At 50.1% G+C, this 57,671-nt stretch carries 40 protein-coding genes and 2 tRNA genes (1 of these 42 cut by a window edge); 30 read left to right on the top strand and 12 right to left on the bottom strand.

Annotated elements, in window-relative coordinates:
• Positions 1-159: 159 nt before the first annotated feature.
• The 9 genes from ICL55_RS18330 to ICL55_RS18290 all read left to right on the top strand — a co-directional run bounded on the left by ICL55_RS18330 (position 160) and on the right by ICL55_RS18290 (position 12,592).
• Positions 160-1,326, top strand: coding sequence for an MFS transporter (locus ICL55_RS18330; RefSeq protein WP_188099891.1), 1,167 nt, complete (start codon positions 160-162; stop codon positions 1,324-1,326).
• Positions 1,327-1,342: 16 nt separating this feature from the next.
• Complete coding sequence (locus ICL55_RS18325) at positions 1,343-1,828, top strand: DUF4126 family protein (RefSeq protein ID WP_188099889.1); 486 nt, start codon at positions 1,343-1,345, stop codon at positions 1,826-1,828.
• A gap of 158 nt (positions 1,829-1,986) precedes the next feature.
• A complete protein-coding gene (locus tag ICL55_RS18320; RefSeq protein WP_188099887.1) occupies positions 1,987-2,562 on the top strand; it encodes an RNA polymerase sigma-70 factor in 576 nt (191 codons plus the stop codon).
• Positions 2,563-2,656: 94 nt separating this feature from the next.
• Positions 2,657-3,775 (top strand): FecR family protein, encoded by a 1,119-nt coding sequence (locus ICL55_RS18315; protein ID WP_188099885.1) that lies wholly within the window; start codon positions 2,657-2,659, stop codon positions 3,773-3,775.
• Positions 3,776-3,847: 72 nt separating this feature from the next.
• Complete coding sequence (locus ICL55_RS18310) at positions 3,848-7,210, top strand: SusC/RagA family TonB-linked outer membrane protein (RefSeq protein ID WP_188099883.1); 3,363 nt, start codon at positions 3,848-3,850, stop codon at positions 7,208-7,210.
• A 25-nt stretch (positions 7,211-7,235) separates the two neighbouring features.
• On the top strand, positions 7,236-8,657 hold the full coding sequence (locus tag ICL55_RS18305; RefSeq protein ID WP_188099881.1) for a RagB/SusD family nutrient uptake outer membrane protein: 1,422 nt from the start codon (positions 7,236-7,238) through the stop codon (positions 8,655-8,657).
• Positions 8,658-8,665: 8 nt separating this feature from the next.
• The gene (locus tag ICL55_RS18300) at positions 8,666-9,787 is read left to right on the top strand and encodes a TlpA disulfide reductase family protein (RefSeq protein WP_188099879.1); all 1,122 of its coding nucleotides are present in this window, start codon (positions 8,666-8,668) and stop codon (positions 9,785-9,787) included.
• Positions 9,788-9,907: 120 nt separating this feature from the next.
• Positions 9,908-9,978, top strand: a tRNA-Gln gene (locus ICL55_RS18295).
• A gap of 238 nt (positions 9,979-10,216) precedes the next feature.
• Complete coding sequence (locus ICL55_RS18290) at positions 10,217-12,592, top strand: ABC transporter permease (RefSeq protein ID WP_188099877.1); 2,376 nt, start codon at positions 10,217-10,219, stop codon at positions 12,590-12,592.
• A 1-nt stretch (position 12,593) separates the two neighbouring features.
• Here ICL55_RS18290 and ICL55_RS18285 read toward each other — a convergent pair whose 3' ends face one another.
• Positions 12,594-14,285 carry a response regulator gene (locus tag ICL55_RS18285; RefSeq protein ID WP_188099876.1) on the bottom strand — a complete coding sequence of 564 codons (1,692 nt, stop codon included), beginning with the start codon at positions 14,283-14,285 and terminating at the stop codon, positions 12,594-12,596.
• 159 nt (positions 14,286-14,444) lie between these two features.
• Between ICL55_RS18285 and ICL55_RS18280 the strand changes: the two genes are divergently transcribed.
• The 4 genes from ICL55_RS18280 (at position 14,445) to gap (ending at position 20,767) form a co-directional block, all read left to right on the top strand.
• Entirely contained in the window at positions 14,445-15,791 is a 1,347-nt protein-coding gene (locus ICL55_RS18280; RefSeq protein ID WP_188099875.1) for an SWIM zinc finger family protein, read from the top strand.
• Positions 15,792-15,812: 21 nt separating this feature from the next.
• Entirely contained in the window at positions 15,813-18,647 is a 2,835-nt protein-coding gene (locus ICL55_RS18275) for a DUF6493 family protein (protein WP_188099874.1), read from the top strand.
• Between the two features lie 35 nt (positions 18,648-18,682).
• On the top strand, positions 18,683-19,681 hold the full coding sequence (locus ICL55_RS18270; RefSeq protein WP_188099873.1) for a GlxA family transcriptional regulator: 999 nt from the start codon (positions 18,683-18,685) through the stop codon (positions 19,679-19,681).
• Positions 19,682-19,765: 84 nt separating this feature from the next.
• The gene (gene gap / locus ICL55_RS18265) at positions 19,766-20,767 is read left to right on the top strand and encodes a type I glyceraldehyde-3-phosphate dehydrogenase (RefSeq protein WP_223151496.1); all 1,002 of its coding nucleotides are present in this window, start codon (positions 19,766-19,768) and stop codon (positions 20,765-20,767) included.
• Positions 20,768-20,923: 156 nt separating this feature from the next.
• Here gap and ICL55_RS18260 read toward each other — a convergent pair whose 3' ends face one another.
• From ICL55_RS18260 to ICL55_RS18235, 6 genes are all read right to left on the bottom strand, one after another.
• A complete protein-coding gene (locus tag ICL55_RS18260; protein ID WP_188099872.1) occupies positions 20,924-22,663 on the bottom strand; it encodes a SusD/RagB family nutrient-binding outer membrane lipoprotein in 1,740 nt (579 codons plus the stop codon).
• A gap of 19 nt (positions 22,664-22,682) precedes the next feature.
• Positions 22,683-26,357: a SusC/RagA family TonB-linked outer membrane protein gene (locus ICL55_RS18255; RefSeq protein WP_246496424.1), complete on the bottom strand. Its 3,675-nt coding sequence runs from the start codon at positions 26,355-26,357 to the stop codon at positions 22,683-22,685.
• Between the two features lie 192 nt (positions 26,358-26,549).
• Positions 26,550-27,713 carry a FecR family protein gene (locus ICL55_RS18250; protein ID WP_188099870.1) on the bottom strand — a complete coding sequence of 388 codons (1,164 nt, stop codon included), beginning with the start codon at positions 27,711-27,713 and terminating at the stop codon, positions 26,550-26,552.
• Positions 27,714-27,819: 106 nt separating this feature from the next.
• Complete coding sequence (locus tag ICL55_RS18245; RefSeq protein WP_188099868.1) at positions 27,820-28,410, bottom strand: RNA polymerase sigma-70 factor; 591 nt, start codon at positions 28,408-28,410, stop codon at positions 27,820-27,822.
• Positions 28,411-28,575: 165 nt separating this feature from the next.
• Complete coding sequence (locus tag ICL55_RS18240; RefSeq protein ID WP_188099866.1) at positions 28,576-30,177, bottom strand: NAD(P)/FAD-dependent oxidoreductase; 1,602 nt, start codon at positions 30,175-30,177, stop codon at positions 28,576-28,578.
• Positions 30,178-30,475: 298 nt separating this feature from the next.
• A complete protein-coding gene (locus tag ICL55_RS18235) occupies positions 30,476-31,348 on the bottom strand; it encodes a hypothetical protein (protein ID WP_188099863.1) in 873 nt (290 codons plus the stop codon).
• 95 nt (positions 31,349-31,443) lie between these two features.
• Here ICL55_RS18235 and ICL55_RS18230 point away from each other — a divergent pair, with 95 nt between their 5' ends.
• On the top strand, positions 31,444-33,126 hold the full coding sequence (locus ICL55_RS18230; RefSeq protein WP_188099861.1) for a hypothetical protein: 1,683 nt from the start codon (positions 31,444-31,446) through the stop codon (positions 33,124-33,126).
• A 62-nt stretch (positions 33,127-33,188) separates the two neighbouring features.
• Positions 33,189-33,259: transfer RNA gene (locus ICL55_RS18225), tRNA-Gln, on the top strand.
• A gap of 49 nt (positions 33,260-33,308) precedes the next feature.
• On the opposite strand, the gene ICL55_RS18220 is transcribed toward ICL55_RS18225, so the two are convergent.
• Complete coding sequence (locus ICL55_RS18220; RefSeq protein WP_188099859.1) at positions 33,309-34,418, bottom strand: serine hydrolase domain-containing protein; 1,110 nt, start codon at positions 34,416-34,418, stop codon at positions 33,309-33,311.
• Positions 34,419-34,669: 251 nt separating this feature from the next.
• Here ICL55_RS18220 and ICL55_RS18215 point away from each other — a divergent pair, with 251 nt between their 5' ends.
• On the top strand, positions 34,670-35,470 hold the full coding sequence (locus ICL55_RS18215; protein WP_188099857.1) for an ATP-grasp domain-containing protein: 801 nt from the start codon (positions 34,670-34,672) through the stop codon (positions 35,468-35,470).
• 34 nt (positions 35,471-35,504) lie between these two features.
• Here the strand turns inward: ICL55_RS18215 and ICL55_RS18210 are convergent, their stop codons facing one another.
• Both ICL55_RS18210 and ICL55_RS18205 read right to left on the bottom strand, forming a co-directional pair.
• The gene (locus ICL55_RS18210) at positions 35,505-35,870 is read right to left on the bottom strand and encodes a DUF779 domain-containing protein (RefSeq protein ID WP_188099854.1); all 366 of its coding nucleotides are present in this window, start codon (positions 35,868-35,870) and stop codon (positions 35,505-35,507) included.
• 36 nt (positions 35,871-35,906) lie between these two features.
• On the bottom strand, positions 35,907-37,439 hold the full coding sequence (locus ICL55_RS18205; RefSeq protein ID WP_188099852.1) for an aldehyde dehydrogenase family protein: 1,533 nt from the start codon (positions 37,437-37,439) through the stop codon (positions 35,907-35,909).
• A gap of 148 nt (positions 37,440-37,587) precedes the next feature.
• On the opposite strand from ICL55_RS18205, the gene ICL55_RS18200 reads away from it, so the two are divergent.
• From ICL55_RS18200 to ICL55_RS18180, 5 genes are all read left to right on the top strand, one after another.
• Positions 37,588-38,508 carry an AraC family transcriptional regulator gene (locus ICL55_RS18200; RefSeq protein WP_343067817.1) on the top strand — a complete coding sequence of 307 codons (921 nt, stop codon included), beginning with the start codon at positions 37,588-37,590 and terminating at the stop codon, positions 38,506-38,508.
• Positions 38,509-38,596: 88 nt separating this feature from the next.
• Complete coding sequence (locus ICL55_RS18195; RefSeq protein ID WP_188099849.1) at positions 38,597-39,154, top strand: RNA polymerase sigma-70 factor; 558 nt, start codon at positions 38,597-38,599, stop codon at positions 39,152-39,154.
• A gap of 44 nt (positions 39,155-39,198) precedes the next feature.
• On the top strand, positions 39,199-40,173 hold the full coding sequence (locus tag ICL55_RS18190; RefSeq protein ID WP_188099847.1) for a FecR domain-containing protein: 975 nt from the start codon (positions 39,199-39,201) through the stop codon (positions 40,171-40,173).
• A 208-nt stretch (positions 40,174-40,381) separates the two neighbouring features.
• The gene (locus tag ICL55_RS18185) at positions 40,382-43,825 is read left to right on the top strand and encodes a SusC/RagA family TonB-linked outer membrane protein (protein ID WP_188099844.1); all 3,444 of its coding nucleotides are present in this window, start codon (positions 40,382-40,384) and stop codon (positions 43,823-43,825) included.
• 10 nt (positions 43,826-43,835) lie between these two features.
• The gene (locus tag ICL55_RS18180; RefSeq protein WP_188099842.1) at positions 43,836-45,362 is read left to right on the top strand and encodes a SusD/RagB family nutrient-binding outer membrane lipoprotein; all 1,527 of its coding nucleotides are present in this window, start codon (positions 43,836-43,838) and stop codon (positions 45,360-45,362) included.
• Positions 45,363-45,409: 47 nt separating this feature from the next.
• Here ICL55_RS18180 and bla read toward each other — a convergent pair whose 3' ends face one another.
• Entirely contained in the window at positions 45,410-46,297 is an 888-nt protein-coding gene (gene bla, locus ICL55_RS18175; RefSeq protein ID WP_188099839.1) for a subclass B3 metallo-beta-lactamase, read from the bottom strand.
• Positions 46,298-46,345: 48 nt separating this feature from the next.
• Positions 46,346-46,741, bottom strand: a complete 396-nt coding sequence (locus tag ICL55_RS18170) for a winged helix-turn-helix transcriptional regulator (RefSeq protein ID WP_188099836.1) — start codon at positions 46,739-46,741, stop codon at positions 46,346-46,348.
• 79 nt (positions 46,742-46,820) lie between these two features.
• On the opposite strand from ICL55_RS18170, the gene ICL55_RS18165 reads away from it, so the two are divergent.
• The 9 genes from ICL55_RS18165 to ICL55_RS18125 all read left to right on the top strand — a co-directional run.
• Positions 46,821-47,705 (top strand): NmrA family NAD(P)-binding protein, encoded by an 885-nt coding sequence (locus ICL55_RS18165; RefSeq protein ID WP_188099833.1) that lies wholly within the window; start codon positions 46,821-46,823, stop codon positions 47,703-47,705.
• Between the two features lie 39 nt (positions 47,706-47,744).
• Positions 47,745-48,125, top strand: a complete 381-nt coding sequence (locus ICL55_RS18160; protein ID WP_188099831.1) for a PH domain-containing protein — start codon at positions 47,745-47,747, stop codon at positions 48,123-48,125.
• 363 nt (positions 48,126-48,488) lie between these two features.
• Entirely contained in the window at positions 48,489-49,043 is a 555-nt protein-coding gene (locus ICL55_RS18155; protein ID WP_188099829.1) for an RNA polymerase sigma factor, read from the top strand.
• A 65-nt stretch (positions 49,044-49,108) separates the two neighbouring features.
• The gene (locus ICL55_RS18150) at positions 49,109-50,200 is read left to right on the top strand and encodes a FecR family protein (protein WP_188099827.1); all 1,092 of its coding nucleotides are present in this window, start codon (positions 49,109-49,111) and stop codon (positions 50,198-50,200) included.
• A 109-nt stretch (positions 50,201-50,309) separates the two neighbouring features.
• A complete protein-coding gene (locus tag ICL55_RS18145; RefSeq protein WP_223151493.1) occupies positions 50,310-53,669 on the top strand; it encodes a SusC/RagA family TonB-linked outer membrane protein in 3,360 nt (1,119 codons plus the stop codon).
• A gap of 12 nt (positions 53,670-53,681) precedes the next feature.
• Positions 53,682-55,085, top strand: coding sequence for a RagB/SusD family nutrient uptake outer membrane protein (locus tag ICL55_RS18140; protein WP_188099825.1), 1,404 nt, complete (start codon positions 53,682-53,684; stop codon positions 55,083-55,085).
• Between the two features lie 52 nt (positions 55,086-55,137).
• Positions 55,138-56,178: a cyanophycinase gene (locus ICL55_RS18135; protein WP_188099823.1), complete on the top strand. Its 1,041-nt coding sequence runs from the start codon at positions 55,138-55,140 to the stop codon at positions 56,176-56,178.
• A gap of 24 nt (positions 56,179-56,202) precedes the next feature.
• Entirely contained in the window at positions 56,203-57,240 is a 1,038-nt protein-coding gene (locus ICL55_RS18130) for an isoaspartyl peptidase/L-asparaginase family protein (protein WP_188099821.1), read from the top strand.
• 280 nt (positions 57,241-57,520) lie between these two features.
• A protein-coding gene (locus ICL55_RS18125; protein ID WP_188099819.1) for an RNA polymerase sigma factor crosses the window boundary here: on the top strand, positions 57,521-57,671 show its start. 407 nt of this gene lie beyond the right edge of the window; only the first 151 of its 558 coding nucleotides appear in the window; it begins with the start codon at positions 57,521-57,523; its stop codon lies beyond the right edge, outside the window.

Genomic DNA, 57,671 nt, shown 5'->3' with positions numbered 1-57,671 from the left:
TTTTGAAGGGTGTTACCTCATGCTGCTGGTCGATAGCAATGATCTTCCTGTCTTCTTTTGTCCATGAACTTACAATTTTGTTAGTTCCACACAATTGGTTGTAGCTACCGTTGTGGAGGTATTTACTATCTAATTTCGCTGGAAAAAGAAGCATATTCCATGAAGAAATTAGCATATATCGGTTGTCTGGGCGTAGTAGGCATTATCACAACAGAATTTGGCATTATCGGAATATTGCCGCAGGTGGCCGCTCACTATCAAATTAGTATTGACAAGGCGGGTGTGTTACTGAGTGCTTTTGCGTTGGTCATTGCATTGACCGGCCCGGTGATGACGCTGCTGACGTCGGGGTTTGACCGGAAAAAGGTGATGTTATGGTCGATGGGGTTGTTTATCCTCTCTACCCTGGGATCGGCGATGGCGCCTCCGTTCTGGTTACTGTTGGTGTTAAGGATGTTGCCGGCGTTTTTGCAGCCGGTATATATTTCTACCGCTATCGCTGCGGCTGTATCGGCGGCGCCGCCGAAGGAGGCCCCTCGTATGATGTCTGTTGTGATGGGAGGTATCAGTATTGCCACCGTAACGACGGTGCCGCTGTCGACCTGGCTGGCTGGGCATATTACCTGGCAGAGCGCATTTATGATGCAGACGGCAGTGAGTATAATAGCCAGTTTGAGTATATGGTTGTTGCTGCCGCCGATGCCGGTGACGGAGACAAAATCTTATGGTGACCAGCTGAGGATCCTAAAGCGGGGAGATTTCCTGCTTACTTCCTTTATCAATTTTATGATGATTGCCGCCTGGTTCAGCACTTATAGTTATTTCGCCGATTACCTTGGTCAGGAGAAACAGATGAGTGAGACGATGATCAGCAGTATGATGTTACTGTTCGGTATTACCGGGGTGGTGGGTAACTGGCTGGCGGGGAAGGTGATCGGTAGCCATATGGTGGCGGTGACGCTGTTGTTGCTCAGCGGCACGATCGTGATTCCGTTTGCGCTGGCATGGTGTGGATATGAGGGGGTGCCGGTGATGGGCGTTATTGCGCTGTGGGGACTGTGGTATGCCCCCTCCATTCTGGCCGGGGCGGTGAATATGATCTCTGCCGCGCCGGATGCGCTGGAATTTGCCAACAGTCTGGCGGTATCTTTTGGGAACCTGGGTGTATCGGTAGGGACTGCCGTGAGCGGCATGGTGATAGCGACACATAGTGTGGCTTACGCGCCATGGGTAGGGATGGCTTTTGGTGTGGTGGCCATTATAGCAGTATTGCTGCGGGCCTTTCTCCGTGCGCGGGCATCGGCGCCGGTATGCGTGGCACAATGATTGTGCCCACGCCGGTATGAAAAAATCCATTCTTTCCACATTAGTGCGGGCCGTTGGCCTGGGTATGGTATCTGGTATGCGCAGCACCATGGGGCCTGCGTTTGCAAGCCAGTATGCCAACCGTTACCCGTCGCGGCAGCTGAAAGGTAGTCCGCTGGGATTTATGCAGCGGGAAAATGTGATGCGTGGCCTGCAGACCATGGCTGCCGGTGAGATGGTGGTCGACAAAGTGCCCGGCATAAAAGACCGCATCATCCCGGGTGCGCTTGCCGGGCGGGCGGCAGCCGGCGGACTGGCGGGAGCTACCCTGTACCAGGCCAGCGGCGACAAAGCATGGCGTGGTGCGTTGGTAGGGGCCGTGGCGGCGGTAGCAGCATCTTACGCTTTTTTTTACCTGCGCAAATATGCCGGTAAAAAATACAAGGTGAAAGATGGCTTCGCCGGTGGTATGGAAGATCTGCTGGCAGTAGGTATTGGCGCCGGTTCCACCTCCGGGAAATAAAATCGTATAGTCGTTGAAGTTATAGTGCCCCGGTGCCCGCCGGGGCTATTGTACTGTGTTTTGCACACGAATACAGGAACCGGCCCTGCTACCTCCGAGGGTAGCAGGGCTTTTTGATTTTAATTTATATATTTGAAGCATTCCTTTCGAATATTAATTTGAACCAACTGGACCAATCGGAAAATCACTCCTGGGAGCAATTGCAACGCGATCCGGCCGCTTTTGAACGATTTTTTAAAAGTACGGCGGCGGGTTTGTGTACCTATGCCCTGCGTATTGTAAAGGACAAGCAGGCCGCAGAAGATATTGTGCAGGATTTTTTTTCGCGCTTATGGCAAAAGCGCAGCCAGATCAGCATACAGGTCCCTCCCCAACGTTATGCCTACCGCGCTGTACACAATGCCTGTCTGAATTATTTAAGAGATAACCCTGCCATTTCAAGTGAGGTACTGCCGGAAAATATGCCGGCGGAAGAAGATGCCCTGGAGCAGGAGTTGCAGTTACAACATCGGGTACAGCAGCTGGAACGGGTGATTGCCGCATTGCCGCAACAATGCAGGGTAGTATTTGAGAAAGTATGTCTCGAGCAGAAAAAATATAAGGTAGTGGCGGAGGAACTGGGTATCTCTGTATTTACCGTGAGAAATCAGGTGGCGAAGGCCTATGATATATTGAGGAATAATATTCTTCTGGAGCTGATTTGTTTGCTGGTGCTGGATTTGCTGAGGAGATAAAAAATATTTTCAAAAAATCCCTTACCGGCGTAGTACATTTTCAAACTATTCGTGTCATCATAACAACGGCCCTTCATCCATGGAACAGGCAGACATGCACATATTATCCGCAATACTGAGCGGGGAACTTCAACCGGAAGATCCTGTTGTACAGTCGTGGTTGCAGGAAGACCCTGCAAGGGCTGTGCTGCTGGAGGAACCCGGGCAGCTGCGCCGGGTAGTGGAGGAGTGGCGTCTGCAACAGTCTTTTGATACGCATGGAATGTGGGCGCGTATAACACAGGACACTGCACCAGCTATAGTGCGGCATCGTCCCATCCGAACGCTCTGGCGCGCAGCTGCCGCTGTTTTGTTACTGGTTGCCGGCGCTTACTGGCTGATGCAGCGGACCGGACAAAACTCACCGGCAGCGGATACGCTGGCCGCGGCGCAGCAAAAGCCTGCCGGCAATTTCGCCATATTACAGGCAGGAGGCAAAGAAGTAACGTTGCATGGAAAAGACAGCAGTTTTATGCTGGGAGGCAACCGGGTGGATGTACAAAATGGCCATATGCAGGTAGCTGCAGAAAAGCCGGAACAATATACCCTGCGTACGCCACGGGGCGCCAACTATCAGGTGCAATTGCCCGACGGCTCCAAAGCCTGGCTGAACGCCCAGTCCAGCATTTCCTATCCTTCCGTTTTTACAGGTGTTGAGCGTGCGGTGACGGTAACAGGAGAAGTGTATTTTGAAGTGGCAGCCAAAGCGGAACAACCATTTGTGGTACATACAGGCACACAGGATATAACGGTACTCGGAACGGCTTTTTGTGTCCGCCGGTATGAAGGGGAACAACAGGGGCTTACTACGTTGGTCAGCGGAAAAGTAAAGGTACAGACGGCAGGAAAAGATCAGGTGTTGCAACCAGGGCAACAGGCTGTTGTGTCCGGCAACCAGCTACAGGTAATACAGGTAGACACTGAAGAGTTTACTTCGTGGAAAGATGGCTGGATACGTTTTCATAATAAACCGCTTACAGCCATCCTACAAACCATTTCAAGATGGTATGATATTGATATAAAGGCAGACGAACAACAACTGGCAGGACAGTATTTTACTTGTTATATTAATAAAGAACAGGGACTGGGAGAATGTATCCAGTCATTGAATAACAGCACCAACCAATTTTCGTTTTTGTTACAGGGACCAACCATAACAGTGACAAAAAAATAGTCTGCGGGTATTAGCACTCAGCCGATTTTTTATTAACCAAAATTAATAGTGATGAAACTAAAGGGGATACCTATGCCTTTTCGCAAAGGCTGGTCACTGCGTTTTCATGCCGTATTGCTTTGTTCCTGCCTGACTGTCTTCGAAGGAACAATGACTGTCAGCGCCCAGTCGCACAAAGCCACCATTACTTTGTCTATGAAAGACAGGAGTGTAAAAGCTGTTTTGAAAGAGATCCAACAGAAAACCTCCTATGAATTTTTTTACAGTGATACAGAAGTAGACCTGAACCGGCATATTTCTGTCGACCTGCAACAGGTATCCTTGCAGGAAGCCTTGCAGACCGTGTTGGGAAAACAATACAGCTGGCGTATTCAGGGGAAAAATGTGTACATCACCACGCTGCAGCCAGCAAAAGGCGGTCACCAGGGCACTACGTCCGAACAACCGGCAGATCATCCGTTGGTGAGTGGCACTGTTACCACCATTTCCGGTACACCGCTAACGGGTGTGACTATACGGGTAAAAGGTACGCCCAATGGCGCCGTAACAGACGGCAACGGCCATTTTCAATTGTATGCCGGCAAAGGTCAGCAGCTGGACTTTTCTTTCATCGGTTATGATAGCCGGAAGATAAAAACGGATACGGTAAGCGGGCCGTTATATGTAGCGTTGTCTGAAACGCCGCGTGCGCTGAACCAGGTGGTGGTAACCGGTTACAGCAACAAACGTATGGGAGAGCTCACCGGCGCAGTATCGCAGGTGACCGCAGAAGAACTGCAAACCACTACCACACAATCCATCTTCGATAATTTACAGGGAAAAGTGGCTGGCATGAACGTGTCGCTCAGTGGCGGCAATACCGGTTCCAATACTTCTTCTACCATCGTTATTCGCGGTAAAGGATCGATGGGACGTAATGCCACACAACCGTTGGTCGTGATTGACGGTATCATTCAGGATTACAGCACAGACACTGATCCACTCAGCAATATTTCTCCCACAGACGTAGCCTCTGTTACCGTATTGAAAGACGCTGCTTCAGCCGCCCTGTATGGTTCAAGGGCTGCCAACGGCGTACTGGTGATCACTACCAAACGTGGCGGCGCCGGTGGCGGCACAAAGATAGGCGCCAGCGTTACCTATGGCGCCAATAAAGCATCGCTCGGAAAATTCCGGGTGATGAACAGCCGGGAACGTTTCGATTTGCAGCAGCAGATTTACCGGAACCAGTATCTGGATGCCAACCCCGGCGCCAGTGAAACTGCAGTAAATGATTATGTACATACGATGGTGCCGGACAGCGTACTGAAATACAACACCAGCTGGAACGATCTGTTTCTGCGGACAGGCCAGACGCAGGATTACAATGTGTGGATTTCCGGTGGTGACCAGCGTGTGAAATATTATGCTTCCGGAGATTATTTTAATGAGATCGCACCGCTGATAACAGACAGCTACCGGAAATACAATTTCCGCTTTAACGTGGACTTTCAGGCTACAGAACGACTATCGCTGTCTTCCAACGCCAGCATTTCCAATTCCAGTATGAAGTCTGGTGGTTTTTACAACCCCTATAGCGATGCATTTAGCATCATGCCATGGGACACCCCTTTTTATAGTGATGGTACGTCCAAAATCGGCGGTCCGGATGAAAAAGGCTGGTACAGTGGCGCCAACTTCAATCCTATGTATGGCAAGGGTTTAAGTGACGCCACCAATAAAATGACCATCGGCGCTTTTGATCTGACGCTGCGTTACAAGCTGACCGACTGGCTTACGTTTAATTCGCGGAACCGTTACAGCTTCATCAACAGGGACGTAGAGCGTTATGTGAATCCTGCTGATCCGACCAGTTTTTACGCCACCCGCGGCGGGCTATATGCACTGTCTCCCGGCAATATCAATAATATTATCACCACGGAGATGTTGCAGGTGGATAAATCTTTCAACAGGCATCGTATTACCGGATTGGCGGCATTTGAATTTAATCAGGTGACAGCAAAAAATACCGCTGTTTCCGTGTATGGCCTGAAGCCCGGTATCCGTGCTATTAACGCAGGGGACCCCAAGACGCTCACTTTCAGAAATGAAATCACCGAAACTGCTTATCTGTCCCTCTTCTCAGAACTGAACTATAGCTATGATGGAAAATATTTTGCTACGGCCAGTTTCAGAAGGGACGGCTCTTCCAAGTTCGGGCAAAACAATAAGTATGGTAACTTCTATGCTTTCAGTGGCGCGTGGCAGTTGAGCAAAGAGAATTTCCTCCGTAATGCTAAAAATATCGATCTGCTTAAACTCCGTTTCAGCTACGGCGTTTCTGGTAATGACCTGCCGCTGGGGCCTTACCAGTATCTCTCCCTGTACAGCTATTCTCCCACTGATGAGTTGTATGACCGTCAGAGCACTACCAAACAAAGCGCACAGGGAAATCCCAACCTGCACTGGGAAATGCAATATACCACCAACATCGGTATTGATGCCGGTTTCCGGGACAGGGTATCCGTTTCCGTGGAGCTGTACAACAAATTGAATAAAGGGTTGCTGTTGCGCGTTACCCCGCCGGCAACCAGTGGCGGTAACACCTATTATCAGAACATGGGCCGCATCCGCAACCAGGGCATAGAAGCGACCATAAATACCCGGCAGTTGAAGCATACCGCCGTGAAATGGTCTACAGACCTCACTTTTGCCTATAATAACAACAAGGTGCTGGAGCTGCAGCCAGGCGCCAACCTGCTGTATAATGGTCAATATAGTGGTAACGCACAGGTGGTAGGCAGCCCGATGGGAAGCTACTATATGCCTGTGTTTACCGGTGTGGACCCTCAGACAGGCGAGTCCCGCTTTGAAGTACTGGAAAAAGATGCCAGCGGCAACCTGACGGGAAAAGTAAACTACACCAATAATCCCGGAGAGGCCACACTACAGGTACTGGGCAATAGCAACCCTAAATACATTGGCGGTATGTCGAACAACCTCAGTTATAAAAACTTTTCCCTCAGTGTGATGCTTAGTTATTTCGGCGGCCTGAAGATGCTGAACCGTACCCGTGCCGATCTGGACCTGGATGGTGCTGATGTACAGGCAAACAATGCCGCTCCTGCATCCGGGCAGGTAAGATGGCAACATCCCGGTGATATCGCTGATCTGCCGAAAGCAGGTAATAAGGTGGACTACTATTTCCCTACTTCAAGATATGTGGAAGATGCCAGTTTCCTGCGGTTGAAGAACGTACGGTTGGGTTATGCTTTCTCCGAGAAGGTGGTGAGGAAGCTGCATGTGTCTAAAATGAATGTTTTTGTTTCCGGAGATAATCTGGCCACCTGGACGAAGTTTACCGGTATGGACCCGGAAAACAATTTCGGAGAAGAAAATGCGGGCAAGGTGCCTTTTACCAAAAGGTTTCTTGCCGGTATACAGGTAACATTTTAATCTAACATCCTAAAAACAAATGGCTATGAATATAAAACGGTTGAGCATCATCGGTATTATTTCGTTTATGCTGATCTGTTCCTGCAAAAGTGCCCTGGACCTCAAGCCGAAGACAGACCTCGATGCAGAGACAGCATTGAATGGTTATGAAAACCTGAAATCAGCCTTGAGTGGTGTGTATTCGCTGGTGAATAATTACAAGTACCTGACGCCTTACATGAACCTGGTAGAGCTGAGCACTGATAATGTGGAGGTGATGAAGGCGGGCAACAATGCTACCACTGCGGGTATTGAATGTTATTCTTTTAAACGTACCGCTTCGATGATGGATATTCAGGCGTGGCAAAATGCCTATAAAGCCATTTATCACGCCAATATGGTGATCAATGCTATTGCCGACGACGCGGCGCCCCGGCTGTTGCAGTTAAAAGGAGAAGCCCTTTTTCTGCGTGCGTTGCTGCATATGCAGCTGGTACAGGCATTTGGCAGGCCATATGTACAAAATGCAGGCGCTAATCCGGGTGTGCCCTATGTGGTTTCCACCGATCCTGCCTTACTGCCTTTCAGAAATACCGTCAAAGAAGTGTATGCGCTTGCAGCAGCTGACTATGAAAAAGCCGCCGGTATGCTATCTGAAACGAAGTCGAACGCCTATGCCGGCAAAGCCGCGTGTTGGGCTGCCCTGGCTGATCTGTACCTGAATGCAGGAGATAATGCCAAAGCAATCACTTATGCGGAGAAAGTCATCAACAGTAATCAATATTCACTGGTGACGGGCAACACTTATCTCACTTATTTCAATACAGACCACAGCGACGCAACGGACAAAGAAACCATTTTCACTATTAAAAGTGTAGATGGCCAGGGAAAAGGATTCTATGGCCTGGGTTATAGTTATACACAGACAAAGTATGCGGCGGTTGCAGCTCCGTTGTTGAGTTTACTGACCGAGACCACCGGCGATGTGCGGCTGGGATTTTATAGTAAGTTATCCACCGCCAGCGGTGACAGGTATTTCACCACCAAATTTGTGCAGAACGGTAATACGGCTGTTAGTTCGCCGGTAGTTTTCCGTTTGGCCGATATGTACCTGATACGTGCAGAAGCCAATGCTACCAATAATCCACAGGCAGCACTGGACGATGTGAACCTGTTGCGTAAGCGTGCAGGCATTACCGGTAGTGGCCTGTATCAGCTGTCTGATCTCCATGGGCGGCCCAGTGCCTTGCAAGTGGTCCTGGATGAAGCGAGAGTAGAGTTGGCCTTTGAGAACGGTCGTCGCAGGGCAGCATTGCTGCGTAATGGTTTGCCGGTTGTCCGTGATTATGCCGGCAGTACTGTACCCGGTAGTCATATCAACCTTCCCGCCTCAGACAACAGTATGATTTATCCGCTGCCAGCCACAGAGGTGACTGTCAATCCTAATCTTACACAAAATCCATTTTAATCCGTCATATGAAAAAGATCACCACCACCATCATCGGGTGTATGGCGCTTACCGCCTTCGCTTATGCTCAGGAGAAAAAACCTTTTGTGCTCAACGGGAAAGTTACCGACCAACCTAATGGTAAACTTTACCTGATGTACGAAGATGTTACCGGTAACAGAAATTTTGATTCCGTGGTACTAAAAAACGGGCGCTTCACCGTAAGAGGGGAGATCGTTGGCCCTGCTGTTACTTATATCCGCAGTGGCAGGGGAGACGATAGTCCGGCGCTGGTAGTGCTGATGCCTGGTTCGCAGCAGTTCACCGCTGCGGAAAATAAGCTAAGCCTCGGCAGAATGAGCGGTAACAACGCCAATGCCGGTGTATGGGAATTACAACAGGAGAAAGCGCTCATTCAGCAAAAACATCAGTCCAGGCTGGATTCTCTGCGGAATGAAAAAAATCATGACGCCGCCGCCGCTATCCGCGAAAGACTGGCCCCTTTCTTTGAGGAAAATGATCAGGCCGACTATCACTACTTCCGCAAGTATCCTACCTCCGCACTGACGGCCTATATGCTGCGCTATCACGTGGCAGACCTTCCTCTCGATACGCTGCAGCAATACTACGATAAACTGGGCGCAGCTACTCAACATTCCGGTTTTGCCAAATACATCGCTGATGAGCTCAACAGCCTTCGTCATGGTTCACCCGGAGCCGTGGCAGCCGATTTTACCGCCAAAGATATACAAGGCAATAGTCTGTCGCTGAGCCAGTACAAAGGAAGATATGTGCTGCTCGATTTCTGGGCCAGCTGGTGTGTACCGTGTCGCAAAGGCAATCCGCATCTTAAGGAATTGTATGCCCGTTATCAATCCAAGGGCTGGGAGATCATCGGTATCTCTGATGACGACAGAAATGAAAAGGCCTGGAAAACGGCCGTGGCCAAAGATGATCTGCCATGGAAACATGTGCTGAGAGGGCTTGATATGTCGAGACTCGAAGATAATCCGAACGATATTTCACTCAAATATGGTATTCATTCTTTGCCTACAAAAATCCTGATTGACCCGAAAGGCGTGATCATCGGGCGTTACGGGAGTGAAGGTGATGAGCTGGACAAGAAACTGAAAGCGATATACGGAGAATAAGCAAAAACCAATCATCCTGCAAAGGCTGAGCGGCTGGGCCGTTCAGCCTTTTTTTAAAGAAATTTTTTATGATAGTTGTTTTTTATAAAAAAAATTCTACTTTTGCGACCCATTGGTGATTGCCCAATAGTATAATGGTAGTACGACAGATTTTGGTTCTGTTTGTCTTGGTTCGAATCCAGGTTGGGCAACAAGAAAGAGAGTAACTACTCCCATTGAAAACTCTCAAAAATCTCAGGACCGCTACAGTGATGTAGCGGTTTTTTGTTTCCCGTTATCGCTGCCTGCCATCAAAACAAATTGTCCATAAACGAACAAGGATGCATTAAAAGCGGACAAAGGATTAACCTTATTGTATTGATTGTCAGTTGTTTATTGCAATGGCATTTTATTGGTGCCCTGGAAGTATCTTTCAAAAAAACATTCCCCATGTTTCGTAATTATTTGAAAACTGCCTGGCGTAATGTTATTAACAACAAAGTTTACAGCACGCTGAATATTTTGGGATTGGGCGCTGGTATGGCCGTGGGATTGCTGATTACCCTATGGGTGGTAAATGAATATTCGTATGACCGGTTCTTGCCTGGTCACGAACATCTTTACCAGGTGATGAAAAACAACCCTGACAACAACGGGGGTATCAGAACGGTAAGTACGGTATCTCTTCCGCTGGTAGATGCTTTACGGAAAGATATTCCCGGCATCCGGTATGTGGCCGTAACAGACTGGCCTATCAATCACGGGTTGATTGCCGGGGATAAAAAGTTATACATACGGGGCAGCGGTGTGAGTGAAGACTATCTGCGTATGTTTCGATTTACCCTATTGGAAGGTGATGCTGCCAGGGCATTACAGGACCCATATTCTATTGTGTTGTGTGCCTCTACCGCCCGGGCATTGTTTGGCACGACGGAAGCCATGAATAAGATGGTCCGCATCGATAATCAGCACGATCTGAAAGTGACAGGTATCATGCAGGACGTACCGGTCAATTCCACGTTGCAGTTTCAGTATCTGCTACCATTTTCTTACCTGGTGCAGACCCAGCCCTGGATGCAGGCTGCCCGTAACGACTGGGGCGATAATTCCTCTCAGGCATTTGTGGCGCTGGAGCCGGGTGTGCCTTACGAAAAAGTATCAGCACAGATAAAAGATATTATTCATCGTTATAGTCCGCGCAGGACAGAGCAGATATTTCTGCATCCGATGGACAGATGGCGGCTTTACAGCAATTTTGAGAATGGGAAGGAGCGTGGTGGCTTTATCACTTATGTGCGGATGTTTACATTGATTGGCGTATTGGTATTGTTGATAGCCTGTATCAATTTTATTAATCTCTCTACTGCGCGTTCGGAAAAGCGCGCCAGGGAGGTAGGGGTACGTAAGGCGATTGGCTCCGGGCGGCGCGACCTGGTGTTGCAGTTTCTGCTGGAATCGCTGATGCTTACCAGTCTCGCAGCGGTATTGAGCATCGGCATTTTACAACTGGCGTTGCCGGTCTTCAACCGGGTGATCGATGGCGAATTGTACATTCCTTATCATCAGCTGTCGGCCTGGGGCATCCTGTTGTTGTTTATTGTTGTTACCGCAGTACTGGCGGGCAGCAGGCCGGCTTTTTATCTATCCTCTTTTGAGCCGGTAAAGGTGTTGAAGGGCGGTCAACAAGTAGGCCGGTCAGCAGCGCTTCCGCGCAAAATATTAGTGGTAGCGCAGTTTGCAGCGTCAGTAGCCTTGATTATCAGCACCATCATTATTTATCAGCAGATCCAATATGCTAAGAAACGGCCCGCTGGCTACAGTACCGCCGGTTTGTTGTACACGTACATTAGCGAAGATATGAAGAAGAACTACCACGCGTTGCGGGAGGAACTGTTGCAGAGTGGTATGGTGAAAAGTGTGGTGAGAGCTTCCAATCCGGTCACTTCCATCTGGTCGCGCACCGTGGTGGAAGAGTGGAAGGGCCGGCAGGAAAGTCAGCCCCTGGTGGTGTCGGAGATTGGGGTATCGCCGGGCTATTTCTCCGCGATGGGCATGCAGCTAAAGGAAGGACGCGATTTTCATGAATTGCAGGCGGCGGATTCAGGCTATGTGATCATCAACGAGGCGGCGGTAAAGCGGATGGGGCTTACTGCTCCGGTAGCTGGTCAGCATATTAGCTGGAGGGGGCGGGAGCGTGTAGTCATTGCCGGTGTCATCAAAGATGCGGTGATGGAGTCTCCGTTTAAGCCGGTGGAACCGGCGGTATTTACCCATCAGGAGGAGGATGCGTCCACGCTGTTATACCGTTTGTCAGACAAGACGGACATACATACGGCCCTTGCGAAGATCACGCCGATTTTCAACAGGTATAATCCCGGATATGCTTACGACTATACCTTTGCGGCTGATAGTTACGATAAGAAGTTTAAGTTAGAGGCGCTGTCAGGCAAGCTGGCGGCTCTTTTCGCCACGTTGGCGGTGTTTATCTCCTGTCTGGGTTTATTTGGTCTGGCTGCGTATATGGCTGCACAGCGTACGCGCGAAATAGCCATCCGGAAAGTAATGGGTGCCTCTCTGTTGCAACTCTGGCTGCTGTTATCGAAAGACTTTGTGACGCTGGTATTTATGGGTTGTTGTATAGCCGTGCCCATCGCTTTTTACAGTCTGCAATACTGGTTGGATAGATACGCTTATCGCATCAGTATGGGTCCGGGTGTGTTTGTGGTGGCGGCAGGTGGTGCCCTGATCATCACGATTTGTACGATCAGCTATCAGACGATCCGGGCGGCATTGGTGAACCCGATGCATAGCCTGAAAGCGGAATAAATTAAGTAAGGGGTTTCATCAGCTTGATGCTGGGCAGGTGTTTTCGGATCATATCCACCAGTTCCTTTCTTGTAAAAGGTTTTAAGAGAAAATCGGTTGCGCCGGCAGCGATAAATTCTTCCTGTTCCTGTAGGAATGTTTCTCCGGAAGAGACGATAGCAGGGATATAGCGGGTAGTATCATCATCGCTGGTGCGCAGTGCGCGAAGGAAATTTTTTCCATCCATCACCGGCATTTTACCGTCGGTGATGATCAGGTCTGGTGTGATCATCTTCAGCAGTTCCAATGCTTCTACCCCGTTTTCAGCAAAGTAGGGCACTGCGCCCATGCTTTTAATAGCGGCGCGGAAGGAAGCCTGGTTCAGTTTATCATCTTCCAGTACCAAAATAATATAGTCCTGATAGATTTCTTTTACCGGTTCGGTATTACTGGTCTCCTGTATTTTATAGCCTTCTTTCAGTGGAAGGGTTAAAGTAAAGCTGGTGGTGGCACCAGCCGTGGTGGCTGTGATGGTGCCATTTATTTTTTCTACCAGTTGTTTGGTGATCGATAATCCCAGTCCGGTACTTTCTACCATATTCTCTTTATTGGCATGAGACACAAAAGGCAGGAAGATCTCGCTCAACTGTTCCTGATTCAGTGAACTGGTATTGTGTGTTTCGATATGGATTTGTTCGCCGGTCTTTAACACGTTGAACCGGACCACCGAATTTTTAGCCGCGTATTTCAGGGCATTGGATGCCAGGTTATTGAGGATTTTGCTGAGGATGGTATTGTCGGAGAGGATGTATTCCGGCAGCTGGGCGTCATAATTCAGTACTACATTGATTTTCCGTGATGACGCGACGGGGCGCTGCATCAGTATACATTCGTTGATGCATTGCCGTAGGCTGAAGCTTTCGTTTTTTACTTCGTTGAACTGATTTTCTTCTATTTTGGCCAGGTCCAGTTGATTGTTGATAATTTCCCTGATAAGCAGGGAGGCTACCTGCAGATGCTCCGTTTCCTTACGTATGGCTGCTACCAGCGCGCTGTCATTGAGCTGGGCCACTTTCTCGTTGAGCCCTTCCGCGATGCCCATAATAGATGTCAGCGGTGTCCTGATCTCATGGTTGGTTTCCCGCAGGTATTTGGTTTTGGCTTCGGAAGCTTTCTTCAGTTCCGCCATCATGGTGCGTACCTGCTTGATATAGAAATAGAGCATGATGCCATTCAGTGCGGTACCGGTAAGTACCACGATCAGCCGGATAGCCACCATGCTGCTGTGGCTGAAAGCGACGGGCCTAAACCAGTGAAAGGTATAATTCAGTTCAAGAAGAACCACCATCGCGCCAACATAGGTCCAGAACAGGTTGCGCGTTTTTCTGCTGGTCATCAGCAGATCAGAGGCGCCCATGAGGAAGGCCGCCAGGAGATGTATTTCAGAGATAGGCCCCAGTACAATACCATAAAACACCAATGCCGCATCCAATACCACAAAGAAAATCAGGATAACGGTATCCACACCAATACGCTTATGCAGGAATGGCAGGCAGAAGAACAATATGCCCACAAACAGTTCGAGGTAAAACGCCGGCGCAAAGTCAATCAGATAAAACACGGCCATGCCCAGCGTCAGCGACAGCACAGCGAGCAGCAGGCAGATCGTATTAAAAAAAGATACGGGTTTATCGGAATAGGCAGCAACTTTCATAGTAGTTTTTCATTATTCAACAGTGGCATGGATAATGTAGCCCGAAATTACTTTTTCTATTTTAGGAATACTAATCCTTACACTATTTTTGTTCAGATACACATATTGCCTATATCCTGACTGTCAGGATAAAAATGAATGTTCTATTGCGCCATTGACATGATACCCGAGACCAATACTATCAGTTACAGTTACCCGGCCCCATCGGCTTTTATTGGTGGGGGAGCGCCCCGTTTATTACTGGCGGGATACAGTGAAACAGACAAAGCCACCGGCCCGGCTTTCTTCCAGGGCCGTCTGGAGCAGCCTTACATCACGGCGCGTTGCCTGATAGCTTTATCTAATGTAGTGAGATCATCGTTTACCCTGACGCCTGCCACTGCGGCGATGATGAAAGACCCGATTGTGACAGCCGGTGCGGAGAAACTTCGTTTTGAGGGTTTTTCCCAGTGTGCCGGCGTGTATGCGCGGGTGGACGTGTTGCCGGGAGGCCACAGTGGCATTTTCCCTGCCAATGGTACGGTGAACGTGGATTTTAACCAGCCGATGATCAACGCGTTGCATGCTGTCAGCAGGAACGATACGTTACAGCTGACGGTGAATGCCCGTGACATCAGCGTTCAAAGTCAGCCTGAGGAGAGCATTACAGAGAAGAAAGTGCCGTTGCCGGTGAAATGGATCAAAGGTCTTACCACGGTACAGCTGTTCCTGGCGGCATCGGAGAAGGTGTATACTTTGAATAAGATACAGCTGCGGCAGCTGTTTCAGGGCATCCCTGCCGGCACGGTGAAAGCGGATTATTACCTGACGGTGCGGGGCAACAGGCCCACGTTTTCTCCGGTGAAAACGGCCCATGCTGTTTGTGTGGGTGGCATCCACCGGCTGCGGTTACTGGAGCCGTTGCTGCCATTGGCCGACGAGCTGCAGGTGTTTGTGCATCCGGATATGCAGAGCACTACGTGGCAGTTGTATTTTGGCAGCGTACGATTTAGCCTTAGCCTGTCACGCGAGGCGTGGCGCGGCTTTTCGGGAGAGGGCGCCGCGCTGGATTCGCTGATCACGGAGGTGCCTGACCGACTTATCAGCGCGATGGACAAGTACAGCCATGTGAACCAGGAATTTAATGCCACGCTGCTGGCGGTGGAAGAGCAGGCTGGTTTTGAGGAGATAGATCAGCTGACAACGCGCCTGGCTGCTATGGGGCTGCTGGGATTTGATCTGGACGACAACGTATATTTTTATCGCCGGCTGCCTTTTAAACTGAACCGGATCATGAGCCTGAATCCGCGTATGAAAGATGCAGAGCAGCTGTTAGCGGAAGACAAAGTGGCCATCATCTCTCAGCTACAAGATAAGGTGGAGGCCCGTGTAGCCGGCAGCGGCGTTACCCATACCGTGATGCTCGACGGAGATCTGGCCCGCTGTACGTGCACCTGGTTTGCCAAACACCAGGGAGAACGCGGCCCTTGCAAACATATTCTTGCTGTACGAAAAAAGATAAATTGACATTTAACCCAAAATGATTGTATGACACATCTGGAAGAACTGGAGCAGTTGATAAACACCGAGCGCGAACAGGATATTATACCGTTTTTACAACGTTTAACCCCCGAAGAAAGAACGGCGCTTAAACCAGGCTTGACCAAACTGGCAGCCCATTACACGGAGTTTATAGAGGTCGGCCAAAACGCCTGGAGAAGCAGGATGACGGCGCCACAGGCGAAGGTATTGGCGATCGCTACGTTTGTATGCTACGATAGAAGTGCTTTCCAGCGCACTAATTTCCATTTTACATTATTCCGCGAGCATTTGCTGGATAAAATTATTTCCTGGTACATGCCGGAATGGTTCGATGCATGGATGCAGGAAATGGCAGAGAAAGAAACCCTGCCCGGTGATGTGGATTATTGGCAGATGTTGGACCTGCAAGCCCGCGGAGTACTTACGTTAACGCCTACACTGGTAGTAAGCAGGCTGCCGATGGCGATTAATGGTAAACACCGGCTATACGAGCCAGCACGCTTGTTTGAGTTCCCGATTACTTTGTCGGAGCATTTCTGGTATCTGTTCGAATATCCGTCTAACATACATTTCAGCGATAGCTGGACGAACAGCAAAAAAACGGGCGACCTGGAACCCAACTGGAAAGGGTTTATCCTACAGTATACCGGTGATGGCACCCTTAACCGCATGCGGGTACTGGAAGCGTGTCTGAAAGCGGTGAACAGAAACTTCAATAAACTACAGGTGGGCTGGTTCGTAGATCTGTTGACGTTACTAAAGCCGGCGAAAGCAGCGCTGGAGCAGTTACAACCTTTGTTGTTGCAGGCGTTGAGTTCACCACAAACGAAGGCGGTCAATACGGCGCTGGGGTATCTGAAAGTGCTGGCCACCGAAAAAGCATTTAATCATCAGGCGTTGCTGGACCATCTGCCGCAGGTGATGGCCACGGATAAAAAGAACATTATCACCACCACGATTCAAATATTGGAGAAGGCCGGTAAAGTACATCCTGAAATTAAGCCACAGGCTTGCCTGGAGCTCTGTGCCGCTTTCCTTTCCAAAGATGAGGACCTGCAAGCTAAAGCGGCGAAGCTGATCCTGCAATGGGCGGATAAAAACGATGTTGCTTTAAGCGATCAGCTTTCCCAATACAGCAGCAGCATGCTCGCCAGCACGCGGACTGTTTTACAGGAGCTGATGAAAGATCATACTGAAATGGAAGTGGCAGCGCATGAAGAAGCGGAGCGATTACCATTGATCGGGGAACATAACCGTATTGTTCCCGAAGACCTGATATTTTTTGCCAGTCAGGTTTTTGAAAATAATGTCGCCTGGCATGTTGATCTGTTGCCTGCTATGTTGCTGGCGGCACAGGATACCATGACTACTGAAACTTTGTGGCAACTGGAGCCGGCTTTTCAGCGGGCCGCTACCGTGTTGAAACGCCCATCCGGTAATATGGGGCTGCTGGACATCACCCTGGCTGTTTTTTTCCTCAACTATGGTAAATGGATGGCGGATAACGATGCCGCCTATACGGCAAAGCTGCATGAAGCCAAGGGAGGGCAGCACTGGTGGCGTATACGGCATGAGATGCCTGAGCTGGAACACTGGAAGACTTCCCGTACCGAGGCCGCAGTATATATGCCTCACCGGAAGTTGCTGATACTGGCGTTGAAAAAGATCCGGGAGAAAGATTCGTTACCATTGCTGTCCACACCCACTCATGAACCGGGATGGATAGATCCGGAAGTATTGGTGCAACGAATGAAGCAGTATGTGTCTGCCGGCTTACAGCCGGACATACTGGATTTGCAGATAGCGATTGCACGTTGTGCCTTGCAGGATACTGCCGCTGCCCTGAGATTGGTACAGCAATGGCCTGTAGGTGAATATCGGCAGTTGTTTACCTTCCTGTTGGATGCCGCTGCGTTGCCGGAAGGACCCTTTACTGTGGAGGCAGCCTGGATGCAGGCCGGGCTTACCAAAGCGCCGCTGACCAGCTACGAAGCGTTTGCCGGATTTTCGTATAGCCGATTGCCAATAGCACTGCTCAATGGCGCCTATGAATGGAAAACAGGCGCCAGGCCGTATCTGGCCTATGGCAAGTATAATGCAGAAAAGAAAGACTACGACCGGTTTATGTCGGAAGAGCTGGTGATGAATATTACTTTCCCCGAAGGCGATATTCTTAAGGGAAGCGCCCCGATGTTGCAGGAATACCTGAACGGCGTGGGACAGTACATGTCGGTGTCTATTACAGACGTGGCCAGACTGTTGTTACTCACGCCCAATCATCCGGATGTATTGCTGGCGAGGGTGATGCAGTCCTGTCAGCGTTCTTCGGGTTTTTATGAGGTGAATGAAACAGGTATCGTGCTCAACACGCTGAAAACATTGCACAGCCTTGATATCCCGCTTTCGGAAATGAGGTACCTCTGCGTTGCCCTGTGTATGTTGCACGCCGATAAGACAGTGAAAGGATATGCCGCCGAATACTGGAGCAGCCGTTTACCTGATCGGATCAGCAGTGAAAAACTGGGACAGATGATCGGTATGCAGCAACGGGTGGCGTGGGCGCCGATGAAACGTTTTACGGACCTGGTCAGCACGCAAACGCAGATCAGCCGCCTGCAAAATGAGGCACTGGAAACACTCCTGACAGCATGCCTGTCGGTATTTACCGAAATGCCGGTGAAAGACCTGAAGAAGTTGCTGGAAGTATACGCTGAGGTGCTCGCCATCAATAACGGTAGTATCCGTAATACTGCGGTAATACAGCTGTTAAACGCGTGGCAGGGCAGCAGTACAGTGAAGAAAGCAGTGCAGCAGCTGTTGAAAAGGGTAGTACAGGAATAGCCCGGTTTTTCTGTGTACTTTTGGAAAAATATCAGATGTCTGCATCCAAAAAACTGGTCGTTATTGTACCGATGGAAGGTACCTCTCTGCTGGATATTGCCGGCCCCTGCGATGTTTTCGCGCAGGCCAGCAAAATACTCCGCAACGACCCGCAGCGGGAGGATGATGGTTATGAGATCCTGCTGGCTTCGCCGGGAGAGGACCATCACCTGAAAACGCAAAGTGGCGTGGAAGTGGTTTGTCCGGTAACGGTAGCAGAGCTGGACCGGCCTATCGATACTTTACTGATCGCCGGATTAGGCGTTGAATTTTTTGAATACAACCGCCACGATTTCTACCAGTGGCTGAATGAAGTATATCCCCGCCTGCGTCGTATTGGTTCCGTGTGTATCGGAGCTTACGCGCTGGCGCGGGCGGGGCTGCTTAACGGCCGCCGCGCCACCACCCACTGGCAATACAGCCAGGACTTCCAGGAGCAGCACCCCGACGTGCAGGTAGATACCAACCCTTTTTACACACGTGACGGCAACGTCTATACGTCGGGCGGCCTGGCTTCCGGTATCGATCTGGCCCTTGCCCTGCTGGAAGAGGATTATGGCCGCGACCTGGCAGCCCTGGTCGCTAAAAAGATGGTCATCTACCTGAGAAAGCCCGGATATCAGACACAGTTCGGTGAATTGCTCGATCACCATCAGCTGGCAAATACCCTCGCCGGTAAACTGCGGCCCTGGATGATACAGGAGCTCCATCAGGACCTGAGCGTGGAACGCCTTGCTGCACACGCCAATATGAGCCCCCGTAACTTCGCCCGCGTCTTCCTCCGGGAATGCGGACTTACGCCGGCTAAATTTGTAGAGAAACTACGGGTGGAAACAGCCCGCAAATACCTCGAAGAAAGTGACCTCAGTATAGAGCAGATCGCTGAAAAATGCGGCCTCGGCGGCATGGTGTCCATGCGGCGGGTCTTTCTCCGTCACCTCTCCGTATCCCCCAGCGACTACCGCCGGAATTTCCGTACCTCGCTCCACCAATGATTTGGCAGAAATTGTATATTTTTCGTCATTTGAGACAAGTGGCGGTTAGGGTACTTTTGTACTGTAACCAAAATTATTCAAGCGATGAAAATAGCTATCAATGGATTCGGCCGTATCGGAAGAATGACGCTTAGAGCTTTACAACATAAAGACAATGTAGAAGTAGTGGCCATCAACGACCTGATGGGCGCTGATATCCTCGCTCATCTCTTCAAATATGACACTGCCCATGGAAAATTTCCCGGCACTGTTTCCCACACCAGCCAGCACCTGATCGTTAACGGAAAAGAAATACTGCTGACCAATGAGAAAGATCCGGCTAATCTGCCCTGGGATAAACTGGGAGTAGACATGGTGATCGAATCTACCGGAAGATTTACCCATAAAGACCAGGCGCAGGCCCATATCCGCGCCGGCGCCCGCCGCGTACTGATCACCGCACCCGCTTCCGGCGGCGTGAAAACTATTGTGGCAGGCGTAAATGAAGATATCATTGAAGCAACAGATGAAATTCTGTCTACCGCTTCCTGCACCACTAACTGTATCGCCCCTCCGCTGTTTCTGCTGGACAAGGCTTTCGGTATAGAATCCGGCTTTATGAGCACGGTACATGCTTTCACCATGGACCAAATGCTGCAGGACGGTCCACACAAAGACTTCAGAAGGGCCAGGGCGGCCACGCAGTCCATTATCCCAACTACTACCGGCGCAGCCAAAGCCATCGGTGATGTACTGCCGGCGCTGAAAGGTAAGCTGGACGGCTTCTCTTACCGTGTACCGGTAATTGATGGTTCCATCGCTGAATTGTCGCTCGTACTGAAACAGCCGGCTACTGCGGCGGAAATCAATGCCCTGTTCAAACAGCATGCGGAAACAGACCTGAAAGGGATCCTCGAATACACAGAAGAACCTTTTGTGTCCGCTGATATTGTGGATAACACACATTCTTCCATCGTAGATGGCACGCTTACAAGAGTGATCGGCAACCTGGCTAAAGTGGTGGCCTGGTATGATAATGAAGCCGGTATTTCCAACCGCATTGCGGAACTGGTGGCGGCTGCCACCCACGAAGACATTGCTATTTAGGGATTTTTTGATTTACGATTTTTTGATTTCGTAGATTGGTAAACAAGAAGACCGAAGCGAATAAATAATTCGCTTCGGTCTTCTTGTTTTTTATTCGCTCTGTTGATTCACGAAATCAGGAAATCGTAAATCAAAAAATCCCTAAATAGCAACGGTTTACTGGTAATTGTAATTGTCCCAATAAGGCACTACGCCGCGTTGGCTGGCGGGTACCCAGAAGATCGGAGAAGTCGTATTGTTTTCGTTGGCTACTTTCGCAAAATTATCCGGATTGTTGGTCAGCTCCACTGTAGGATAGTGTACTCTTTCCGGCATTGGTTTCCATACGGAGGCATGCCAGGTGAAAGGCTCCAGTTTCGGATGACGGGTCCTTCTCAGTTCAGCCCACAGTTCATACGGCTGCAGCAGATTGAGGTGGATGTATTTCTGCTGCATCAGGATCTCCATTTTGTCTTCCAGCGTAGGCGCCGCCAGGAATTTGGCTTTGATGTTGTCGCCCCAGCCAAATACAATGGCATCGGTAGGTTTGGAAGGATACAATACGGAGTCCAGTGTGCCGCGTCCGTAGGTGCTGAGCTGATTGAGGTAGTACCAGAAATTAGTAGAATGTACCACCGCGTCTTTGATATGCTCTTCAGCCGCTTTACCGGTATTGCCCAGGTTTTTCAGTGCAATCTCTGCCAGCAGCAGGTCCAGCTCACCCAATGTCGCCATATACACCGGCAGGTTCTCGTTGCGATGAAGGGTGATGTGGCTATACATGGATTTAGCGTTGGTAGACAGGGAAGAAGAGAGGTTATCTGCAAAAGCATAATACTTCTGTCCGCTGGTATAGAGCGCATCCTGCTGTTCGATATTGGCAGAAACGCCACGATAATCTTTGAATTTGGTAGGCATTGCCAGCACCGGCAGGCGTGGGTCGTCAATACCGGGTTGATAGGTGGAGTCACCGTAGTTCAACCGTTTCATGATGATGTTGGGAATGAAAGACGCATAGGTGTTTTCATAAAGGCCCCGTTGCCAGGTGCCGCCACCGAGCACATCGATCTTATACCACATGGTCCAGGTGAGATCTGTAGCAGGCAATGGTTTGCCCAATACTTCCTGTATCAGTGGTTTGGCATATGCTTCATCCACACCGGCTATGCGTACCAGCATTTTCAGGCGGGTGAAGTTGATGAAGGCCACCCATTTGTTGATATCTCCCTTAAACGCGTAATCCTGTTGCTGGAAAACGGTTTTAGCGGAAGCGGACATTTGGGTGAAAGCTGTCGGCAGTGTGTTGACAAGGCCGCCCAGATCAGCGATGATGGACTGGTATACCTGTTTCGGATCATCATACTTCGGGAAGAGATATTGTGCACCGCCTTTTACGCCCTGAAAAGCGTCGAAGTAGGGGATGGAATTGAAGAAGTCCACCAGTTTGCCGCATTGGTACAACTTCACGAAGGTGGCAAGTTTCAGGTATACATCACCATCCTGTTTCAGCTGTCCGGTACGCAGTTCTACGGAGTCTTTAATGACTTCATAGTTTTTCAGTTTGGTATAGCTGTTCTGGAAATAAGACTGGCCGGAGATAGGGAAATCGTCGAAGCCGTTGCCGCTCACCAGATCATTATAGCTGCTGAACCAATCGTAGCGATAGGAGATGTACCGTTGTGCTATCTGTCCGTAGCCGGTGATGCTGGTACCGCCGTTGAGGAGGTAATACCATTCACCATAGTCCTGCACAAATATTTTATTGTTGGTGATCAGCTGTGTGAATAAGCCGGGCACTACGTCCGTAACAGTGGCGTTCAGTTTGTCGGGGTCATAGAAACGTTTCTCCACATCTTTTTTACAGGCAGTGAAGGTGGCGAGGGCCATCATGGCTATATACAAGTATGATTTTTTCATGTTGTAGTTTTTTTATGCGTTAGAAAGCAACGTTCAGCCCCAGAGAGAAGGTGCGCAGTGTGGGATAGATGGTGTTCTCCACATAGGAGTCTGCACCCAGCGCGCCTTCCGGATCGATGTTGGGAATGGATTTATAGAGATAAAACAGGTTACGGGCCGCAGCGGTGATAACGAGTTTCTGCAGTTTCATCCGTTTTACCAGATCACGTGGTACTTCGTAAGAAAGGGCTACTTCTCTTACTTTGATGTAATTGTTTTTGTACAAACGGTCCGGCGGGAATGAAGTGGCCAGGTCGTTGGCGTAGCTCTCGTAGTAGTTGGTGGCATTGGTCATCTGTGTGTTGGGCACAGACTTGCCATTGCCATCCAGCATTACACCCGGCAGGACGATACCATCATGGTATACACGGCCGTTGCGGGCGCCGGCAGGAGCGGGCTGGTTATGTTGCCACGGCACCATGGAGCCATTGGCATCGTAGTAGTAAGCGAGGCCGCCGTGTGCTTCATCCCTGTATTCGAGTGTGCTTTCCAGTTGACCAACACCGGTAAGGCGGTTATTGGTATAGGAGAAGATGGTACCACCGGATTTGTAATCGAAGCCAATGCGGAGGTTGAAGTTTTTATAATTGAAATCGGAGATGATACCGCCGTAGAATTTAGGCATGATGTTACCGGCAACGATTGATTTCTGATTGTTCAGGGAGTACATACCGTTATCGCCTACGATTTTGTTACCGGCATCATCGCGGAGGTAGTCGTACATCACGATTTCGCCATAGGGGCGTCCTTCGTCGGCATGAACAGATGCAGCAGAACCGTTGATCAGATTAGAGATCGGGTTGTTGGTCACACCGGGATAGAGGCGCATTACTTTGGAACCCTGGCTGGCAGCGTTCACGGTGATGTCCCATCTGTAGTTTTTACCCATAAGCGGCGTACCGGTGAGGCCCAGCTCAAGTCCCCATGCTTTCACGTCGCCTACGTTGATTTTAAGCCCTGTGGAGCTGGAAGCAGAAGAGATAGGCAGATTGAAGATCTGGTTATAACGGTGATTGCTATACGCAGAGAAGTCGATGGTCAGACGGTTGTTCTTAAAGAAAGTGTTGTTGATGCCGATTTCAAATTCCCTTTTGCGTTCCGGTTTCAGGGCGCCGGGAAGGATGGCTTCCGGCGGTGTGATAGAGAGCGCGGTGGTATTGGACAACCGGGTGAAGCTATAGAGGTTGTTGGCAAAATAGCGGTTGGTGCCGTTGCCCACATCGGCCCAGGAGAGGCGGAGGGTACCGCTGTTCATACCGGGGATGGCGAAACGTTCGGTATAGTTCCAGTTGAGGGCTACGCCGGGATAGAAGTACTTGTTGTTTTCCGGAGGCAGGGTGGAGTTCCAGTCCATACGGCCCTGAATTTCGAGGGTAAGCTCACTTTTCCAGGAAAGAGAGGCGGATCCCAGCCAGCTGTACAGCACATCGTTGCCACGATTGAAGCTTCTGATGTAACCGAGGTTCGCAGCGGAGGCTGTGCCGGATTCGTTGTTGAAAGAGTAGAGGTTTGCGAAGTTGAGACCGCCAACAGTGGTGCTTCCCAGATAGTCGGAAGACCGCAGGCGATAGGCGCCGCCGGTATAGGCAAACAGGTGTAGCCTGTCCTGCATGAAGGAGCGGTTGTAGTTCAGCAATGCCTGATAGGTTTGTACGGTAGCATTTTCCTTTGCTACGCCAAAGGCGCCGCCATCCACGCTGGGCAGCACTCTGGTCACGCTTCTTTCGGTGGTGTAGCTGGTGTTGTCATAGTCAATACCTGCCTGTCCCACCAGGAAGAGGTGCGGCGTGAAGTTCAGCGTTACCTTGGCAGACGTGATCATATGCACCTTATCATCTTTCAGGGAATTTTGGGAGCGGTCCCACATAAAGCCACCCAGATTGGAGAAAGCGGTAGGTACGCCGGCGTTGGAGAGATCACGCTTGAATCCTGTCTGGTCGGTATAGAAGGGATAGATCAGGCCGTAATCATAGTCCAGCGGCAGGCCCCATGCCACCGAGCCACCGTTGGAACCGCGGCGGTTCTTGCTGGTGATATTGTAGATATTGGAGATCACTTCGAAGGTGGCGAGATTGGAGGCTTTGTAGTTGGCGTTGAAACTGAAAGTGTTTCTTTTCTGCCAGGAGTTGTCGCCGTTGATATCTTTATAGTAGTAGTTGGTATAGGAGGCACGCACGCTTCCTTTGTCATTACTGCCGGAGATGGCCACGTTACCGGTGGTGGAGTGGCCGGGACTGAAGAGTGACAGGAAGTTGTTGGTATGTGGTGTGTTTTTTACGATGGAACTATCGTAGAACATGGCGTTAGCACCATCGAATTTAGGGCCGAAGCTAAAACGTTTGTTAGGGATCGTTCTGATCTTTTGTCCGTTTACCGTAGCGTAGGTAGTATCGTAGATATCGTCACCCAGACCGTACTGGTCTTGCAGTTTCAGGTAAGATACCGGTTGTTCCGTGGTGTATTGGATGGAGCCGGTCATGCCCATGCCGACGCTGTTACGGCCGCTTTTGGTGGTGATGAGCACCACGCCGTTGGCCGCGTCGCTACCATATAGTACCGTCGCTTTCGCACCTTTGAGGATCACCATGGATTCGATATCGGAAGGGTTGATATCATTGATGCCGGCGCCGTAATCAAAGCCCTGGCCGATGGAGCCATCGATGGCTGTTTTACGGTCGCTGAGGATAACACCGTCTACCACAAACATCGGGCGGATGTTCTGGTCGGGGTTCATACTGGCGGCGCCGCGGATATTGATTTTGATACCACCCTGGGGGCCGGAGGCGCCCATGTTCACGCCTACGCCGGCAGCTTTACCGTAGAGGGCGAGGAAGGGGTTCATGGTAGTACCGGCTTTGGTCAGCTCTTCGCCCTGAATGGTGCTGATGGCGTATCCGAGTGTGCCTTTCGGGCGTTTGATACCGAGGGCGGTCACCACCATTTCATTGAGGCCGTTGGAGGCAGCATGCAAAACCACGTTGAGGGTATTGGCGTTGCCTACCGTAATGGTGGTGGGCTGAAAGCCGATAGAGGAGAACACCAGTACCACATTTCCCTGTGGCACCTCGATGGAGAAGCGTCCGGAAGCATCTGTGGCGCCGCCGGTTTTAGTGCCTTTCACGAGGTAGGTAACACCGGGGATAGGGGTGCCGGTGCTGTCTTTTACCACACCGGTTATTTTTCGTTTATCCTGTGTTAGTTCCGTGGGGATGATGTCTTGTTTTTCTACGCCGGCTTGTCTGTCTTTCAGCGCAATCACTTTGCCGATGATCTCATAAGAGAAGGGCTGGCTTTGGAAGATGGCTGTCAGTGTTTGTTCCAGCGAGGCGTTTTGCACCTGTATATCTACTGGTTTGCTTTTTTTGAGCATGATGTCTTCATACCAGAAACTGTATCCCGACTGTTTTTTGATGTCTTCAAAAACACTCAGGAGGGATGCATGTTTCCGGGATAGTGTGATCTGTTGCGACATGGACTTAGCGCTGATTTGCAGGCAGGCTACCGTCAGCAACAAGGTGACTATTTTGAGTTGCATGATCAGTCTTTTTTTGAAGGTGAGATGTGCACCTGATTTGCCTGGAGCAGGTGAGTGGTCAGGCATGGTTAAGCGCAGCCCTGGCACACGGGAGGGCCTTGCATGACGGTAATATTCCATACATTTGGGATGTTTGAGTTGATAAAAGTTGGATACAGAGAAGTGTCACGCCGACTCAGGCATTTTACCAGGGGCGGGTGAGAGCGCTCCTGGTTTTTTTATACTGTGCCGGCACAGATCTCTTAGGGACCTTTGTGCATGTCGTACAATTTGATTTTGGTTGTGTGTTAGATGATGCTAAAGTTGTTGTTTCTACATGACGATTAGTTTTTCCTCTTCCAGTTTGAAATGAATCTTACTGATTTCAAGTAGGCGTAAAAGTGCCGACAGATCTGCTGTTCTTGGGATGTCGCCGGTGAAGGTGCGGGTAGGCACGTCTCCCTGAAACACCACTTCAATATTGTACCAGCGTTCCACCTGTCGCATGATAGTGCGGATATCGGCGCTTCTGAAGGAGATCAGGCCGTTTTTCCAGGCTACCGCGAGGTCGGTGTCTGCATGGTCAATAATCTCCATGGTACCGTTTTCGTTGATTAGTGATTGTTGTCCCGGTTTAAGGAGATGTTGTGCCGATTGCCGGCTTACCTTGACAGCGCCCTGTAAAAGTGTTGTTCTGATGCTATTTTCATTGTTGTAGGCCATGATGTTGAAGCTGGTGCCGAGTACAGCCACGGCTGTTTCGCCGGTGTTGACAAAAAACGGCTGGGCAGCATTGGGGTTGATTTCAAAATAGGCTTCCCCGTTGAGGGTAACCTGTCTTGTTGGTCCTGTGAAGGCAGTAGGGTATTGCAGGGATGAAGCTGCGTTGAGCCATACCCGTGAGCCGTCGGGAAGAACAAGGCTGTATTGGCCGCCTTTAGGCGTGCGGAGCGTGTTCCAGCTGACAGTAGTGCTGGCCGGAGCCGATTGTGATTGATAGATCAGTTGGCCCGCATTGGTTTGCAGGCTTACGTGTCCCTGTTGCGCTACCTGTCCGTTCATATTGCTGTCCAGTTCAATATTCCGGCCATCGGCCAGTGTGAGGACGGCTTTGTCTGAGCCAGGGAGGAAAATTTTATGGTGGGCTGTTGCTGCGGGCACCGGCTTTTTACGCTGCCGTGTCCAGAGGATGGCGCCGCCGGCCAGTATCAGCAGTAAAATGGCCGCCGCCGCCCTGTAGCTTCGATAAAACGTTTTAGCTAAGGAGCGTTTAGCTGTGTCTGTGGAGAGGATACGCGTGAGCATGGCATCCGACTGTGTGTCGAACACCTGTTGGTCTGCTTCGGCAGACTGTACCCAGGCCTCTTCTATCATCCATTCGAGCTGCGCATCCTGCTCATCGGAACCGAGAAATGTCTTCAGCTCTTCCAGTTCAGCGGGAGTAGCAGTACGCGTGGTGTACTGGCTTAACAGGTATTTTAATCTGTTGTTGTCCATCAGCAAAAGTGAATCTATCTATATAGACAGCGGGAAGGGGTAAAAAGAGGTAATGGGGTGAAAAAAAATTTTCAGGGGGGTACAAGGTGGTTATCTCCCGTAGGAATTATTTAGGTAGGAATAATAGCAGCAACAGGTTGGTTTCGGGGTGTGTAAGCGCGTAACTGCGGATAGCGCGGAGGGCTAATACCATGTGTTTTTTCACGGTTTCCCGGGAGATGTCCATCCTTTCCGCAATTTCGGCCTGTCTCAGGCCTTCATCGCGGCTGAGTAAATATACCCGTTGGCGTTGTGCCGGCAGTTCAGCAATCGCCTGATCAATGATGCGACGATAGCGGGCATCCATGGACTCTTCATATGGGTTGCCGGTATCAGCGGCGATGGTCATTTCCCACTGTTGCTTATGTTCCAGTTCGCGGCCCAGCTTTTTAAGGAAGGAGAAAGTATAGTTCTTGGCAGTCGTATAGAGGTAGGGGTGAAAATGGCTTACCTGGCTGAGTTTGTCGCGTTTTTCCCAGATGCGGATAAATACTTCCTGTACAATTTCCTCCGCCATCGACAGGGAACCGGTGAGCTGATATACAAAAGCGCCTAGTCTTTGATGATAGGTATGAAACAGCCGGGCAAACGCAGCTTCATCGCCTTGCGATACTAATAATAGTAAATCATGTTCACTATTTAATGGTTTATTGTCCAAGTGAAAAAACTATAAACGGCTCTCTATTTTGGTTGACGACACGATAAATATAGACAATTACCAAGAATTACGAATTACGAATTGCGAATTACGAAAAAAAGCGAAGAAAAAAGCGAAGATCGTACCAGTGTATGATCTCCGCTTTTCGTCATTCGTCATTTGTCATTATTTTTTTTCTTCGTGATATTCCTGTTCGGTATTGATAGACCAGATATTGGCCTTGTCAGTGATACCGGCAGCGATATTGTCTACCGCCACCATGGCGGTGAGCATGGAGTGGTCGGAGTTATTGTATTTATGCATGCCATTGCGGCCTACGAGGAAGAGGTTACCGAAGGTATCGAGGTAGTGACGTATTTCATCGAACCGGGTGTAGGTACCGAAATAGGCCGGATAGGTTTTCTCCATGCGGAGCACGGTGGCATCGAGCACATCTTCCTTCCGGGCCAGCCCTATTTTGCAGAGTTCGTGTATGGCTGTTTCCCTGATTTCATTATCTGTCAGTCCCCAGAAGTCATCCCCTTTGTTACAGAAATATTCCATGCCTACCCAGGTGGTATCCGGATCTTTTACCATGAAGGGGCTCCAGTTGTTGAACAGCTGTAGCCTGCCTACTTTCACATCTTTTTCCTGTATGTAAATCCAGGTGTCTTTGAGGGTGATAGGCTGATGGGTACGTGTTTTAGCGTCTTCAAAGCTGAGGTTTTTCAGCAGGATGCCGATGGTGATGAAATCGCGGTATTGCAGGCCGGCAGCTATCTCGCGGACATTGGCGGGTACATCGGCTTTGAGTCCTGCCACCAGTTCCTGTACCGGCATGGTGGAGAAGAAATAATCGCCTTCCAGCACGGTGGTTTCGCCGGTGGTTTTATCCAGCGCTTCGATGGCGGTAATGCGGTTGCCTTCTGTGCGGATGCCCACCACATCGTGTTGCATGAGGAGCGTGGCGCCCTGTGCCGTCACCTGGCGGGCCACTTCTTCCCAGAGCTGGCCGGGGCCATGTTTGGGATAGAGGAACTGTTCGATGAGGCTGGTCTCCACATTTTTCTGTTTGATGTCTTTGGGTTTGCTGGCATTCCAGGCCGCCTGGGCAGCGTGTTTGATCGCTTTGCCGATAGAGATGCCTTTGATGCGCTGAGCGCCCCATTCAGCGGAAATTTCATTACAGGGAACGCCCCATACTTTTTCTGTGTAATGTTTAAAAAACAGCAGATAAAGTGTTTTGCCGAAGCGGTTGATCATAAAATCTTCCAGTGAATTTTCCGGTTTTTTAGGGAAGAGCTGTGCATACAGGTACGAGATCATGATCCGGATGGTGGTCATGATGCCCAGTTTGCGCAGCGTATCGATAGACAGCTGTATGGGGTAGGTAAAGAATTTTTTCAGGAAGTAGATGCGGGACAGGCGTTTCCTGACGAGCATCACCAGATCGGGATTTTCGGCGACGAGGGTGTCTGTCTCTCCGTTTTTCTGTGGTACTTTCACTTCCCTTGTTTTTTGCTGATAGCTGATGGTGAATATTTCAGCCGCTTCTTTATCGAGCGGCATGACCGTCATCCACCAGTCCATCACACGGTCGGATTTCGAGAAGAACCGGTGACCGCCTATATCGATACGGTTACCTTTATAGTTGACCGTTTTGGAAATGCCGCCAATATCTGTGCTTTTTTCCAGGATGATGGGCATTATATCTGTGCGTTGGAGAAGTTCATAGGCAGCAGTAAGGCCGGCAGGCCCTGCACCGATGATAATGGCTTTCTTTTGCATGAGATAACATCGATTGATGGTGAATAGTTATTTGGAGGGGCTGGTAAGTAGTGCGTTTCGGTTATACCGGCGTGTTTTGGGGTATCGGAAAAAGCGGGGGCGCACCCCGAACATGCAAGAGAATTGTGGTGAACGCTTGAGCTGGCATAGCAAAATGGTTTATCTCAGGCTGTTCCCCATTTTTATGGACAGCCTGGTTTTGAGGGTTTATTACAGGGTCACGCGGCAGCGCTTATTTGCCACGTATACAATTATAAAAAACAGTACTGAGATAGCGGTTCAGCAACGGTTACGGTTCTTAGAATTTCCATTTGTAGAAGTACACCGGCGTGTCTTCTCCTTCGCTGATGGTGACATAACCGTCGTTGCCGGGTGTGATGGTGATACCTTCGCCTTGTTTTTCTATGGTGTAGGGCAGCAGCTGCGCCGGCCTTGCCATGGCCTGTTCCACCGTTTCGTTGGGATTGCGGTGCCAGTAGTAGATATCTGTCAGTGTTTTGATCACAATATGGCGGCCATCTTTGGAGATATCGCCGGAGGTGACCCAGGTGTAGGGGAGGGTGATCAGTTTCTCCAGTTGGGTTTTATCGCCGTCTTTAAACAGCAGGTTGTTGGTTTTGTACAGGCTGACTTTTGTTTCCCTTTTGCTGACGATATAAATTTTTTTACCAATGGGATCGATGAGTAATGTTTCCGCATCTCTTGGTCCGTTGGGATATTGAAGGGTGAGCACATCGGGGCGGATGTGCAGCGATTTTCCCGGTACGGTAACAGGTTCTTCAAAACGATAGATACGGATATGTTTGCGCACCCCTTTGTTGTCACCGATATCTGCCACGTACACGTAATGTTTGCCTTTCACAGGGCCCATGCCTTCTGCGATATCTTCCATGTCCCGATTAGCGACATCATCCAGTTTGACCGTGCAGGCGAGATGAGCCTGATGGTCCAGCAGGAACACGTCTGCTTTGTTGCCACTGTCGTTGTGCGTCCAGTAGTAGCCGGGCATCGTACTGCTGGAAGCAATGCCAGATGCTTCCGTGATCTTATCGGAAGTCACATGACCCAATACTACGGGTTTGACAGTCGTATTGTCTTTGGTGGCCTGTGCATAGGTGGCGGAGCATACGCCGGTCAACAGCAGGGCGGTCAGCAGAACAGGTAAACGCATAGGGCAATTTACTTAAAAAATATGACGTCTTTTTTCTAATCCTTTTATAATGAAGATTAGAAGAAAGCGGGGGTACCTTCGGCTAATATTTGCTCATGAAATACCTGCTATACTGTGTGACCCTTGTGCTGGCACTGCCGGCCTTTGCCCAGTCGGATTACATCAACCTGGGAAACAAACAATACCAGCTGCTGGACCGGCTGGACGTACTCACTAAAAACGATACGCTGTTAGGCTTCACTACCGTGAAACCGTATGACCGCCGTAAAGTAACAGAGCGGGTGTTGTATCTCGACTCGCTGGATAAAGCCAGTGCCTTGCCGTTTCGTTTAACCACCACTGACCGCTACAACATGCGCCGCGTGCTGATGGACAACTGGGAATGGGCGCCTTCTTTCAGCGATTCGTTCGCTGTGAAGCCGGTGCTGAAAACATTCTATCGTACGCCTGCTTCGTTGTATGCCGTCAATACCAGCAATTTTAAGTTGTCCATAAATCCTTTGCTGAGTCTGCAATACGGTGGCGCCAATGACGGTACCGGCAGTATTTTCGTTAACAGCCGCGGGCTGGTGCTGAGCGGTAACATCGCCGGAAAACTGGGGTTCTATACCGTGCTGACAGATAACCAGGAGCGTGATCCCGCCTATGTCCGTGATTTTGTGACCCGTTATGATGCCGTGCCTGGCGCCGGTTTCTATAAAGCCTATCATCAAAACGGCTACGACTACTTCGATGCCCGGGGTGGTATCTCCCTCAACGCTGCCAAATATTTTGATATCCAGTTTGCCTACGACAAACTGTTTATCGGCAATGGTTTCCGCAGCCTTTTCCTCAGTGATTTCAGTAACAACTTCCTGTACCTGCGTATCAGCACCCGTATCTGGAAATTTGACTATGAGAATATATTCGCGCAGACGATTGCGCCTTTCCCGCTTTACGGCTCGGATGGCCGTCAGATGCGGCCCCGCAACTATATGATGATGCATCATCTGAGTCTACAGGTGACCAAATGGCTGAACCTCGGCTTCTATGAAAACGTGATGGAAGACGGAAAGAATGGTTTGCAGTTGAGTTATCTCAATCCGGTTATCTTCTACCGGTCGGTAGAGCAACAGCTGGGTGCCGCTGGTAAAGCCAACGTAGGCTTCGATTTCAAGGCTAATGTAGCGCGGTCGGTGCAGCTATACGGACAACTGTTGATCAACGAATTTGTGACCAGAGAAGTGTTGCACTACAGCCGCGGTTCTTTTGTCAACAAACAAGGGGTGCAACTGGGCGCCAAATATATCAATGCGTTGGGGGTACGTAACCTCGATCTACAGGCCGAAGCCAATTATATACGGCCATTTACTTACACCAACTATGACAGTACCACTAATCTGGTCCATTACAATCAGCCACTGGCGCATCCGTTGGGCGCTAACCTGAAAGAGTTTATCGGTATCGCCCGCTATCAGCCGTGGCCCCGCCTGTATCTTACCGGTAAACTGATGTATCATATGCAGGGACTGGATTCTGCCGGTGTTAATTTTGGCAGTGATGTATTCCGCAGTTATAACACGCGGCCAAGGGACTATGGATTTCACATCGGCAGCGGTATTCCGGTAAAAAGTACCATGGCAGCCCTGGCTGCATCGTGGGAGATTTTTGAGAATATGTTCATCGATCTGAATGCCACTTATCGTACGTATAACGTGCAGGACCAGCCCAGGTCGAACACCTTCTTTTATACCGTAGGATTCAGGGTGAATATGCAGTCGCGCGAGTTTAATTTCTAGAATCTGAAAAAAAATTTGGCGATTGGGGGAAATGTTATACCTTCGCGTTCCTGAATTGACAATGCCCGATAGTATAACGGTAGTACAAGCGACTCTGACTCGCTTTGTCTTGGTTCGAATCCAGGTCGGGCAACAAACACAAAAACCGCTATCAGAGCGGTTTTTGTGTTTATATCACTTTCTTATTTCTTCACTGCACCCAACACATCTCTCACCAGCACCTGATTTGCCTGATCTGTTACGTCATTGTAATAACCGGCTGTCATTACTATTTCCAGGTCCAGCGAAGGTATCATGGCGATAGTCTGACCGCCGTTGCCTTCCGCCTGAGCCATGTCTACCTGTTGACCGGCTACCTGTGGTTTAGAGCACCAGAACTGGAAGCCGTAGCCGACGTTTTGCTCATCAGAATCAACGATCCATTTGGTGGATTGTGTAATCCAGGAGGCGGGGAGGAGTTGTTGTCCTTTCCATTGTCCCTGCTGCATGTACAGGCGGCCTACGCGCGCCATGTCCAGCGGGCGCATACGCAGCCCTGACGGCATCCAGTATATGCCATCGGCGCGTGCGCTCCAAAGGAACTTTGTAATGCCCAGCGGCTGGAAAAGGTAGCGGTTAGCGAAATCGCGTATACTCATGCCCGTAGTACGTTCAACGATTTGTCCGAGCAGGTGGGTGTTACCGCCGCTGTAGTTGAAAACGGTGCCGGGCCTGGCCGCGCTTTTGCATTGCAATACGAAGCCGGTAGGATCCTGGGCTTCCAGCATCTGCCGTTCCGCATTGGCCGGATCGTCGTAAGACACGCGTTCGTTCCAGTCGAGGCCGGAGCTCATTGTCAGCAGATGCCGGATGGTAATGTCCGCCTTATCGCCGGTAGCGTACTGGCGGTAGGCAGGAAAATAATCGAAGATTTTATCATCCACGCTTTTGATTTTTCCTTGTGCCAGCGCGATGCCCACGCAAGCAGACACGATGCTTTTCGTCACGCTCCGGCAGTCGTGGAGGCTGTCCTGTGTATGCGGCACTTTCCCTACCGGCGTGGGAAACACCGCATCTTCTCCTGCGAAGTATTGTTCGTAGATGAGTTTGTTTTTTCGCAGGATGAGCAGGCTGTGGATGTTGTATTTTCCGTTATTGATGTCGTTTTCCAACGCAAGAATTTTTTGCTTGTCTATGTTGGCTTCTTCGAATGTGCCCGTTTCCTGGTCTGGTGTATCAGGAGTGGGCTGATCATCATTGTTATGACAGGAGCAAAATAATATAGCTAAGAGAATGGGAATGATCTTTCTCATGATAAATAGATTTTTCAATAGTGAGCTGGGAATTCCCTTAAAATATAAGCATGCTGAAATATGACGGGGAACGGAATATTTACCCCTATGGGAGGAGGAAAAATTATTGGAAGTTTTTTAAGAAAGAAAAAATCTTTGTGAGCCAAAGCCGGTTGATCGGTGGTGAGGATAAAAGAACTTTTAGGGAGATGATAACCGAAATATCTTGTGATAAAATACCTTACATTTAATACGATCAAATCCGCAAACCTATGCCCCACCGCTATCACAACATCCAATGGATCATCCAGCAGAACCTGACAAATAGCTCAGACCTTGAACAATTAAAAGCAGCCTGTGATAATATCGGTGTGCGTTATCAGGAAGTAATGGTCATTCCGTTCACGGAAACGTTGCCGGCATTCGACCGCAGTTACCGCAGTATTTTTTATGGATCGGTGACTTTCAGCCAAATGGCGCTGGCGGAGCCTTCGGTGAGCGACGGCCTTTTCATGGACAATGTCGCTTTTTCCATTGAGAATTACTTCGAACATTGGGGCCGGCATATGCTGAATTACGGCGCCATACTGACCACCTTCGAAGCACTGGTGCAGATGGACCTGCCGGCGGATAAGTTGTATTTTATCCGTCCCGATGATGACCATAAATCTTTTGCCGGGGAAGTAAAATCTTTCGGAGATATCGGTACCTGGTATGGGCAACTGAAAGAAACGACGATCTCTCCGGATAGCAGGATTGTGGTGTCTGAGCCATATAATATCCGTTATGAATGGCGGCTTTGGATTGTTCATCAAAAGGTGGTGGCTGCCTCCAAATACAGGGAGTATTTTCAACTGACGAAGGAGCGGGGTTGCCCGGAGGAGGTCGTCCGTTTTGCGGAGGCGCGTTGCCGTGAGTACACGCCGCATGATGTGTTTGTGATGGATATCTGCCGTTGCGGTGATGAATATTTTATTGTGGAATGTGGTTGTATGAATTCAGCAGGTTTTTACGCGGCAGATATTGCTGCGATTGTTACGGCGGTGACAGATTATTTCGCTGGCAAAAAATAAAAAGCAGGCCGTTAGACGGCCTGCCTGCGATATACTATATTACGGGCTCAAGGTCATTTAGCTCAGCGGGTGTAAAAATTTCCGACCTGATATAAAATCGCACACCCAGCGGGATTTCCAGCGAGAAGCTGCTACCTCTTCCGGGCGTGACATCTACAATCAACCGGGTATGTTTCCAGTATTCAAACTGGTCACGATGCATATAAAACCGGCAGCCTTCCACTTCTCCAAGGCATACGTCACTGCTGCCGGTAATAAATTCACCTGCCTTGAAACACATAGGCTGGCTTCCGTCGCAACAGCCGCCGCTTTGATGAAACATCAGCGGACCGTGGCTGTGTTGCAACGTATGAATCAGGGCGACAGCCTTTTCGGTAGCAATAACACGGGCTACACTCATATTCGTTGTTGATTACAGGTGGATGTCATGTCACTATCAAAAGAACCCTAGTTTGTTTTTGCTGTAGGAGATCAGCATATTTTTCGTCTGCCGGTAATGGGACAGCATCATCTTATGATTTTCCCTGCCGAAGCCTGATTTTTTATAGCCACCGAAAGGTGCATGTGCAGGGTAGGCGTGATAGCAGTTGACCCACACACGGCCTGCCTGAATGGCTCTGGGCACCTGGTACAGTTCATGCGCATCGCGGGTCCATACGCCGGCGCCGAGGCCATACAGCGTATCGTTGGCAATGGCGATAGCTTCTTCGGTAGTACGGAAAGTAGTCACGCAGCTAACGGGCCCGAAGATCTCTTCCTGGAAAATACGCATGTTGTTATTGCCTTTGAAAAGTGTAGGCTGAATGTAGTAGCCATGTTCCAGGCCACTGTTCTGATGAAACGCTTCGCCGCCACAGAGCACCTGTGCGCCTTCCTGTTTACCGATTTCGAGGTAGCTGAGGATTTTATTGTACTGGTCTTCGGATGCCTGTGCGCCCATCATGACGGTAGCGTCCAGCGGGTTGCCCATTTTGATGGCTTTGGTGCGACTGATGACTTTGTCCATGAACTTGTCGTAGATATTTTCATGCACGAGGATGCGGCTGGGACAGGTGCATACTTCTCCCTGGTTAAGGGCGAACATCACAGCGCCTTCCACGGCTTTATCAAAGAATTCATCGTCGGCATCGGCGACGGATTCGAAGAAGATATTCGGGCTTTTGCCGCCCAGCTCCATGGTGACCGGTATCAGGTTTTCTGAGGCGTACTGCATGATCAGGCGGCCGGTAGTAGTTTCACCGGTGAAGGCTACTTTCTGCACCCGGGGCGATGATGCCAGCGGTTTCCCTGCTTCAGGACCGAAGCCGGTAACGATATTGAGTACGCCGGGAGGCAGCAGATCGCCGATCAGTTCCATCAGGCACATGATGCTGGTGGGTGTCTGCTCGGCGGGTTTTACCACTACGCAGCAGCCGGCAGCCAGGGCCGGCGCTATTTTCCAGGCGGCCATCAGCAGGGGGAAATTCCAGGGGATGATCTGGCCTACCACGCCGATAGGCTCGTGGATATTGATGCAGACGGTGGTTTCATCATGCTCGCTGACGCTGCCTTCTTCGCTGCGGATAACGCCGGCAAAGTAGCGGAAATGGTCTACTACCAGCGGCAGGTCGGCGGCACGCGTTTCCCGGATGGCTTTACCATTATCGATCGTTTCTATGGTGGCCAGGTATTCCAGGTTGTCTTCAATTACTTGCGCTATCCGTATCATCAGATTGCTGCGGTAAGTAGGGGCTGTCTTGCTCCAGCTGGTAAAAGCCTGATGGGCGGCGTCTATGGCTTTTTCTATGTCTTTGGCGTTGCCACGGGCGGCTTGCGTAAACGCTTTACCATCAATGGGTGATATATTGTCAAAATATTCCCCGCTGTCAGGCTTCACCCACTGACCGTTTATATAATGATCATATCTGGCTTTAAACTCGGGTCGCTGTGCCACGTTGGACGCCGGTGCGGCGGTGGTGGTATTTTTCATAACGGAACGATTTACGTGAAACAATAAGCTAATATGCTAAACCTTCCGGGGGGGACCAGAAACTTTCGTACTTATCTATAGCACAATCGTACCTGTCTTTTACGGTCGACAAAAAATTTCAGTAAATTGTAGGTAGATGGTCATACCGGTGAAAAAGTATTTAAACCATATCGATTTTACTCACCCGAAATTCCTGCAACAGCAGGTAGAGAACCGGCGTATCTATAACCTGAAGAATTGCGAGCTGAATATTTTTGAGAGTTATCAACAGGCGTACCAGGTACCCTTATCCTTCGGGGACTTCGTTATCACCAGTATGGTGCAAGGCAAAAAGATCATGCACCTGTCGGAACAGCCGGCGTTTGAATACGTTCCCGGCGAATCGGTGATTGTACCGGCCCACGAAACGATGACCATCGATTTCCCGGAAGCCACACCAGACAACCCAACGCAGTGTATAGCCCTTACCGTCGACGACGCCTATATCCGTAATACCCTCCAGTATCTGAATGAACACTATAACAGCGATCATGCCGAGAAAAGCGAGTGGCGCCTGCATTTCAGTAAATATCATTTTGATAACGATGCTGATGTGGCTGATACCATCAATAAACTGGTACGCATCTGCCACGGCTCCGATTTGGGCAAAGACATCTATGCAGACCTGAGCATGAAGGAACTGTTGATCCGGATTCTTCAAAGCCAGCATTTGCAAAGGGTTTCAAATGAATATGCTGTCAGTAGCAACAACAGCCGCCTACACTTTGTATTACATTATATACAGGAACATCTGACGGAGAAAATAGCAGTAGACACCCTTTGTAAAAAAGCCTACCTGAGCCGCAACATCTTCTTCAAATGGTTTAAAGAACAGTTTGGTATCACCCCACTTGAATACATTAACAAAGAACGGATCAAACTGGCCAAACAACTGCTGGCCAACAATAGCCACTCGGTGAGCCAGGTAAGCATGCAGTGCGGCTTCAATGATACCAACTATTTCGTGCGCCTCTTCAAAAACACGGAAGGCATCACTCCCGGCGCTTATCAGCTCATCTGCCGGAAATAAAAGATAATCCACTCCCCGCAATTAAAAATACTTTGTACTTTGTAGCCAACTGATACGTAGCATGTCATAACCCTATGCTTTTTTAAAAATGACGCAACACGACCGGACTATCTCCGCTGCCGAGTTGACAGCGGGCTTGCGTAACCACGACAAAGACCTTTTCCAGCAACTGTACCACACTTACAGCAGAGAACTTTATCTGCTGGCTTTCCGCTGGGTGCAGGATGAAGGACTGGCGAAAGACATGGTGCATAACCTGTTTGTACACCTGTGGGAAAAAGGCCATAGCCTTACGATCACGGGAGAGGTACGCCATTACCTGTTCCGTGCTATCACCAACCGCTGCATCAATGAACTGAAACGCCGCTCCCGTACCGTTAGCGAAGAACTGCTGCACTTTGAATCCGATACCGCCTCTTTTTATGAGATAGCAGATTATATCCTGTTCCAGCAGGAACTGCTGAAACACCTGGCCCCACTGCCGCCCCGCTGCCGTGAAATATTTATCCTGAGCAGGGTACACGGCCTCGAACCTGCTGAAATAGCGGAAAAACTGGGTATCACCCTCAATACCGTGTATTATCAACTGTCTGTAGCCCTGAGCACTTTGAGAACGGAACTGCTGCCGAAAAAAAAATTACGCTGACATCAAAGTTTATCATTTCCCAATTGTCATAATAGTATAGCGCCATGAAAAAAGAGGAAGCACCAGGATTTATCATAGCCTGTTTGTCTGAACCAGACAATGCAGCGAAACAGCAACAGTTGCAGGACTGGCTGCTGGAAGATGAAACACATCCTGCTATGCTGGAAGAATACCGTCGGCTGTGGCAGGCTGCTGCCAGGCTCCCGGAAAATGATTTTGACATGGCCAACGGATGGGAAAACCTGCAACAGGCTACGGTGGCCCGCCCATCGCCGCTGAAGACGGCCTACCGCCGCCAATGGTGGAAAGTGGCTGCTGTGCTGTTACCCATCTTCCTGATGACTGCCTGGTGGTGGAACCATCACCGGCAACAGGGAGAGATGATCACCTACATTGCGCAAGGCAGCCTGAAAGACAGCCTGCATCTGCCCGACGGTTCCAGAGTATTCCTGCGGCCAGGCACGGTGCTGCGCTATAGCAAAGGCTTCCAAAGTCGTACGGTAGCACTGCAGAGCGGAGAGGCTTTTTTTGAAGTGGTGAAAAATGAACAGCAACGGTTTACCGTGACCGCGTTTCATGCGGCCGTGGAAGTACTGGGTACCTCTTTCAACGTCAAAACCTCCACCGAATACACAGACGTGGCGGTATGGGATGGCAAGGTGCGCCTCAGCGCCGATAACAGCCGGCAAGGGGTGATACTAACGCCGGCGACTATGGGAAAAGTAGATGCCTATACCGGTCAGGTGGAAAAACTGGCAGGCGCCTTCGAATACCGCTGCGGATGGGCCAACAACGACCTGAGCTTCAGCAATCAGTCGCTCGGCACGGTGCTCAACACACTGTCTTCCATTTATCAGGTGAGGCTGCGAACGGCGGATACGGCCATGCTCCAGGAGAATATCACGGTCAGATTTAAAAATATCACGTTAAACGAAGCGCTGGCGGTCATCAGGGAAATGCTCGACCTGAAAATAGACCAGGTGTCTTCTGCTGAATATATACTGAAAAAAATGAAATAATTACCAGCATCACAGCATCCTGATTCTTCGTTATCGGTTATAACAACCCATGCCGGGCCATCGGCCTGTGGCCTTGTTATGCCTGTAATTTACAGATGTTGCCTTCTCCCGGGGAAGGCGCGGGCGTGCTGTTCCCAGGACCCAGGATGGAAGTCCCGGGCTATGAGTTCTGGACCAAGGCTAATATCAACTAAAATCAATTTATTGCATGAAAACACTCAAGTTTTACTGCACGGTCATACTGATCGTATTTACCTGTGCCTATGCAGCTGCGCAGGAAGCTGCATCCGTACTGTCGAAGCGGGTAGCGCTGGACGTCACGGAAAAACCCGTTCCTGAAATTCTGAGCCTCATAGAAAAACAGCTCTCCATCTCTTTTGCGTATCCCAACGAGATCGTGAACGGACGGGGTAACTTCTCTTTCAAAGAAAAAAGTATCCCGCTGGAAAATGTATTGAAAGTGTTGTTTCCCGCCGGCAGCTTCCAGATCAAAGCGATGGGCAGCCACGTGGTGATCAAACAACTGAATAAACCACCAGGCGCCGTGATACAGCTGAAAGGCCGTGTACTCGATAAACAGACCGGCGAAGCCCTACCCGGCGCCGTGATCACAGACAGGGAAAGCAACAAGTCGGTCGTTTCCGGTGAAGACGGCTCTTTTACCTTGCCCATTTCGCAGGGAAGTACCTACAGCGTAGCTTTCATGGGCTACGAAACTACGTCTCAGACTGCCGGCAGCACCAGGGCTACCGACATACTACTGCCCCGCCGTATCTCCGAAATGAATACGGTGGTGGTGACTGCCTTAGGTATTGGACGGCAGCAGCGCTCTCTCGGCTACGCCTATACGGACTTGAAAGGCAACGAGTTTACCAAAGCAAGGGAGAACAATCCCATTGCCTCCCTCAGCGGCAAAGTTGCTGGCCTGGATGTGAGTATGACTAACAGCGGCGTAGGCGCTTCGGTGAAAGTAACGCTGCGTGGCGTGAAAGTAGTAGGTGGCGACAATCAGCCCCTCTACGTAATTGACGGGGTACCGATTAACAACTCTTCCCCCGGTCAGGCCGATAAATATGGCGGCTATGATCTCGGCGATGGGACCAGCATCATCAACCCCGATGAAATAGAAACGATGTCTGTGCTGAAAGGTGGCGCTGCTACTGCGTTGTACGGCAGCCGCGCTTCCAATGGCGTTATCCTCATCACCACAAAAAAAGGAAATAACAAAGGGCTGGAAGTGGAAGTGACTTCCAATACGGTACTGGAAAAACTGAACAACAGCTACGACTTTCAGGAAGAATATGGTATGGGCCGTACCGGCCAGTTACCCCGCGACGCTGCTACCGCCCGTACTTACTCACAATCCAGCTGGGGCCCTCGTTTCCATGCAGACAGCCTCACCTGGTTATGGAACGGCCAGAAAATGCCTTACGTGAAAGCAGCGAACCCTATCCAGAAGTTTTTCCGTGAAGGACTGACGTTGTCCAACTCCGTGGCGCTGGCCACCGGCAACGATAAAAGCCAGCTGCGCTTTACCTACACCAACCTGCACAACAAAGACATTGTGCCGACCAGTGGACTGGACCGCCACAACTTTGCGTTGCGCGGCACTTCCCGCCTGACGGATAAACTGTCTATCGACGCCAAAGTGGCTTACCTCAGTGAAAAAGTGAATAACCGCCCTGCTTTGTCTGATAATCCCAATAACGTGGGTTATGTACTGAGCGGCATCGCGCCCAATATTTCCATCGACTGGCTGAAAGAATACAAAGACCCTGTCACCGGCAATTATATCGACTGGAACAACGACCAGTATCAAGTAAACCCCTACTGGGCACTCAACGAACAACCTAATAACAGTAAACAGGACAGACTGACCGGCTTTGCGTTGCTCAAATATCAGCTCACCCCTTATCTCACGATTCAGGGCCGCACCGGTACCGATTACTCTAAATTCAGCTTTCGGGAGTTCATCGAATTATCATCCCCTTTTAACACCACCGGTGGCATCAATATGAAAGACCGCACGCTCCGGGAGACCAACTCCGAGCTGCTGCTCACCTTCAGCAAGCAGGTGAAAAACTTTCAGATAGGCGCCAACCTCGGTACTAACCGCATGGATTATGAAGAAACTGTACTCAACACTACCGGCCGGGATATCAGTACCAGAGGCGTAAAGAGCATCAATAATTTCCAGACAAAGCTCAGCAATGAGTTGATCAACCGTAAACGAATCAATTCGGTATATGGTGCGGTGAGCCTGTCTTACAAGAACTACCTGTATCTTGACATCACCGGGCGTAACGACTGGTCGTCCACGCTGGCGGCGGGCAACAACGCTTTCTTTTATCCCTCTGTTTCCACCAGCTTCGTTTTCTCCGAGCTGATGCCGCAGAACGAACTGCTAAACTTCGGAAAGATACGGCTTTCCATAGCACAGACGGGAGCAGATGCTGTTGACCCTTATCAGCTGAAACTAACTTATGCCAGCAATCCGGATATTCCTACCATCGGTGGGTATTCCATCGGCGGCGTAGGGGTAGACAGGGTGCCGTATGAAGCGCTGAAACCCAGTATCAGCAAGTCTTACGAGGCTGGCCTTAACCTGGTGATGTTAAAGAACAGGGTAAACCTGGACGTGACTTTCTATCAGTCCAATACCCGCAATCAGGTGCTCTATGCGCCTATTTCTTCCACCAGCGGTTATACAACCGCGGTGATCAATTCCGGCAACGTGCAGAACAAAGGCGTGGAGATAGCGCTGGGCCTGAAGCCGGTCACCACCAAACATTTCAGCTGGGACCTGAACCTTACCTGGGCATGCAATGTCAACAAAATTCTGGAGCTAAGCCCGCTGGTGTCCGGCTTTTATACGCTGGCATCTGCCCGCTGGGCCAATGCTTCCATTGTGGCACAGGAAGGAGAGGAATATGGCATCATCGTGGGCCGCAAGTTCCTGCGGGATGATCAGGGCAATATGATACTGGATGAAAAGCTGCTGCCCCGCTACGATGCCGCAGACACCCGCATTGGCGGCGGTCAGTACAAATGGATCGGTGGTCTCAATAACCGTTTCGCTTATAAGAACTTCACCTTGTCTATATTACTGGACGTGAAACACGGCGGTAATATCTACTCCATGACCAACCTGCGCGCCTACGCTACCGGACGCCACAAAGGCACGCTGGACGGCCGTGAAGGCTGGGCCCAGTCTGAAAAAGAAAGAGTGGCGGCCGGAGTGGAACCGGGCAACTGGAAACCTACAGGCGGCGTGCCGGTATCGGGTGTACAGGAAGATGGTGTGGATGGAAACGGGAACAAAAAATACAAACCCGTGTCTGGTTTTGTTAGTCCGCAGGTATACTGGAACACCATCACCGACAATATACCGGAAGCTTTCATCTACGATGCCTCTTTCGTGAAGGTGCGCCAGATCACGCTGGATTATCGTCTCCCGCAAAGCGTATTGCGTAAAACCATGATACGCGATGTGACCCTCTCGCTGGTAGCACGTAATCCGTTTATTGTGAGCAAACATGTACCGAACATCGATCCGCAGTCGAGCTATAACAACAGCAACGGGCAAGGGTTTGAATACGGCTCACTGCCTACCCGCCGCTCTTATGGTATCAACCTGTATGCAAAATTCTAAATCCATGAAGATGAAAAGATTTTTTCTGCCTATAATAACCGTATTGCTGCTGGGCAGTTGTACGAAAGATTTTGACACCATCAATGAAGACCCTACCAAGGGAACGACCATTGCCCCAGGGCAGCAGTTGGCCGGTGCAGCCTACTTCCTCAGCGGTGGCCGTGAAGCCGGGTATACCAATATGTACCTCTTTCAACCGATGGTGCAGTATGTGAACGGCGCCTATGGCCAGCGTGCAGGCACCAAGTTTGTCCGCAACGATTTTTATAACGAAAGAGTCTGGGAGATCTTCTACAACCGCAGCCTCAAACAGCTGACAGACATGATGCAGCGCTGTGAAAAAGAGCCGCAGCTGGTGAATTATATCGCTGCGGGCCGCATTCTCCGGGCGTACATCTTCTCCATCCTGACAGACGCCTACGGCGATGTGCCTTACTTCGAAGCCGGACTGGCATTCTATAAAAACATCTATACCCCACGGTATGATAAGCAGGAAGATATTTACAATGACCTGTTTAAAGAGCTGAACGAGGCGGTTAAACAATTTGACGACAGCAAAGACAAAATACAGAACGATATCGTGTATCAGGGAGACCCTGCAAAATGGAAGCTGCTGGCCAATTCCCTGCGTTTGAGACTGGGCATGCGCCTTACCAAAGTGAATGAAGCCAAAGCCAAACAGGAAGTGCTGGCGGCCATTGCCGGTGGTACCTTCGCCAGCGCAGAGGATAATTTTAAGATGATCCATGAAGACTTTTCATATCCTGATCTCCGTGGAAATGGTTATTCACAGGCGTTGCAGGAAGTACAGACCTACAACTACGTACACGGCACTACGACTTTCGTGAATTACCTGAAGGCCGAAAATGATCCGCGGCTGGCATCTTTCTTTATCAACAGGGACGGTAGCGGTAAGGATATTACCCATCTGACCAATTATCTGCCTATCGCGCCCGGTTTGTACTGGTATGATGAATGGGCCGATTTTAAAGCCGCTGACGGCACCAATGTCCCGCATGGTAACAAATTCTGCAAGATCAATGCGCCGTTCTACCATCAGAAAGCACCTTTCCTGCATATCGGATATGCCGAAGTGGAATTCCTGAAAGCGGAAGCTGCCGCCCGTGGCTGGTCTGGCGCCGATGCCAATCAGCACTATCAGCAGGCTATCCGTGCGGCGATGAAGCAGCTGGAGCTGTATCCCGGTATGACACCGGTGGGCGGACAACAGGTGACCGACTTCGTCAACGCACACACGCTGACAACCGGCAAAGAGCTGGAACAGATCAATATGCAGAAATGGGTGGCGCTGTTCCCTAATGGCTACGAAGCATATGCTAATATGCGCCGCACCGGCTTTCCGGTGACACAACCGGTGAAAGACCCTCAGGGAGAATCCGTGACCGGCAAAGTAATGCCCCGCAGACTGTTTTACCCGTCCACAGAAGCGTTTAACAATACTAAGAATTACCAGGAAGCCATCGACAGGATAGGAGGGAAGAACGATTGGCTGAAAAGGGTATGGTGGGACAAATAACACGTTGTGACAGAAAAAAAGGACGTCTTCGATGAGACGTCCTTTTTTTATTCTTCTGACAGCTTCTGCTGATAGGCAGCTTTGAGATCTGCCAGCTCTTTATCATAATCTTCTCTGCCGGCAAAAGCGGCCGGGTTATATGGATCTCCGTCTTTATGTTTTTTATGCAGATCGAACTGACTGGCGTGTGCTGCCAGCCACAGATCGAAATTAATCCCGGGCATCGTGTTCAGCGTGTAGCCGTAATCTTTAGCCATGCCCGGATAGGTCGTTATCTCCGAAAATTTGCGGTTGATAATGATCGTCGGCATATTCGCCAGCAGTACCCTATACGTACGTTGATCATCTTTCACCTCAAAAATAAAGCTACAGGAACCAACGGTATGGCCGGGATGATGCAGCATCACCAGTTTCATGTCTCCCAGACGGATGGTGTCTTTATCATGTAAAATGCGGTTAACTTTCACTGGTTTGAAAGTGCTGACCGGCGTGACCAGGCCTCCTGATAGGTAGTCTGTTTTACCGCCTGTTTCCGCAACGCTGGCGTCGCCGGCATCCACCATAAACTGTGCGCCGGTTTTGCGCTGTATGGCGGCCATGGCTCCCATATGGTCGTAGTGGGCCTGCATGTTCAGCAGTATTTTAATGTCTTTGAAGTGAAAGCCCAGTGCTTCGATATTCTCCCGGATACTTTTCTCTGAGGCCGCCAGGCCGGTGTTCACCAGGATGTTCCCGTCGGAGGTGGTGATGAGGTAACTGGCAAGGTCGTACGTACCTACATAATAGAGGTTACCGGCGATGCGGAAGGATTTTTGTGGCTGGTTCCATTCGGGGGGTACCCGGGTAGGTTCCTGCACTTTCTGGGCATAGCTAATGCCTGTAGCACAAAGTCCTGTTATCAATAGAAACAGGCTCCGGACAAGGGTGTGTTGCATAGATGGAAAGGGTTGTGGGAATTGCATTCCAAAATTAACCGTTAATCCTCAGCCCGGAAAATCTTTCATGTTTTTTCTGAAAATTTTTCCGGATTCCTTACTGTCCGTCGCTGCCCAGTTGGCCATCGCCCAAAGGATGTCCCGTAAGGCCTTGCCTGATTTGGTGAGGCTGTAGGTCACATGCGGCGGGACAACCGGTTCTGCCTTGCGGCTGATCAGCTGATCTGCTTCCAGTTGTTTTAATTGCTGTATCAATACCTTCTCCGTGATGGTAGGCACCGATCTTTTCAGCTCCCCGTAACGCTTTGGCCCGGACAACAGATGAAACAGAATGATGGGTTTCCAGTAACCACCAATCTTTTCCATCACATAGGTGACGGGGCATACCTGGTACGCCAACTGCTTGTTGGCCTGAATAGTAGAACTTTCTTTAATCGCTGTCATGCTACATACTTTAGGGTAAGTACTAGTAAAAAAGTATGTACAAATATACCTTTGTTGCACAAATAAAAAATCAATTACTATGAAAATTACAATCACAGGATCATTAGGAAATGTAAGCAGACAATTAGCCATTAATCTGATCAGCAAAGGCCATCAGGTGACCGTTATCAGCCAGGATACAAATAAAGCAGCGCAGATAACCGCACTGGGCGCCGTAGCGGCCATTGGCTCTGTAAAAGACACGGCGTTTTTAACCAACGCATTCAGGGGTGCGGATGCAGTATATACCATGGTGCCACCACTTGCCACCTCTGAAGCTTATTATGATGAGGTGGCGGCCATCGCGGCCAACTATCGCCAGGCTCTGGCCGACGCGGGTGTAAAACATGTGGTGAACCTCAGCAGTATCGGCGCTCATGTACCCGCCGGCAATGGCTTATCCAGCGCATTTTACCGGGTGGAAGCTATCTTAAACGAGCTGCCGGATACAAACATCGTACACTTGCGCGCCGGCATGTTCTACACTAATTTTTATGGTAGCCTGAAAATGATCTTACAACAACAGATGCTCGGAAATAATTTTCCGGGAGATGCGCGGCTGGTACTGGTGCACCCGCATGATATTGCTGACGTGGCCACCACCTTGCTTTCCGATCTGACATTTACCGGTAAATCATTCCGGTATATGACCAGCGATGAAAAGACAGGTAATGAAATAGCGGCTATCTTTGGTCAGGTGACGGCACAGCCCATTCAATGGATACCATTCCCGGATGAAGCATTAAAACAGGGCGCCATGCAGAATGGTTTCTCTGCACATATGGCAGCGCTGTTCGCAGAGGTGGGTATCAGTATCGGACAAGGCCGATTGCTGGAAGATTATGAGAAAAATAAGATGGTGGCCGGAAAAAGGAAGTTTGAGGATTTTGCCGGAGAAATGCTGAAAGCAGCGGTGAACAGCTGATGTCCGCTTATTTTTATATCTTCCCTGAAAATATGACCTATGGGATTTTTTTCAGCGCTGCTGGGCAATGCAGGCACCGTTAGTCAACAAGAGCTAATAAAGGACTACGGCAAATTACTGACAGATACGGAGGTGATCGAGTTAGGCTTTAAGCTATTCAGGGATACTTTTATATTTACCAATAAGCGACTGATACTGGTGGATAAACAAGGTATTACCGGTAGTAAAACGGAATACAAGAGCGTATCGTATAAAAGCATCAGCCGCTTCAGCGTGGAAACCGCCGGTACTTTTGACCTGGATGCGGAACTGAAGATCTGGGTGAGCAGTGAGGTACAACCCAGTATTGTGAAAACATTCAACAAATCCGTGAATGTATATGAAGTACAGAAAGTGCTGGCCCATCACGTATTAGGATAAATATCACTTTGCTGTCTTTTTAAAAAAAGTCCGGCCCTGCATAAGGGCCGGACTTTTTTTTAGGGGTGTCTGCTGGATAACTTTAGGAGGTATTTTTTGTGATAAGAATGGGGGATAAGGCCTTTTCATGTCCCTTATAGGCAGGGGAAGATGTCTGTAATATGCCGACCACTAAAGTTTTTTTGGATGACTTACCTATGAAAGAGGACACAGCTATCTGATACGTTGTACACTGTGTCAAGCAAAAAGGGGCGCTTTTTCCAGAGCGACCTGTTTATCCTGACCATCCCGGAGCGACTGGCAAATCCGGATAAAAAAATATAATTTGGCCGCCTGTCGGCATTATATTCTTAAAACCAGCCCATGTCAACCGAAGAAGATCATCATAGCCTACAATGGGAGCGACTGCGGAGCGGCGACAAACAGGCCCTGTTTGCGCTGTACAACAGCACTTATCCGCATTTGTTGCGCTTTGGATTGAAGCTTTGTGGCAATGATGAACTGGTGAAAGACTGTATCACGCAGCTGTTTCTACAGCTTTGGAGCAAACAGGCGCAGCTGAAACCGGTGACCAACGTGCCCGCCTATCTGTTTACCGCCCTGAAGCGGCAGCTGCTCGACCAGCTGGCCTACCAGGCACGCATGCACGACGCCATCAGCCGTATGACCGGCAAAGAAGTCGAAAATGAGTTGTCCTATGAAGAGATCATTATCCGGGTGCAGCAGGACGATGAGATAAAACGACGCCTGTACGAAGCCATGAAAGCCCTGACACCCCGCCAGCAAGAGCTGGTACGCCTTAAATTTTTCGAGGGACTTAGTTATGAACAGATCGCCGCACAAACTTCCCAGACGGTGAAAACAGCCTACAATACCATCTACGACGCCATTAAAACCCTCCGGAAAAAATTTTCCTGAAAAAAATGCTTTTTGTCTAGGAAAAACGGCAGATCCTGCCGTCTGTATAGAAAAGGGTTAACTACATGAACTTCCAGGATTACGAGGCTATCGATTTTGCCTGTGATGAATCTTTCCAGCGTTATTGCCGGGAGGAACATGAAGCGGACATGGTTTTCTGGACCGAATGGGCCAAACAGCATCCTGAAAAAACAGCTGCCCTGGAAGAGGCCCGTCAGCTGGTAGCCTTATTGTCTGCCCGCCAGGGTGGGCGTATGGAGCAGCTGAAGCAGCTCCAGGATGGACTTGCACAATATGAGCGACTGCAACAGGCGTTGGAAGGGAGTTTGCCTGAACTACAGGAACCGGCTCCGGTTAACCGTTACCGTTATCTGCGGTACGCAGCTGTCATAGGCGGCGCCGTTCTCCTCGCCGCCGGTGGGTATTTTTTCAGCCGGCAGCAGCGTGCTGTGCCTGCATCGCGGGAAGTGGCCGTAGCCACTGTCATTTCCGCCGGTGATGAGCCACGCAAATCGGTGGTGCTACCCGACGGTTCCTCTCTGGTGTTGCGGAAAAACAGCCGGGTGGAGCTGGCAGCGGGGTTTAACCGCGTGAACCGCGAGCTGACCCTGACCGGCGAAGCTTTTTTCGACGTAGTGCAGGACGTGCACCGGCCGTTTATGGTGCATACCAGCGCCTTCGATATTAAAGTGCTGGGCACCGTATTTAACGTGAGCGCCTATACGGGGCATTCGTTGATGGAAGCAGCCCTGTTCCGCGGAAAAGTAGAGATCACCTGCGCGCAGGAACCTGCGCGGAAAATAGTACTGCAACCCAATCAAAAACTGACCGTAGCAGCTCCTGAAACCGGGAAAACAGCCGCCATACCGGTATTGAAGGTAGTGCCGCTGGATGCTGACCCTGTCAACCATAAAGCCCGGGAAATAGCCTGGGTCCGCAACCGGCTGGAGATAGAGAATGAGCCGCTGTCTGATATCGCAGGGAAACTGGAGCAGTGGTATGGTATCCGGATAGCCTTTGCGGATGACGCCGTGAAACAATACCGCTACTCCGGTACGTTCGAGAGTGAGACGGTACTCAAAGCACTGGACGCTTTACAGCTGTCCTACCCCTTCAACTTTAAAATGGTAAACGACACAATTATTATCAGTAAATAAATATCAACCAGTACAACCAAAATAAAAAGGGGAAGTGTTCGCACCATCTCCCCTGAAATTAGGCCAGATAATGTCCTGAACGATCATTAACTAAACCAACATCAAAGGTATGGTAAAACTTGTATTCCTGAAATGGAAAGGGAAGGCTGTTCCCGCCGGCAAACTGCTGCTCACTATGAAATTGACAATCTTTCTTTTTTTGACCTGTCTGCAAGTGCAGGCGGTATGTTTGGCTCAGGAAACGATCACCGTGCAGGTGAGAGAAACCAGTATCAGGCAGTTCCTGAAAACACTGGAGCATCAGACCTCTTACCGGTTTGTATTTCATGACAAAACATTGCCCGAAAACAACAAGGTGTCTGTTATCGCCAGGGACGCCTCGCTGGATGCCGTGCTCACACAGGCGCTGGCAGGCACTAACCTGGCCTGGTCCCAACGGGAAGACGGTCTCGTGGTGTTATATGCGGCCGACGCGCATAACAAACCCGCTGTGGACATGACTATCCGCGGTAAGGTACGGGGCATCGATAACCTGCCGCTGCCGGGGGTGACGGTAAGGGCTGTTGGCTCCAACGCTGGCGCACTCACCGCTGCTGACGGTAGTTATACGCTCACCGCTCCCGATCAGGTACGCGTGCTGCAATTCTCCCTGGTAGGATATACCACCCGCCAGGTAGACATCAGCGGCCGCCGTGAAATCAATATCACCCTCGAAGAAGATGTGAAAACATTGAACGCAGTAACGGTGACCGGTTATACGAACTATGCCCGTGACAAGTCTACCGCCTCCGCCGGTATCGTAGGCAGCGATAAGATCACCCAGGTGCCCATGGCCAGCTTTGAGCAGATACTACAAGGCCGCGTACCAGGTATGATGATATCGGCAGGCTCCGGTCAGCCGGGCGCTGCGGCTACCGTCACCGTTCGCGGCGTGGGTACCATTAACGGCAGCTCCTCAGTGCTCTACGTCATGGATGGCATCCCCATTGAAGCCGGTCAGTTTCAGGGCATCAATCCGGAAGACATTGCTTCGGTGACCGTGCTGAAAGATGCTTCCGCTAAAGCACTGTACGGCTCCCGCGGTTCTAATGGCGTTATCGTGATCACCACCAAAAAAGGGCAGGCAGGGAAATTGTCTTTCTCCTATAAATCGCAGTATGGTTTCTCCAATATGACGACGCCGAAGTTCAAAATGATGAACGCCAAAGAACACCTGCAATTCGAAGAGGAGATAGGGCTGGAAACCGGTTCCAATATCGGCCCCGGCTGGAAATTCTCCCCTAAAAATCCTGACTACGCCACCAAAAGCCCGGAGGAACAAAGGCAAGCCGATCATATACTCGACAGTCTGCGGAACGTCAACACCGACTGGCGTAAAATATTTCTGCGTACCGGTCAGTTCCAGGAGCATCAGCTGAGTGCCAGCGGGGGGAACGATAATATCCGTTTTTATAGCTCACTCAATTATTTTGATCAACAGGGTATCGCACTGCGCTCCGGCCTGAAACGTTACAGCCTGAAAAACAATGTGGACTTCAACGCGGGCCGGTTGACCGGTAACGTGAACGTTGCCCTGGCTTATTCCGAATCGTCCTTTATTGAGCGGGAAGCATCCAGCAGTGGCTCTAACCCGCTGGCAGCCGTGTATTATGCGTTGCCTTACGAATATCCCTACCTGCCCGATGGCACGCTGGTCACCAACTGGAACGATGATGTTTACCCGGTATATGATCTCCGTGAAGGCAGCAACGCTTTGGAAGCCCTGCTCAATACCAGCAACAAAGACAACCAGCTGAAAAGTATCATCGGTACTTCACTAAACTTCACTATTGCCAAAGGACTGGTGGCTAAAACAAGGCTGGGACTGGATTTTAGGGAGACGACCACCGAACGTTATGTAAATCCTGACTCCTATTCCGGTTACAAAGTAGACAACGGTGAAAAGGGCAGCTTTGGTGAAGGTACTACCCGTAACTTCACGCTGGTGACGACCTCCGGCCTGACCTATTCCAAAAATATCGCTGACCGCCATGACTTTGAAGTATCCGGTTATTTTGAATTCACGAAAAATAACTACCGTACTTTCAACTATACCGGCTTTGATCTGGATGGCCGTCTGCCAGCCACTCCGGCCGCTATTACGCCTGGTTCTCCTTTTGCACCGGTCGTAGGTGGCAGCCGCACCCGCAGCGCATTGGCTTCTTACATCGCTGTTGGTCGTTATACTTTTGATGAAAAATATACCCTCAACGCTTCCTTCCGCTATGATGGCGCTTCTACCGTACCTCCTTCCAACAGGTGGCATGGCTTCTATTCTGTAGGCATTGGCTGGGAAGTGAAGAAAGAGAACTTCCTCAAAGACGTGAGCTTTGTGGATAACCTGCGATTCCGTGCCAGCTATGGTACTTCTGCTAATCCGTTCTCTACACTCGGGCCCTTCGCTTATTTCCGCACTTACGGTACCGACCAGTATGCCGGTCGGCCGGCCATTGTGCCTTCGCAGCCCGGCAATCCCGGCTATGACTGGGAATACGCCAAAGAGCTGAATATCGGTTTTGATCTGGGCATCTGGGACAACCGTGTCCGTGTGGTGACAGACGTGTATAATAAAATCACCAACAACCTGTTCATCGAACAGCCGTTGTCCATTACTTCCGGCTTCAGTAGCATGTTCCTCAACTCCGGTGCTATGCGCAACCGCGGCATCGAGATGGACGTGCAGGTAGACGTCATCCGTAAAAAAGACTTTACCTGGAATGTGGGCTTTAACTTCGCTTACAATAAAAACGTCATCACTGATCTGGGCGGCGCCAGCGAGTTCACACAGGGCGATTCGAAAATTGTGCGTGTAGGCTTGCCTTACGGTTCTCACTATGCACCTAAATGGGCCGGTGTAGATCCGAAGACAGGCGACCCGCTGTACTACGACCGTAGCGGTAAGACGACCAGCGATTATAACGAGACCGCGCTGAGCGTAGCCGAATTTGGCACTTACATCCCGCCTTTCACCGGAGGTTTCAATACCGGCATCACGTACAAAGGTATTTATCTGAATGCGCTGTTCACTTTCGCAGATAAAACCATGCGTTATCTCAACGAAGATTATTACAACGAGAATCCGGCTTTTGCCAGCAGCAATCAGTCTGTCCGCATGTTGTACAACCGTTGGAAGAAACCCGGTGACAACGCCATCCTGCCTCGCTTTGATGCCAAACGTGGTTACTCTTCCCGCGATATACAGGATGCTTCCTATCTCCGTTTGCGTAACGTGAGCATCGGCTATAATTTCCCGAAGACGTTGTTATCGCAGCTGAAATTTATCCAGGGCGTGCAGGTTTTTGCGCAGGCGCAGAACCTCATCACCTGGACCAAATGGAAAAGCTTTGATCCGGAAAATAACAGTGGCGAAGGTCGTTTCGACTATCCCGCTGCCCGTACTTACACTTTCGGCCTGAATGTTAACTTTTAAATCCTGCTGTTCATGATCCGTTATATTCAACATACTGTTAAATACCTGGCGCTGGTGCTGCCGGTATGCCTGCTTTCGTGCAATAAGCAACTGGACCTGTCGCCTACCGATAATATCATCGATCCGGGAAGAACGTTCCGTAACGTGGCCGACCTGAATGGCGGCCTGCTCGGCGCTTACACGCGGCTCACCTACAATACTATCTACAACGTATCACTGGTGACCGACGAGTGCACGCTGCCCAGTGAAAACGGTACCGGTGGCGGGGTAGCCTCTTATCGCTGGCAGATAGACCCGAGCAATGGTACCATTACCGCTTCTTTTAATGAATATTATATCACCATCGACCGCGCTAACCGTGTGCTGGCCGCCCTGCCGCAGGTGCCTGCCAAAGGCGATGAAATAGCGAAGCGGGACCAATACCACGGCGAACTGCTGGCGTTGCGGGCGTATTGCCACTTCCAGCTGTTGCAGAGCTACGCGCAGGACTATACGCCAGGCGCACCTGGTGTACCATATATGGACATCTCCAAGATCAGTTCACCAGCCCGTAACACTTTCGCGGAAGTGATGGCGCGCATTGAAGACGACCTGAAAGCCGCCAAAAAGCTGATTCCTGCTTCATTTGATGATAATAGTCATATCACCCTGGCGGCAGTTTCAGCGATACAGGCACGGGTAGCCCTGTACGAAAAGAAATGGGGCGATGCTGTCACCTATGCCACAGAAGCCATTCAGGCGATGCCGCTGGCGGCACGTAATAAGTTTCCCGCTATCTGGAAAGATACCGATGAATCAGAAGTGATCTGGAAACTGAAACAGATGGCTGGTACCAACGATGATCTGATCGGCGGTGTTTATTTCAAAAAGCGTGTAGCCTTATATGTTCCTTCTTTTGAGTTGATCAAATTGTTTGACAAAGACAATGACGTGCGTTATGCGGCTTATATACAGTTTGATGACAGCCGTGGCGCCGGTAAATCCGCTTATATGGTGAATAAATATGCCGGCAGCGATGGTAATCCTGGTTTGGCAGACCTGAAGATGTTCCGTACCGGAGAGATGTATCTTATCCGTGCGGAAGCCGCGGCGGAGCTGGGCCAGAACGGTGATGCCGCCAATGATCTGAATGACCTGCGTGCCGCGCGTATTGATGGTTATACGCCGCAGGTGTTCGCTGATAAAGATGCACTGATCACAGCCATCTATACCGAACGTTTTAAAGAGCTGGCCTTTGAAGGGCATCGGTTGTTTGATTTGCGCAGACGTTCTTTACCGGTTACGCGGGAACCGGAAGATGCGGTGAATGCGTTGGGCGCGGTGCTGCTGAAGCCCGGACAACGGGGGTATGTGTTCCCGATACCGGACGCCGAAACCAAGGCGAATAAGAACATGCAGCAGAACCAACCTTATTAAATTACGAATTGCGAATTGCGAATTACGAATTGCGAATTAAAATGATCAGTAGATGAAAGGATACAAAATGATGGGACTACTAACGGTAATGGCTATTGGCTTACATGCGTGTAGCCAGTCTGGGGGTAGTCTGAAAACTATTCCGGGCCGTCCGGCTTCCATTGGTTATGTAGGCGATACGGCCGACGTCATCAAACCCGTAACGGGCGGCGTGGCGCTGATTGGTGGTGGCGGTAATGTGGACGGGGCTTTCCGGTGGATGATCGCACGTAGCGGCGGTGGCGATGTGGTAGTGCTGACCGCTTCCGGCAATGCCGGATACAATGTGGATATCGATTCGCTGGGTAAGGTGAATTCCGTGGAGACGCTTAATATCACCAGCCGGGAGCTGGCGAATAATGATACCGTAGCGCGTATCATCCGAAATGCAGAGATGTTGTTTATCGCCGGCGGCGACCAATCCCGTTATATGAACAACTGGAGAGGTACCAAAACAGCGGAGGCTATCAACTACCTGCTGATGGAGAAAAAGGTGCCGGTAGGTGGCACCAGCGCCGGCTGTGCGGTCCTTAGCGGACTGTACTACAGCGGCGAAGGCGGCAGCGCGGTGTCCGACAGTGTGTTGGCCAATCCATATGATACGCTGGTGAAGGTATACAACAATGACTTTCTGCATGCGCCTTACCTGTCTAATACCATCAGTGATCAGCATTACGTGAAACGTGGCCGGCAGGGCAGGCATGTGACTTTTATGAGCCGTATTATCACCGATGATGGTATTTTTCCGATGGGTATTGCCCCGGATGAAAAGACGGCTGTCTGTATCGATGAGCATGGCGTGGCAACTGTTTTTGGGGTGAGCAAAGCTTATTTTATTCAGACAGATAGTGCCAAAAAACCGGAACTTTGTGTGAAAGGGCAGCCTTTGCAGTGGAATTGTAACGGGCAGGCCCTTAAGGTATATGAAATACCGGCTTCTGCTACCGGCAATGGCCGTTTCCCGTTGTCCCTCAACGATACTACAGCTGCCAGCGGTGGTACCTGGTACTGGTGGTGGGTAGAAAACGGCGTGCTGAAGACGAAGCAGATTTGATGATTTTATAAAACAAGACTTTACATGAAAAGAGGTTTTTGCTATTTGTTACTGGCCTGTTGCCTGATGATGATCGGAAATATAGCGTCGGCCCAGAAAAAAGCCGGCCAGTATGTATTGGTGATACACGGAGGTGCAGGCACTATCCTGAAAAAGAACATGTCGCCCGAAATGGAGGAAGCTTACAAGGTATCTCTGAAGCGGGCGTTGGAGAAGGGCTATGGCGTGCTGCAATCCGGCGGCAGCAGTCTCGATGCTGTAGAGGCAACCGTGCGGGTATTGGAAGACGATTCTCTTTTTAACGCTGGCAAAGGCGCTGTATTCACCCATGAGGGGCGTAATGAGCTGGATGCGGCTATCATGAACGGTAAAACCAGGGCAGCCGGCGCAGTAGCGGGTGTGACCGTGATAAAGAACCCAGTCAGCGCCGCCCGTGCGGTGATGGAGAAATCCGAGCATGTGATGATGATCGGCCCCGGCGCGGAGAAGTTTGCCAAAGAAGCCGGACTGGAAATGGTGGACCCTTCTTACTTCCGCACCGAGTCACGCTGGAAAGGCTTGCAGAAAGCGCTGAAAGAAGACTCGCTGGCCGCAGCCAAATCCAACGCCTATACGAACCCCGGTAAGTTCGGTATTATCAACAAGGACAATAAATTCGGTACGGTAGGTGCTGTAGCGCTGGACAAGCAGGGTAACCTGGCAGCGGCTACTTCCACCGGTGGCATGACCAACAAAAAGTACGGCCGTGTAGGTGATTCTCCTATTATCGGCGCTGGCACCTACGCTAATAATAACACCGTGGCCGTGTCCTGCACCGGCTGGGGCGAGTATTACATCCGCAACGTAGTCGCTTACGACCTTTCCGCGCTGATGGAATACAAAGGATTGTCTGTACAGGACGCCGGCAAAACCGTTATCAAAAAAGTCGGCGATATGGGCGGTGATGGTGGCCTTATCGCGCTGGACAAAAACGGTAATATGGCGATGCCTTTCAATACAGAAGGTATGTACAGAGGCGCGGTAACGAAAGAGGGGAAAATCGAGATTTATATCTATAAATAGGTCACGCAAAGCCGTCACACAAAGGCGCAAAGCAGCAAAGCAGCAAAGATTTTTTTAAGATTAAAAAGAAAGCAAAGGAGCGGAGATCATATTTTGATCTCCGCTCCTTTGCTTTCTTATAATTCTTGTTAATTCTTTGCTGCTTTGCTGCTTTGCGCCTTTGCGTGAAGTTAATTCAGTATCAGTATCCGCTAAATTTCAGGTATTGTGAATAAGTGGACTGGGCTACCTTACCAATACCATCTTTGTCAAGTGGAATGTGACCAACAATTATTTACAGATGCAGGATCTGTTAGAGAAAATATACAGGGACAATGATCAACTAGCTTTTCGCCAGCTGTTTTTGCAGTATAGCGACCGGCTGATTGTTTTTGCGGCTTCCCTGCTGCCTTCCCGCGAAGAGGCAGAAGAAGCAGTGTCCGATGTATTTG

This window comes from Chitinophaga varians (genome assembly GCF_014529945.1).
Classification (GTDB): domain Bacteria; phylum Bacteroidota; class Bacteroidia; order Chitinophagales; family Chitinophagaceae; genus Chitinophaga; species Chitinophaga varians.
The sequence above is the reverse complement of the archived record's forward strand: the minus strand, read 5'-3'. Positions and strand labels throughout refer to the sequence as shown.

Bases quoted from the DNA above. Each gene is read 5' to 3' on its own strand.
- ICL55_RS18170 (WP_188099836.1), bottom strand. From the start codon at position 46,741: ATGACAGCGATTAAAGAAAGTTCTACTATTCAGGCCAACAAGCAGTTG.
- ICL55_RS18280 (WP_188099875.1), top strand. From the start codon at position 14,445: ATGATACCCGAGACCAATACTATCAGTTACAGTTACCCGGCCCCATCG.
- ICL55_RS18305 (WP_188099881.1), top strand. From the start codon at position 7,236: ATGAATATAAAACGGTTGAGCATCATCGGTATTATTTCGTTTATGCTG.
- ICL55_RS18290 (WP_188099877.1), top strand. From the start codon at position 10,217: ATGTTTCGTAATTATTTGAAAACTGCCTGGCGTAATGTTATTAACAAC.
- ICL55_RS18315 (WP_188099885.1), top strand. From the start codon at position 2,657: ATGCACATATTATCCGCAATACTGAGCGGGGAACTTCAACCGGAAGAT.
- bla (WP_188099839.1), bottom strand. From the start codon at position 46,297: ATGCAACACACCCTTGTCCGGAGCCTGTTTCTATTGATAACAGGACTT.
- ICL55_RS18140 (WP_188099825.1), top strand. From the start codon at position 53,682: ATGATCCGTTATATTCAACATACTGTTAAATACCTGGCGCTGGTGCTG.
- ICL55_RS18240 (WP_188099866.1), bottom strand. From the start codon at position 30,177: ATGCAAAAGAAAGCCATTATCATCGGTGCAGGGCCTGCCGGCCTTACT.
- ICL55_RS18250 (WP_188099870.1), bottom strand. From the start codon at position 27,713: ATGGACAACAACAGATTAAAATACCTGTTAAGCCAGTACACCACGCGT.
- ICL55_RS18220 (WP_188099859.1), bottom strand. From the start codon at position 34,418: ATGAGAAAGATCATTCCCATTCTCTTAGCTATATTATTTTGCTCCTGT.
- ICL55_RS18230 (WP_188099861.1), top strand. From the start codon at position 31,444: ATGAAATACCTGCTATACTGTGTGACCCTTGTGCTGGCACTGCCGGCC.
- ICL55_RS18160 (WP_188099831.1), top strand. From the start codon at position 47,745: ATGGGATTTTTTTCAGCGCTGCTGGGCAATGCAGGCACCGTTAGTCAA.
- ICL55_RS18215 (WP_188099857.1), top strand. From the start codon at position 34,670: ATGCCCCACCGCTATCACAACATCCAATGGATCATCCAGCAGAACCTG.
- gap (WP_223151496.1), top strand. From the start codon at position 19,766: ATGAAAATAGCTATCAATGGATTCGGCCGTATCGGAAGAATGACGCTT.
- ICL55_RS18285 (WP_188099876.1), bottom strand. From the start codon at position 14,285: ATGAAAGTTGCTGCCTATTCCGATAAACCCGTATCTTTTTTTAATACG.
- ICL55_RS18185 (WP_188099844.1), top strand. From the start codon at position 40,382: ATGAAAACACTCAAGTTTTACTGCACGGTCATACTGATCGTATTTACC.
- ICL55_RS18255 (WP_246496424.1), bottom strand. From the start codon at position 26,357: ATGGAATATTACCGTCATGCAAGGCCCTCCCGTGTGCCAGGGCTGCGC.
- ICL55_RS18300 (WP_188099879.1), top strand. From the start codon at position 8,666: ATGAAAAAGATCACCACCACCATCATCGGGTGTATGGCGCTTACCGCC.
- ICL55_RS18310 (WP_188099883.1), top strand. From the start codon at position 3,848: ATGCCTTTTCGCAAAGGCTGGTCACTGCGTTTTCATGCCGTATTGCTT.
- ICL55_RS18325 (WP_188099889.1), top strand. From the start codon at position 1,343: ATGAAAAAATCCATTCTTTCCACATTAGTGCGGGCCGTTGGCCTGGGT.
- ICL55_RS18260 (WP_188099872.1), bottom strand. From the start codon at position 22,663: ATGAAAAAATCATACTTGTATATAGCCATGATGGCCCTCGCCACCTTC.
- ICL55_RS18190 (WP_188099847.1), top strand. From the start codon at position 39,199: ATGAAAAAAGAGGAAGCACCAGGATTTATCATAGCCTGTTTGTCTGAA.
- ICL55_RS18330 (WP_188099891.1), top strand. From the start codon at position 160: ATGAAGAAATTAGCATATATCGGTTGTCTGGGCGTAGTAGGCATTATC.
- ICL55_RS18205 (WP_188099852.1), bottom strand. From the start codon at position 37,439: ATGAAAAATACCACCACCGCCGCACCGGCGTCCAACGTGGCACAGCGA.
- ICL55_RS18195 (WP_188099849.1), top strand. From the start codon at position 38,597: ATGACGCAACACGACCGGACTATCTCCGCTGCCGAGTTGACAGCGGGC.
- ICL55_RS18130 (WP_188099821.1), top strand. From the start codon at position 56,203: ATGAAAAGAGGTTTTTGCTATTTGTTACTGGCCTGTTGCCTGATGATG.
- ICL55_RS18155 (WP_188099829.1), top strand. From the start codon at position 48,489: ATGTCAACCGAAGAAGATCATCATAGCCTACAATGGGAGCGACTGCGG.
- ICL55_RS18210 (WP_188099854.1), bottom strand. From the start codon at position 35,870: ATGAGTGTAGCCCGTGTTATTGCTACCGAAAAGGCTGTCGCCCTGATT.
- ICL55_RS18145 (WP_223151493.1), top strand. From the start codon at position 50,310: ATGGTAAAACTTGTATTCCTGAAATGGAAAGGGAAGGCTGTTCCCGCC.
- ICL55_RS18150 (WP_188099827.1), top strand. From the start codon at position 49,109: ATGAACTTCCAGGATTACGAGGCTATCGATTTTGCCTGTGATGAATCT.
- ICL55_RS18270 (WP_188099873.1), top strand. From the start codon at position 18,683: ATGTCTGCATCCAAAAAACTGGTCGTTATTGTACCGATGGAAGGTACC.
- ICL55_RS18165 (WP_188099833.1), top strand. From the start codon at position 46,821: ATGAAAATTACAATCACAGGATCATTAGGAAATGTAAGCAGACAATTA.
- ICL55_RS18135 (WP_188099823.1), top strand. From the start codon at position 55,138: ATGAAAGGATACAAAATGATGGGACTACTAACGGTAATGGCTATTGGC.
- ICL55_RS18275 (WP_188099874.1), top strand. From the start codon at position 15,813: ATGACACATCTGGAAGAACTGGAGCAGTTGATAAACACCGAGCGCGAA.
- ICL55_RS18235 (WP_188099863.1), bottom strand. From the start codon at position 31,348: ATGCGTTTACCTGTTCTGCTGACCGCCCTGCTGTTGACCGGCGTATGC.
- ICL55_RS18180 (WP_188099842.1), top strand. From the start codon at position 43,836: ATGAAAAGATTTTTTCTGCCTATAATAACCGTATTGCTGCTGGGCAGT.